This is a genomic window from Micromonospora psammae (genome assembly GCF_036902725.1).
Taxonomy (GTDB): domain Bacteria; phylum Actinomycetota; class Actinomycetes; order Mycobacteriales; family Micromonosporaceae; genus Micromonospora.
The window spans coordinates 626,272-683,942 of the sequence record NZ_JBAKHM010000001.1 but is presented as its reverse complement, the minus strand read 5'-3'; the positions used below and the strand labels follow the sequence as shown (position 1 = coordinate 683,942).

Annotated in this window: 48 protein-coding genes and 2 pseudogenes (1 of these 50 running past the window's edge); 18 read left to right on the top strand and 32 right to left on the bottom strand. The window is 73.7% G+C overall.

All coding sequences use genetic code 11. The annotated features are described in order from the left end of the window. The first annotated feature begins 458 nt into the window (after positions 1-458). Positions 459-776: a TraR/DksA family transcriptional regulator gene (locus V6U79_RS03155; protein ID WP_334527578.1), complete on the top strand. Its 318-nt coding sequence runs from the start codon at positions 459-461 to the stop codon at positions 774-776. Between the two features lie 85 nt (positions 777-861). Here the strand turns inward: V6U79_RS03155 and V6U79_RS03150 are convergent, their stop codons facing one another. The 3 genes from V6U79_RS03150 to nrdR form a co-directional block, all read right to left on the bottom strand. Continuing rightward, a complete protein-coding gene (locus V6U79_RS03150) occupies positions 862-1,797 on the bottom strand; it encodes a DUF2332 domain-containing protein (RefSeq protein ID WP_334527581.1) in 936 nt (311 codons plus the stop codon). A 116-nt stretch (positions 1,798-1,913) separates the two neighbouring features. Then, positions 1,914-4,802 carry a vitamin B12-dependent ribonucleotide reductase gene (locus V6U79_RS03145; protein ID WP_334527584.1) on the bottom strand — a complete coding sequence of 963 codons (2,889 nt, stop codon included), beginning with the start codon at positions 4,800-4,802 and terminating at the stop codon, positions 1,914-1,916. A 65-nt stretch (positions 4,803-4,867) separates the two neighbouring features. After that, complete coding sequence (gene nrdR / locus V6U79_RS03140; RefSeq protein WP_334527587.1) at positions 4,868-5,353, bottom strand: transcriptional regulator NrdR; 486 nt, start codon at positions 5,351-5,353, stop codon at positions 4,868-4,870. Positions 5,354-5,928: 575 nt separating this feature from the next. On the opposite strand from nrdR, the gene lexA reads away from it, so the two are divergent. After that, positions 5,929-6,714 carry a transcriptional repressor LexA gene (lexA, locus tag V6U79_RS03135; protein WP_334527590.1) on the top strand — a complete coding sequence of 262 codons (786 nt, stop codon included), beginning with the start codon at positions 5,929-5,931 and terminating at the stop codon, positions 6,712-6,714. A gap of 70 nt (positions 6,715-6,784) precedes the next feature. On the opposite strand, the gene V6U79_RS03130 is transcribed toward lexA, so the two are convergent. Together V6U79_RS03130 and hflX are read right to left on the bottom strand one after the other, a co-directional pair. Beyond that, positions 6,785-8,557, bottom strand: a complete 1,773-nt coding sequence (locus V6U79_RS03130; RefSeq protein WP_334527592.1) for a hypothetical protein — start codon at positions 8,555-8,557, stop codon at positions 6,785-6,787. A 49-nt stretch (positions 8,558-8,606) separates the two neighbouring features. Continuing rightward, entirely contained in the window at positions 8,607-10,058 is a 1,452-nt protein-coding gene (hflX, locus tag V6U79_RS03125; RefSeq protein ID WP_334527594.1) for a GTPase HflX, read from the bottom strand. Positions 10,059-10,237: 179 nt separating this feature from the next. On the opposite strand from hflX, the gene V6U79_RS03120 reads away from it, so the two are divergent. Then, on the top strand, positions 10,238-11,710 hold the full coding sequence (locus tag V6U79_RS03120; protein WP_334527596.1) for an NAD-dependent malic enzyme: 1,473 nt from the start codon (positions 10,238-10,240) through the stop codon (positions 11,708-11,710). A gap of 192 nt (positions 11,711-11,902) precedes the next feature. Here the strand turns inward: V6U79_RS03120 and dapF are convergent, their stop codons facing one another. Genes dapF through V6U79_RS03105 form a run of 3 tightly spaced genes read right to left on the bottom strand, consistent with a single transcriptional unit; the run spans position 11,903 to position 14,404 of the window. Beyond that, positions 11,903-12,751, bottom strand: coding sequence for a diaminopimelate epimerase (dapF, locus tag V6U79_RS03115; RefSeq protein WP_334527598.1), 849 nt, complete (start codon positions 12,749-12,751; stop codon positions 11,903-11,905). A gap of 7 nt (positions 12,752-12,758) precedes the next feature. Next, a complete protein-coding gene (gene miaA, locus V6U79_RS03110) occupies positions 12,759-13,670 on the bottom strand; it encodes a tRNA (adenosine(37)-N6)-dimethylallyltransferase MiaA (RefSeq protein WP_334527601.1) in 912 nt (303 codons plus the stop codon). Then, entirely contained in the window at positions 13,667-14,404 is a 738-nt protein-coding gene (locus V6U79_RS03105; RefSeq protein WP_334527604.1) for a class III extradiol dioxygenase subunit B-like domain-containing protein, read from the bottom strand. The genes miaA and V6U79_RS03105 overlap by 4 nt, the downstream gene beginning before the upstream one ends. 193 nt (positions 14,405-14,597) lie before the next feature. Between V6U79_RS03105 and V6U79_RS03100 the strand changes: the two genes are divergently transcribed. After that, entirely contained in the window at positions 14,598-15,806 is a 1,209-nt protein-coding gene (locus V6U79_RS03100) for a DUF349 domain-containing protein (RefSeq protein ID WP_334527607.1), read from the top strand. A 445-nt stretch (positions 15,807-16,251) separates the two neighbouring features. Next, on the top strand, positions 16,252-17,841 hold the full coding sequence (locus V6U79_RS03095; RefSeq protein WP_334527610.1) for a cellulase family glycosylhydrolase: 1,590 nt from the start codon (positions 16,252-16,254) through the stop codon (positions 17,839-17,841). Positions 17,842-17,899: 58 nt separating this feature from the next. On the opposite strand, the gene miaB is transcribed toward V6U79_RS03095, so the two are convergent. Beyond that, positions 17,900-19,399, bottom strand: coding sequence for a tRNA (N6-isopentenyl adenosine(37)-C2)-methylthiotransferase MiaB (miaB, locus tag V6U79_RS03090; RefSeq protein ID WP_334527613.1), 1,500 nt, complete (start codon positions 19,397-19,399; stop codon positions 17,900-17,902). Positions 19,400-19,451: 52 nt separating this feature from the next. Between miaB and V6U79_RS03085 the strand changes: the two genes are divergently transcribed. Further along, complete coding sequence (locus V6U79_RS03085) at positions 19,452-19,679, top strand: DUF2277 family protein (RefSeq protein ID WP_334527616.1); 228 nt, start codon at positions 19,452-19,454, stop codon at positions 19,677-19,679. A 60-nt stretch (positions 19,680-19,739) separates the two neighbouring features. Here V6U79_RS03085 and V6U79_RS03080 read toward each other — a convergent pair whose 3' ends face one another. Next, positions 19,740-20,219, bottom strand: a complete 480-nt coding sequence (locus V6U79_RS03080) for a hypothetical protein (protein WP_334527619.1) — start codon at positions 20,217-20,219, stop codon at positions 19,740-19,742. Positions 20,220-20,432: 213 nt separating this feature from the next. Next, positions 20,433-21,422 carry a selenide, water dikinase SelD gene (gene selD, locus V6U79_RS03075; protein ID WP_334527622.1) on the bottom strand — a complete coding sequence of 330 codons (990 nt, stop codon included), beginning with the start codon at positions 21,420-21,422 and terminating at the stop codon, positions 20,433-20,435. A gap of 194 nt (positions 21,423-21,616) precedes the next feature. On the opposite strand from selD, the gene V6U79_RS03070 reads away from it, so the two are divergent. From V6U79_RS03070 to V6U79_RS03055, 4 genes are read left to right on the top strand one after another with little or no spacing between them, the layout of a single operon-like run. Beyond that, the gene (locus V6U79_RS03070) at positions 21,617-22,372 is read left to right on the top strand and encodes an amino acid ABC transporter ATP-binding protein (protein ID WP_334527625.1); all 756 of its coding nucleotides are present in this window, start codon (positions 21,617-21,619) and stop codon (positions 22,370-22,372) included. A gap of 60 nt (positions 22,373-22,432) precedes the next feature. After that, the gene (locus V6U79_RS03065) at positions 22,433-23,308 is read left to right on the top strand and encodes a glutamate ABC transporter substrate-binding protein (RefSeq protein ID WP_334527628.1); all 876 of its coding nucleotides are present in this window, start codon (positions 22,433-22,435) and stop codon (positions 23,306-23,308) included. A gap of 41 nt (positions 23,309-23,349) precedes the next feature. Further along, positions 23,350-24,057, top strand: coding sequence for an amino acid ABC transporter permease (locus V6U79_RS03060; RefSeq protein WP_334454055.1), 708 nt, complete (start codon positions 23,350-23,352; stop codon positions 24,055-24,057). After that, complete coding sequence (locus tag V6U79_RS03055; RefSeq protein ID WP_334527631.1) at positions 24,054-25,028, top strand: amino acid ABC transporter permease; 975 nt, start codon at positions 24,054-24,056, stop codon at positions 25,026-25,028. The genes V6U79_RS03060 and V6U79_RS03055 overlap by 4 nt, the downstream gene beginning before the upstream one ends. Positions 25,029-25,126: 98 nt before the next feature. On the opposite strand, the gene rny is transcribed toward V6U79_RS03055, so the two are convergent. From rny to V6U79_RS03010, 9 genes are all read right to left on the bottom strand, one after another. Next, a complete protein-coding gene (gene rny, locus V6U79_RS03050) occupies positions 25,127-26,893 on the bottom strand; it encodes a ribonuclease Y (RefSeq protein WP_334527633.1) in 1,767 nt (588 codons plus the stop codon). Between the two features lie 721 nt (positions 26,894-27,614). Then, positions 27,615-28,319 carry a 3-keto-5-aminohexanoate cleavage protein gene (locus tag V6U79_RS03045; RefSeq protein WP_334527635.1) on the bottom strand — a complete coding sequence of 235 codons (705 nt, stop codon included), beginning with the start codon at positions 28,317-28,319 and terminating at the stop codon, positions 27,615-27,617. Between the two features lie 21 nt (positions 28,320-28,340). Then, positions 28,341-29,039: a regulatory protein RecX gene (locus V6U79_RS03040; protein ID WP_334527638.1), complete on the bottom strand. Its 699-nt coding sequence runs from the start codon at positions 29,037-29,039 to the stop codon at positions 28,341-28,343. A gap of 15 nt (positions 29,040-29,054) precedes the next feature. Then, positions 29,055-30,101, bottom strand: coding sequence for a recombinase RecA (gene recA, locus V6U79_RS03035; protein ID WP_088978017.1), 1,047 nt, complete (start codon positions 30,099-30,101; stop codon positions 29,055-29,057). A 186-nt stretch (positions 30,102-30,287) separates the two neighbouring features. Next, positions 30,288-30,488: a DUF3046 domain-containing protein gene (locus V6U79_RS03030; RefSeq protein ID WP_088970405.1), complete on the bottom strand. Its 201-nt coding sequence runs from the start codon at positions 30,486-30,488 to the stop codon at positions 30,288-30,290. A 4-nt stretch (positions 30,489-30,492) separates the two neighbouring features. Then, positions 30,493-31,839: an MFS transporter gene (locus V6U79_RS03025; protein ID WP_334527644.1), complete on the bottom strand. Its 1,347-nt coding sequence runs from the start codon at positions 31,837-31,839 to the stop codon at positions 30,493-30,495. A gap of 65 nt (positions 31,840-31,904) precedes the next feature. After that, complete coding sequence (locus V6U79_RS03020; protein WP_334527646.1) at positions 31,905-33,047, bottom strand: acyl-CoA dehydrogenase family protein; 1,143 nt, start codon at positions 33,045-33,047, stop codon at positions 31,905-31,907. 187 nt (positions 33,048-33,234) lie between these two features. Next, the gene (locus V6U79_RS03015; RefSeq protein WP_334613364.1) at positions 33,235-33,936 is read right to left on the bottom strand and encodes a UdgX family uracil-DNA binding protein; all 702 of its coding nucleotides are present in this window, start codon (positions 33,934-33,936) and stop codon (positions 33,235-33,237) included. A 151-nt stretch (positions 33,937-34,087) separates the two neighbouring features. Beyond that, positions 34,088-35,428: an aminotransferase class I/II-fold pyridoxal phosphate-dependent enzyme gene (locus V6U79_RS03010; RefSeq protein ID WP_334527701.1), complete on the bottom strand. Its 1,341-nt coding sequence runs from the start codon at positions 35,426-35,428 to the stop codon at positions 34,088-34,090. Positions 35,429-35,466: 38 nt separating this feature from the next. Here V6U79_RS03010 and V6U79_RS03005 point away from each other — a divergent pair, with 38 nt between their 5' ends. Together V6U79_RS03005 and leuE are read left to right on the top strand one after the other, a co-directional pair. Continuing rightward, positions 35,467-36,711, top strand: a complete 1,245-nt coding sequence (locus V6U79_RS03005; RefSeq protein WP_334527704.1) for a bifunctional pyridoxamine 5'-phosphate oxidase family protein/GNAT family N-acetyltransferase — start codon at positions 35,467-35,469, stop codon at positions 36,709-36,711. Positions 36,712-36,713: 2 nt separating this feature from the next. After that, positions 36,714-37,379: a leucine efflux protein LeuE gene (leuE, locus tag V6U79_RS03000; RefSeq protein ID WP_334527707.1), complete on the top strand. Its 666-nt coding sequence runs from the start codon at positions 36,714-36,716 to the stop codon at positions 37,377-37,379. 5 nt (positions 37,380-37,384) lie between these two features. On the opposite strand, the gene V6U79_RS02995 is transcribed toward leuE, so the two are convergent. The 10 genes from V6U79_RS02995 to V6U79_RS02950 all read right to left on the bottom strand — a co-directional run bounded on the left by V6U79_RS02995 (position 37,385) and on the right by V6U79_RS02950 (position 47,843). Continuing rightward, complete coding sequence (locus V6U79_RS02995; RefSeq protein WP_334527710.1) at positions 37,385-38,308, bottom strand: sporulation protein; 924 nt, start codon at positions 38,306-38,308, stop codon at positions 37,385-37,387. A gap of 188 nt (positions 38,309-38,496) precedes the next feature. Beyond that, positions 38,497-39,561: a hemolysin family protein gene (locus tag V6U79_RS02990; RefSeq protein ID WP_334527713.1), complete on the bottom strand. Its 1,065-nt coding sequence runs from the start codon at positions 39,559-39,561 to the stop codon at positions 38,497-38,499. Next, complete coding sequence (locus tag V6U79_RS02985; RefSeq protein WP_334527715.1) at positions 39,558-40,916, bottom strand: hemolysin family protein; 1,359 nt, start codon at positions 40,914-40,916, stop codon at positions 39,558-39,560. Before V6U79_RS02985 ends, V6U79_RS02990 begins: the two co-directional genes overlap by 4 nt. 153 nt (positions 40,917-41,069) lie before the next feature. After that, on the bottom strand, positions 41,070-41,405 hold the full coding sequence (mnhG, locus tag V6U79_RS02980) for a monovalent cation/H(+) antiporter subunit G (RefSeq protein WP_334613362.1): 336 nt from the start codon (positions 41,403-41,405) through the stop codon (positions 41,070-41,072). Next, a complete protein-coding gene (locus V6U79_RS02975; RefSeq protein WP_334527720.1) occupies positions 41,402-41,665 on the bottom strand; it encodes an MrpF/PhaF family protein in 264 nt (87 codons plus the stop codon). The genes mnhG and V6U79_RS02975 overlap by 4 nt, the downstream gene beginning before the upstream one ends. Beyond that, positions 41,662-42,255 carry a Na+/H+ antiporter subunit E gene (locus V6U79_RS02970; protein WP_334613361.1) on the bottom strand — a complete coding sequence of 198 codons (594 nt, stop codon included), beginning with the start codon at positions 42,253-42,255 and terminating at the stop codon, positions 41,662-41,664. Before V6U79_RS02970 ends, V6U79_RS02975 begins: the two co-directional genes overlap by 4 nt. Then, a complete protein-coding gene (locus V6U79_RS02965) occupies positions 42,252-43,757 on the bottom strand; it encodes a Na+/H+ antiporter subunit D (RefSeq protein WP_334527726.1) in 1,506 nt (501 codons plus the stop codon). Before V6U79_RS02965 ends, V6U79_RS02970 begins: the two co-directional genes overlap by 4 nt. Next, entirely contained in the window at positions 43,754-44,236 is a 483-nt protein-coding gene (locus V6U79_RS02960) for a Na(+)/H(+) antiporter subunit C (protein ID WP_334527729.1), read from the bottom strand. The genes V6U79_RS02965 and V6U79_RS02960 overlap by 4 nt, the downstream gene beginning before the upstream one ends. Beyond that, positions 44,233-47,067: a Na+/H+ antiporter subunit A gene (locus tag V6U79_RS02955; RefSeq protein WP_334613360.1), complete on the bottom strand. Its 2,835-nt coding sequence runs from the start codon at positions 47,065-47,067 to the stop codon at positions 44,233-44,235. The genes V6U79_RS02960 and V6U79_RS02955 overlap by 4 nt, the downstream gene beginning before the upstream one ends. A 389-nt stretch (positions 47,068-47,456) precedes the next feature. Then, positions 47,457-47,843 carry a hypothetical protein gene (locus V6U79_RS02950; RefSeq protein ID WP_334527734.1) on the bottom strand — a complete coding sequence of 129 codons (387 nt, stop codon included), beginning with the start codon at positions 47,841-47,843 and terminating at the stop codon, positions 47,457-47,459. Positions 47,844-48,013: 170 nt separating this feature from the next. Here V6U79_RS02950 and V6U79_RS02945 point away from each other — a divergent pair. Further along, positions 48,014-49,024: pseudogene (locus tag V6U79_RS02945) on the top strand (DEAD/DEAH box helicase); the annotation flags it as partial. Between the two features lie 213 nt (positions 49,025-49,237). After that, positions 49,238-52,861 (top strand): annotated as a pseudogene (locus V6U79_RS02940) (Lhr family helicase); the annotation flags it as partial. 359 nt (positions 52,862-53,220) lie between these two features. Here the strand turns inward: V6U79_RS02940 and V6U79_RS02935 are convergent. Continuing rightward, positions 53,221-53,772: a hypothetical protein gene (locus V6U79_RS02935; protein WP_334523242.1), complete on the bottom strand. Its 552-nt coding sequence runs from the start codon at positions 53,770-53,772 to the stop codon at positions 53,221-53,223. Between the two features lie 100 nt (positions 53,773-53,872). Here V6U79_RS02935 and V6U79_RS02930 point away from each other — a divergent pair, with 100 nt between their 5' ends. Further along, complete coding sequence (locus tag V6U79_RS02930) at positions 53,873-54,667, top strand: SAM hydrolase/SAM-dependent halogenase family protein (protein ID WP_334523239.1); 795 nt, start codon at positions 53,873-53,875, stop codon at positions 54,665-54,667. A gap of 35 nt (positions 54,668-54,702) precedes the next feature. Further along, positions 54,703-54,945 (top strand): CPCC family cysteine-rich protein, encoded by a 243-nt coding sequence (locus tag V6U79_RS02925; RefSeq protein WP_334523237.1) that lies wholly within the window; start codon positions 54,703-54,705, stop codon positions 54,943-54,945. Positions 54,946-55,004: 59 nt separating this feature from the next. On the opposite strand, the gene V6U79_RS02920 is transcribed toward V6U79_RS02925, so the two are convergent. Continuing rightward, a complete protein-coding gene (locus V6U79_RS02920; RefSeq protein ID WP_334613358.1) occupies positions 55,005-56,294 on the bottom strand; it encodes a DUF8814 domain-containing protein in 1,290 nt (429 codons plus the stop codon). A gap of 108 nt (positions 56,295-56,402) precedes the next feature. Here V6U79_RS02920 and V6U79_RS02915 point away from each other — a divergent pair, with 108 nt between their 5' ends. Both V6U79_RS02915 and V6U79_RS02910 read left to right on the top strand, forming a co-directional pair. After that, entirely contained in the window at positions 56,403-57,206 is an 804-nt protein-coding gene (locus V6U79_RS02915) for a DNA-formamidopyrimidine glycosylase family protein (protein WP_334523231.1), read from the top strand. A 183-nt stretch (positions 57,207-57,389) separates the two neighbouring features. Further along, positions 57,390-57,671, top strand: the start of a protein-coding gene (locus V6U79_RS02910; RefSeq protein ID WP_442933740.1) for a hypothetical protein. It continues 3,294 nt past the right edge of the window; the window shows 282 of its 3,576 coding nt (coding positions 1-282); its start codon is at positions 57,390-57,392; its stop codon lies off the right edge, out of view.

Below are 57,671 nucleotides of genomic sequence, written 5' to 3'. Positions count from 1 at the left end.
GGCACGACCGCGACCGGGGCGACGCCGACCGGCAAGGCCGGCGCGCCCGGGCCCACCAGCACCGCATCCTCCATCTTCACGCGCGCCGATCGGCAACGCCGGCGGACCAGGGCCCCGGCGGACCTACCGCGCATCGGCGCGAGACGGCGCAGTTAGGGCGTTGGCTTTCCGGTCGGCCCGGCCTATGGTGGCCGGATGCGTCCGTCCGGCCAGCAGCAGAGCACCGCCGTCAGCACGACGGCGGCGCTCGCTGCTGCCCGCCGGCCCGCCCTTCGGGTCACCGTGGCCACCCGCGTCGTGCGAGTCGCGGTCGCGCCGTCGCGCGCCGGCTCGGTCGCCCCCGGACTGCCGATCCCCGCCGGACGTAGCCCTCCTGGCCCGGTTGCACACCATGTGAACGGCCACCAGGGCGAAGCTTCCACAGCTTCGGCCCTTTTCTTTTTCCGAGGAGCTACGCCATGACCACGCACACCCAGCCGGGCCGCCAGGAATGGATCGACGAACTGCGGTCGACCCTGACGTCCGACTTCGAGATGCACACCGCCCGGCTGACCGAACTCACCGCCGACACCGGGGATCCGACCGAGGCGCACACCCGGGACGCGCTGCTCGCCGCCACCCGGCAGAGCCTGGAGCAGATCACCGGGGCGCTGCGGCGCATCGCCGAGGGCCGGTACGGGATCTGCGAGCGGTGCGCCGCGCCGATCCCCCAGGAACGCCTGGAGGTGCTGCCGCACGCCCGGTTCTGCGTGCCCTGCCAGCAGAAGCAGCGCTGACGTACGGGGCCGGGGGCTGGCCGACGCGGCAGCCCCCCGCCCCTACGGATCCGGCCGACCGCTGCGGCGCCCGGGAGTGCCCGGGTCAGCCGAACCAGGTCATCGCCTGCCCGTGCGAGCGGGTCCAGGCCAGCGGCCGCCCGTCGAGCGCCAGCACGTTGTACAGCGCCTCGCCCGGCGACTCCGGCAGCCCGTCGTGGGTCAGCACCTCCGGGGCCTCGTTCGAGATCCAGTGGCCGCGCAGCCCGCGTACCACCTCGACGAACGCGGCCCGGCGCGGCGACGGCACCTGGTAGAGCACGGAGGTGTGGAACACCACCAGCGTCGCCCCGGCCGGCGCCCGTGCGGCCAGCGCCGGCAGGTCGTCCACCAGGTCGCCACGGACCAGCAGCGGCGGTTCGGCCGCGGCGACGGCCGCCGCCGCCCGGAGGCGGGCACGGCGCCGCTCGTGCTCCGGCCAGATGAGAGCGTCGAGCCAGTCGACGTCGGCGGGATCGGTCACGTCGAGCGGGTTCAGGTCCAGGCCGGCCCGCCACACCACCTCGGGTAGGCGGCTCGCCGGCGCCAGCCCGGTGGCCGCGCACTCGCAGACCGGTCCGCCCGCGCCGAGCACGTGCTCGCCGTAGCGGTAGGCGTACCGGTCGGGGTAGAGGCAGAGCCCGGCGGAGGCACCCACCTCCAGCAACGCGAGCGGCTGCGGCAACGCGGCGAGCACCGGCAGGAGTACGGCGCACCGCCCCGGCTCGTTCGTCTGGGTGGCCCGGGTACGCAGCTCCGCCGCGACCGCCGCCCAGTTCGCCACCGTGAACTCACGGAACGCGGCCGGGTCGGCGACCGGCCCGCCGAGCAGCCGGACGACGCCGAAGAGCAGGTTCGGCTGCCGTTTGCCGGGCGGGAGCGTGCCGACCAAGGCGAGCAGTTCGTCGTCCCGCGAGACGGCGAGGGACAGCCGCTCGTACGTGGGCGAGACCCCGCGCGCCTCCCGGGCGGCGAACTCGGCGTAGCTCGCGGCGATGGTCATGTGTCGATGATCGCAGTGATCCCCACGCGAAAAGTCCCCCGGACCGTGGCGGTCCGGGGGACTTTCCGGTGATCAGGCCGGCAGGTCGGGCACGACCTGCCGTCGGACCGTGCGGGTCAGCTGCAGCCGCTGGTGGAGCCGCAGCCCTCGCAGACGTAGCAGCTGCCGGCGGGCCGCATCTTGGTGCCGCAGGTGAAGCAGAGCGGCGCGTCGGCGGCCTTGCCGATCACGGCCTCCAGCAGCTCCGTGGAGGAACCCACCGACGGGGCCGGCTTGGCGGCGGCGACCTCTGCCATCTCCTGGGCCGGCTGCGCCACCGGGCCGGTCTTCGGCTCCGGCGCCTCGACGGGAGCCGAGGACGCCATCGCGGTGAGGTCGGCGGCGGCACTCTCCGCCTCGGCCTCGGCCCGCAGCTGGGCGGACCGCTCCGCAGCGGTGAAGATGCCCAGCTCGGCGCGGCGCTCGTACGGCAGGAAGTCCAGCGCCAGGCGACGGAAGATGTAGTCCATCACCGAGGCGGCCATCCGCACGTCCGGGTCGTCGGTCATGCCGGCCGGCTCGAAGCGCATGTTGGTGAACTTGCTGACGAACGTCTCCAGCGGCACGCCGTACTGGAGACCGATGGAGATGGCCACCGAGAAGGCGTCCATCACCCCCGCGAGCGTCGAACCCTGCTTCGACATCTTGAGGAAGACCTCGCCGAGGCCGTCGTCGGGGTAGGACGACGCGGTGAGGTAGCCCTCGGCGCCGCCGACGGAGAAGCTGACCGTCTCCGACGGGCGCTTCTTCGGCAGCCGCTTGCGCACCGGGCGGTACTCGACGACCTTCTCGACCACCTTCTCGACGGCGGCGGCCTCGACCGCGGCCGGCTCGGTGGCCTTGTTGGACTTGGCCACCGAGAGCGGCTGGCCGACCTTGCAGTTGTCCCGGTAGATCGCCAGCGCCTTGAGGCCGAGCTTCCAGCCCTCGAAGTAGATCTTCTCGACGTCCTCGACGGTGGCCGCCTCCGGCATGTTGACCGTCTTGGAGATGGCGCCGGAGACGAACGGCTGGATCGCCGCCATCATCCGCACGTGACCCATCGGGGCGATCGTCCGCTCGCCCATCGCGCAGTCGAAGACCGGGTAGTGCTCCGGCTTGAGCCCGGGGGCGTCCACCACGTGGCCGTGGTCGGCGATGTGCTCGACGATCGCCTCGACCTGCTCCTCGGGGTAGCCGAGGCTGCGCAGGGCGCGCGGCACGGTCTGGTTGACGATCTGCATCGAGCCGCCGCCGACCAGCTTCTTGAACTTGACCAGCGCCAGGTCCGGCTCCACGCCGGTGGTGTCGCAGTCCATCATGAAGCCGATGGTGCCGGTCGGCGCGAGGACGCTGGCCTGCGAGTTGCGCCAGCCGAACTTGTCACCGACCTTGTTGCCCTCGGTCCACTGCTTGGTCGCCTCCCGCTGGATGGCGGTGGCGACCGTGCCGGCCGGCTTGATCGCGTCGTTGGCCGCGGCGTGCTTGCGCATGACCCGCTTGTGCGGCTCGGCGTTGCGGGCGTAGCCGTCGTACGGGCCGACGACGCCGGCCAGCTCGGCCGAGCGGCGGTAGGCGGTGCCGGTCATCAGCGAGGTGATCGCCGCGGCGACCGAGCGACCCTGCTCCGAGTCGTACGGCAGGCCCGAGGCCATCAGCAGCGCGCCCAGGTTGGCGTAGCCGATGCCGAGCTGCCGGTAGGCGCGGGAGGTCTCACCGATCTTCTCGGTCGGGAAGTCGGCGAAGCAGATCGAGATGTCCATCGCGGTGATGACCAGCTCGACCGACTTGACGAACTTCTCCACCTCGAAGCCACCGTCGGCGCGGAGGAACTTCATCAGGTTGAGCGAGGCCAGGTTGCACGAGGAGTTGTCCAGGTGCAGGTACTCCGAGCACGGGTTCGACGCGGTGATCCGCCCGGTCTCCGGGCAGGTGTGCCAGTCGTTGATGGTGTCGTCGTACTGCAGGCCGGGGTCGGCGCACTCCCAGGCGGCCTGGGAGATGTCACGGAACAGCTTCTTCGCGTCGATCGTCTCGATGGTCGCCCCGTCGAGCCGGCCGCGCAGGTCGAAGCCGCCGCCGTTCTCCACCGCCGTCATGAACTCGTCGGAGACCCGGACCGAGTTGTTGGCGTTCTGGTACTGCACGCTGACGATGTCGGCGCCGCCCAGGTCCATGTCGAAACCGGCGTCGCGCAGCGCGCGGATCTTGTCCTCCTCGCGCGCCTTGGTGACCACGAACTCCTGGATGTCCGGGTGGTCCACGTCGAGGATGACCATCTTCGCCGCGCGCCGGGTGGCGCCGCCGGACTTGATGGTGCCGGCGGAGGCGTCCGCGCCGCGCATGAAGCTGACCGGGCCGGAGGCGTTGCCGCCGGAGGAGAGCAGCTCGCGGGAGGAGCGGATCCGGGAGAGGTTGACGCCGGAGCCGGAGCCGCCCTTGAAGATCAGCCCCTCCTCCTTGTACCAGTCCAGGATGGAGTCCATCGAGTCGTCGACGCTGAGGATGAAGCAGGCGCTGACCTGCTGCGGCGACGGCGTGCCGACGTTGAACCAGACCGGCGAGTTGAAGCTGAACACCTGGTGCAGCAGCATCCAGGTCAGCTCGTGCGCGAAGATCTCCGCGTCCGCCGGGGTGGCGAAGTAGTTGTGCTCCTCACCGGCCTTGCGGTAGGTGGTGACCACCCGGTCGATCAGCTGCCTAAGCGACCACTCGCGCTCCGGGGTGCCCACCGCGCCCCGGAAGTACTTGGTGGTCACGATGTTGGCCGCGTTGACGCTCCAGGACTCGGGGAACTCCACCCCGCGCTGCTCGAAGTTGATCGAGCCGTCCCGCCAGTTCGTCATCACGACGTCGCGACGCTCCCACGTCACCTCGTCGTAGGGGTGCACGCCCTCGGTCGTCCAGACCCGCTGCACCTTGAGCCCCGTCACCGCGCCGTTCTTCGCTGCCCGCGACCGGCTGGCTGTCACGCCGTCCCCCGCCATCTCATCCGCCCCCTCGTCTGCGCGGTCACCCGCCGCGCGTCGTCACTGTCAGGAATTCGCAAAAATCAACTGGTACGGCCGGCGGCGCCGGCCTCTTCGCGGGCGCGCGCGGCCTCCCGCAACGTCTCGATCTCCCGCTCGAAGTCGGCGAGCGAGTCGAAGGACCGGTAGACGCTGGCGAAGCGGAGGTAGGCCACCTCGTCCAGGTCCCGCAGCGGGCCCAGGATCGCCAGCCCCACGTCGTGGCTCGGGATCTCGGCGGCCCCCTTGGCCCGGACGGTCTCCTCGACCTTCTGCGCGAGCAGCGCGATCGAGTCCTCGTCGACCGGCCGGCCCTGGCACGCCTTGCGCACCCCGCCGATGATCTTCGTACGGCTGAACGGCTCGGTCACCCCGCTGCGCTTGACCACCGCGAGGACGGCCTCCTCCACCGTGGTGAACCGCTTGCCGCACTCCGGGCAGGAGCGACGGCGACGGATCAACTGCCCGTCGTCGGCCTCCCGAGAGTCGACCACCCGGGAGTCGGCATGCCGGCAGTACGGACACCGCATCGCTGACCTCCTCGATCGACCGTGGGCGCGCCGACCGGCTCCGGGCACGCGGCGACCCGGCGGGGCCACCATCGGTGGCCGTCGCCGTCGTCGACGGTACGGGAGTGCGGTCGGTAGTCGAACCCAACCTGTAGGCGACTTACGCCCGTGTGACTACTACATCTAGGGGTCGACCGTAGGCCGCCGGCCGGACGTGGTCAAGTTGGCGGCGTGTCCGGCGCGTCACGCCGCAAACCTCCCGAACTCCCGGCGCCGACAACCCCAACCGGCGGGGCCCGCGGGAGGTTACCGCCCGTCCGGCCGGCAGGCGGGAAACGGACGGCCATCGCGAAACGACGTACCGGTCGAACAGGAGTTCGACGACGACGTACCATTTATCAGAACGCGCGTTCGAGTTTCCAGGATTTTCGCCCGACACGCCGACAGCAGGTCGTACAGATGTTTGAAAATGACCGATCTCACCTATACGGTCATGAACGACCGGGCGCGTCGCACGACGTCGGACCCGGGCCAGCGACACCCCCGCACGCACCACGAGCCGCCGAGGCACCCAGCGCCGACCAGGGAGGACGGACGTGACCGAGGACCGGGCCAGCCGGCCGAAGAACCCGCAGCAGATCGCCGAGGCGGGTCCGCCGGCCACACGGCGCCCCCGCGCCGCCCGCAGCCGCACCGGGCAACCGGCCGTGCGCGCGGTCACCCCGGTGGTCAGCAGCTTCCCCGACCCGGCCACGGTCGACCTCACCGCCCGGCAGCGCCGGATCCTGGAGTTCATCCGCACCTGGGTCGAGCGGCACGGCTACCCGCCGAGCGTCCGTGAGATCGGCGAGGCGGTCGGCCTGGTCTCCCCGTCCAGCGTCGCCTACCAGCTCAAGGAGCTGGAGAAGAAGGGCTTCCTGCGGCGCGACCCCAACCGGCCGCGCGCGGTGGACGTGCGGGCGCCGAGCGACGCCGTCGACGACGAGCTGAGCCGCTCGCAGCGCCCCACCCCGGCGTACGTGCCGATGCTGGGCCGGATCGCCGCCGGTGGGCCGATCCTGGCCGAGCAGGCGGTGGAGGACATCTTCCCGCTCCCCCGCGAGCTGGTGGGTGAGGGCGAGGTCTTCATGCTCCAGGTCAAGGGCGACTCGATGCTCGACGCGGCGATCTGCGACGGCGACTGGGTGGTGGTCCGGCAGCAGCCCACCGCCGACTCCGGGGAGATCGTCGCGGCCATGCTCGACGGCGAGGCGACCGTCAAGACCTACCGGCGGCGCGACGGGCACGTCTGGCTGATGCCGCAGAACCCCGCCTTCGACCCGATTCCCGGCGACGACGCGACCATCATGGGCCGGGTCGTGGCGGTGCTGCGCCGCATCTGACCCACCGCCGCACTAGACGACCGACGGGTGGCCACCCCTGGGATGGCCACCCGTCGCGTCATGTCAGGTCTCAGTAACGGTCGCCCCGGGCCGGCGGCTGCCCGTAGCCGTACCGGCCGCCGCGGCGGTCGTCGGGATCGCCGTCCCGCCGGGGGCCGGGGCGGGGATGCGGCTCGCGGCGCGGTGGCTCGGCCTGCCCCCCGCCGCCGTAGACGCCGGTGCCGCGGGGGCCGCCACGACGGGGGCCACCGCCGTCAGGACCACCCTCGCCACGCGGGCCGGCGCCGCGGGGGGCGCCACCACCGGCCGGACCGCCTCCGTAGACGCCACCGCCCGCCGGACGGCCGCTGCCGCCGCCACCCGCCGGACGGCCGCTGCCACCGCCACCCGCCGGGCGGCCGCCACCGCCGTAGACGCCGCCGCCGGCCGGGCGGCCGGAACCCCGCCCGCCCTCCGGACGGCCACCGCCCGCGGGCGGTGGTCCCGCCGGACGCCCGCCGCCGTAGACCGCCCCGCCCGCCGGGCGGGCCGGCGCGCCACCGGCCGGAGCCGGACCGCCGTAGACGCCACTTCCGGCGGGCGCGCCGCCGTAGACCCCGCCCCGCGACCGGTCGCCGCCGGGCGGGCCGTCGCCGGCCGGCCCGAAGCCGTCCCCGGGCAGGGCACCCGAGGTGAACGGAGCGTCGCGGTCCGGCCCGTCGGGCCGGTCCCGGCCGTCGTCCTCGCCGACCGTCGGCGGCCTGCGACGGGACCGCACGATCCCGAAGATGCCGGCACCGACCAGCAGCGCGCCGACCACGCCGACCGCGCCGATCAGGTAGGTGATCTGATCCAGGCTCATGCCGTCCAGCCAGGACCCCTCGGCCGCCGGCTTCTTGGCTTCGGGGTCGGTGGCGAGCGCCTCCGTGCCGGTCTTCGAGGGGGTGTACGCCAGGATCTCGACCGGGTCGTCGGGGGCGAAGTCCGCGCCGTCGGAGACCGTGAGGTAGGTCTTCCCGTCCGGGCTGTAGGAGATCCCCTCACCGAACGGGTCGGCCAGCGCGGTGACCCGGGGCTTGCCGGTGGTGAGCGCCCCGACGACGTCGTCGCCGGTCACGGTGTACTCGAAGGCGTCGGCGTAGGTGCGCAGCACCACCTTCGAGCCGTCCGGCGACCGGGCCGCGCCGGTGATCGCCACCCGACCGAAGATGTTCAGCGGGTTGTCGGTCGTCGTCTCGGGCAGCTTGATCTCGCCGACCTTCTTCATCGGCACCGCCTCGGGGTCGCCGCTGCTCTTGAGCTTCCGCTCCGGCGTGTAGATCTCCGCCTTGCCGCTGGGCACCTTGGTGATCACCAGCGGCAGCCCGTCGGCGCCGACCAGCAACGCCTCGGCGTCGTGCGGCTTCTGCTCCGGGTACGACAGCCGGTGCAGCACCGGTCGCTTGCCGCCACCGATCGGCATCGTCCACACCGCGACCCGGGGGCGTCGCTCCTTGCCCGGGTTGTCGCCGATGTCACCGATCCACAGCGTTTCGCCGTCCGGCGAGACCGCCAGATCCTCGGTGTCCAACGGGCCGGAGCCGGAGTAGGCCACCGGCTCCCGGGCGATGGCGCACTTGCTGTCGAGGAAGAAGACCCGCTTACGGCTCTCGTCCAACGAGCCGTCGTTGATCACGATGTAGCCGGTCCTGGTGGCGACGATGCCGGAGAGCTCCCGCAGTCGCTTGTCCTCGATCGTGCACTTCTTCTTGCCCGGCGTCACCGGTGCGGCGGGCGCCGGCGCCGCCAGTGCGGCACCGGCGGAGGCCACGGTCGCCCCGAGCAGGCCGAGGGCAACCGTGACCGAGGAAACAGCGCGACGCATTGCGCCAGTGTCGCATGCCACGCTGAACCGTTGGACGCTCCGGGAGCGCTCAGCGGGTGCCGGCGGCCGCGGGCTCCTCCGTCGTGACGAAGGGCGCCAGCTCGGCGGCGATCTCCTCCCCGACGCGGACGTGCACCAGGGTCCCCTCCGGCAGATGGGAGGTGCTCAGCACCTCGCCCTGCCGGTGCAGCCGGGCGACCAGGTCACCCCGGTCGTACGGCAGCACGGCACGGACCTCCACCGCCGGACGGGGCAGCCGATCCTCGACGGCCTCGCGCAGCCCGTCGATGCCGAGGCCGGTGCGTGCGGAGACGAAGACCGCCTCCGGCCAGAGCCGCTTGAGCCGCAACAGCGTCTCCTCGTCGGCGGCGTCGGCCTTGTTGACCACCAGCAGTTCGGGCAGCCGGTCGGCGCCGACCTCGGAGAGCACCTCGCGGACCGCGCGGACCTGCTCCTCCGGATCCGGGTGGGCGCCGTCGACGACGTGCACCACCAGGTCGGACTCGGCGACCTCCTCCAGCGTCGAGCGGAACGCCTCGACGATCTGGTGCGGCAGGTGCCGGACGAAGCCGACCGTGTCGGAGAGGGTGTAGAGCCGACCGTCGGAGGTGGTCGCCTTGCGCGTGGTCGGGTCGAGGGTGGCGAAGAGCGCGTTCTCGACCAGCACTCCCGCGCCGGTCAGCCGGTTGAGCAGGCTGGACTTGCCGGCGTTGGTGTAGCCGGCGATGGCGACCGCGGGCACCGCGTTGCGGGAGCGTCGGGCGCGCTTGGTCTGGCGTACCGTCTTCATGCCCTTGATCTCGCGGCGCAGCCGGGAGATCCGGGTGCGGATCCGGCGCCGGTCGGTCTCCAGCTTGGTCTCACCGGGACCACGCAGACCCACGCCACCGCCGGCGCCGCCACCGCGGCCGGAACCACCGGTCTGCCGGGACAACGTCTCACCCCAACCGCGCAGGCGCGGCAGCAGGTATTCGAGCTGGGCCAGCTCGACCTGCGCCTTACCTTCCTTGCTCTTGGCGTGCTGGGCGAAGATGTCGAGGATCAGGGCGGTCCGGTCGACCACCTTGACCTTGGTGCGCTGCTCCAGGTTGCGCAGCTGCGACGGGGAGAGTTCACCGTCGCAGATCACCGTGTCGGCGCCGGTGGCGAGCACCATCGCGCCGAGGTCGTCGACCTTGCCCCGGCCGATGTACGTCGCCGGGTCCGGGCGGTTGCGCCGCTGGATCAGCCCCTCGAGCACCTGCGAGCCGGCCGTCTCGGCCAGCGCCGCCAGCTCGGTGAGGGAGTTGTCCGCGTCGCTCTGCGTGCCCTCGGTCCAGACACCGACCAGAACCACCCGCTCCAGGCGCAGCTGCCGGTACTCGACCTCGGTGATGTCGGTGAGTTCGGTGCTGAGGCCGGGGACGCGCCGCAGCGACTGCCGCTCCGACAGCTCCATCTCGCCGGTGGTCACGTCGAGCTCCTCGTCCTCGAAGGGAACGAAGCTCTCCTGGTCTCGCAAACTGGTCTCCTGTCCGTTTTGCCACTGAGAAAGCAATCCTGACATGTACCAACGCCCGACGCACCCGCAATATGCCCGCGCGGGAAAGGCGCACAAAAATCGGGGCCGGATGCCGGCCGACCCCGGTGGGCGAGTAGAAATGCGGGGCGAGCCGATCAGCGTTGACGGAGGAACTTCCCGTGGCCAACACCCGACTGCCCAGCGCAGGATTCTCGATCACGATCCGAATCGCGGTGACCGCGGACGCCTCCTCCATCGGTCGACTCACCACCGCCGTCGGCGAGGCCGGGGCGATCGTCACCGCACTGGACGTGGTCGACTCCGACCCGACCAGCGTCATCGTCGACCTGACCTGTGACACCGCCGACACCAACCACGCCGACCAGGTGGTCGACGCGCTGACCGCGCTCGACGGGGTGGACGTCCGCAAGGTCTCCGACCGGACGTTCCTGCTGCACCTGGGCGGCAAGATCGAGGTCACCTCCAAGGTCGGGCTCCGCACCCGCGACGAGCTGTCCCGCGCGTACACCCCGGGGGTGGCCCGGGTCTGCATGGCGATCGCGGAGAACCCGGCGGACGCCCGGCGGCTGACCATCAAGCGCAACACGGTCGCGGTGGTCAGCGACGGCTCCGCCGTACTGGGCCTGGGCAACCTCGGCCCGGCGGCGTCGCTGCCGGTGATGGAGGGCAAGGCGGCGCTGTTCAAGCGCTTCGGCGGGGTGGACGCCTGGCCGGTGGTGCTGGACACCCAGGACACCGACGAGATCGTCGCGATCGTCAAGGCGATCGCGCCCGCGTACGGCGGGATCAACCTGGAGGACATCGCCGCGCCGCGCTGCTTCGAGATCGAGGCCCGGCTGCGGGAGGCACTGGACATCCCGGTCTTCCACGACGACCAGCACGGCACCGCGATCTGCGTGCTGGCCGCGCTGACCAACGCGCTGCGCGTCGTCGGCAAGCAGCTCGCGGACGTCCGGGTCGTGGTCTCCGGCGCCGGCGCGGCCGGCACCGCGATCATGAAGCTGCTGCTGCGCCAGGGCGTGGGCGACATCATCGCGTGCGACCGGCAGGGCGCCCTGCACCGCGGGCAGACCGACCTCAACTCGGCCTGGCAGTGGCTGGCGGAGAACACCAACAAGGAGAACTACGCGGGCGACCTGCGCGGGGCGATCCGGGGCGCGGACGTCTTCATCGGCGTGAGCGCGCCGAACCTGCTCACCGGCGACGACATCGCCACGATGGCCAAGGACTCCATCGTTTTCGCGCTGGCCAACCCGGACCCGGAGGTCGACCCGCGGGAGGCGCGCAAGCACGCCGCCGTGGTCGCCACCGGCCGGTCGGACCAGCCGAACCAGATCAACAACGTGCTCGCCTTCCCGGGCGTGTTCCGCGGCATGCTGGACGCGCACGCCGAGGAGTTCACCGAGGAGATGGCGATCGCCGCCGCCCGGGCCATCGCCGACGTGGTCGGCGAGGAGAAGATCAACCCGACGGTGATCGTGCCCAGCGTCTTCGACTCCCGGGTGGCGCCCGCGGTCGCCGCCGCAGTCCGCGCCGCCGCCCAGAACCCGGCCACCGCGCCGCGGCCGGCCGCCGACTCGGGCCCGTCCGACCTCCCCGAGATCGCCGCCAACGCCTCCGCGACCCCCTGACGCCCGTCTGCGGGCGCTCCCGCTGACCCGGGGCGGACGCGGCAGCGGAGCAAAGGTGCCGGACGGGCGGTCGGCTCCCGGCCGCTCCAGCCCGGGGACCGGTCACCTCTCCCGGCGACAGGCCACGCCGTCGGCCCATTGGCGGGGCCAGCGGGGACTGGCGGGGCCGACGAGGCCAGCGGGGCCGACGGCTCAGGAAGAAAGCAGGGTGCCGGGGGTGACGGTGCCGGTGGCCACCAGGACGGCCGGGCCGGCCAGCCAGCAGGAGTCGTCGGTGACGGTGACCGTCAGCCGGCCGCCGGGGACGTCCACCGCCACCGTTCCGGTGTCCCGGGCGGCGTCCCGCAGGGCCACCGCGGCGACCGCGCAGGCGCCGGTGCCGCAGGAGAGCGTCTCCGCCGAGCCGCGCTCGTACACCCGCATCAGGACGTGCCCGTCGGTGCCCGGCACCGGCTCCCCCGGCGCGGTGAACTCGACGTTCACCCCGGCGGGAAAGAGCTCGCCGTCGAAGTCCGGCGCCCGGGTCAGGTCCAGGGCGGCCAACTCCAGCCCGGCCGGCAGCGCGCACACCAGATGCGGGTTGCCGACGTCCACCGCCGCGCCGGGCAGGGTCAGCGCGCCGAGAGTGGTCGTCGACGCGTCGTACACCCGGGGGCGGCGCATCTCGACGGCGATGGCGTCCCCCTCGACCCGGGCGCGCACCACCCCGGCCCGGGTCGCCACCGGCAACGCCGCGCCGGCCGGCGTGGCCAGCCCGGTCTCCAGCAGGTAGCGGACGAAGACCCGGGCGCCGTTGCCGCACATCTCGGCGAAGGAACCGTCGGAGTTCCAGTAGTCCATGAACCACTCGGCCTCGCCGGCCAGGGCGACGCCCTCGGGATGCTTCGCCGCCCGCACCACCCGCAGCACGCCGTCGCCGCCGACCCCGCGGCGGCGGTCGCAGATCGCGGCGACCAGCCCCGGGGTGAGGTCGAGCGTGCCGTCCGGATCGGGCAGGATCACGAAGTCGTTGCCGGTGCCGTGGCCCTTGGTGAACTCCACGCCCCCATCATTCCCGATGGTCGGCGACCACCCGCAGGGCAGTGTCGACAAACTCCGGCGACGCCGAGTCCAGCCAGTGGATCCGCGGGTCACGGCGGAACCAGGAGCGCTGCCGCCGCACGAAGCGCCGGGTGGCCCGGATCGTCTCGTCGTGCGCCTCGGTCTCGCTCAGCTCCCCGGCGAGGAAGCGCAGCACCTGCTGGTAGCCGAGCGCCCGGCTGGCCGTACGCCCCCCGGCGAGGCCGTGGCCGACCAGCTCGCGGACCTCGGCGACCAGCCCGTCGGCCCACATCCGGTCCACCCGCAGCGCGATCCGCTCGTCCAGCAGCGCGGTGTCCAGGTCGACGCCGAGCTGCACCGACGGGTAGTACGGCGTCGGCTCCGGCAACGCCGCGGTGAACGGCGCCCCGGTCAGCTCGATCACCTCGAGGGCCCGGACGATCCGCCGGCCGTTGCCGGGCAGGATGCCGGCCGCCGCCGCCGGGTCGGCCTCGGCCAGCCGGGCGTGCAGCGGGGCCGGGCCGACCGCGGCCAGCTCGCGCTCCAGTCGCTCCCGCACCGCCGGGTCGGTGCCGGGGAACTCGAACTGCTCCAGCACGGCCCGCACGTAGAGCCCCGAACCGCCCACCAGCAGCGGCACCCTCCCCCGGGCCAGGATGTCGTCGACCGCCGCGCGGGCCAGCCGCTGGTACTCCGCGACGCTGGCCGGCTCGGTCACCGCCCAGATGTCCAGCAGGTGGTGCGGCACCCCCTCCCGCTCGGCGGGGGTGAGCTTGGCGGTGCCGACGTCCATGCCCCGGTAGAGCTGCATCGAGTCGGCGTTGACCACCTCACCGTCGAGGGCGTGTGCCAGGGCGATGCTCAGCGCCGACTTGCCCGCCGCGGTCGGCCCGACCACGGCCACCACGACGCCGCTCATGACCGCTCCCAGGACGCCACGAAGTAGGCGACGCCGTACGGCGCCGAGTAGTGGCGCAGCTCGCCGCGCCAGTCACCGCCCGCGGCTCGGGCCGCGCCGGCCAGCACCTGCCAGGGGGCCCGGCCGGCGACCTTCAGCTCCGCCGACAACCCCGGGTCCAGGCCGAGCAGGGCGTCGCCGTCCGCGCCGGCCAGGGCCCGGGCCACCCCGTCGTCGTACGCCTCGGCGCGCGGGTCGTGGTAGCCGGGCGACTTCGGTCCCCGGCAGGCCGACCCGTCCCCCATCACCAGCAACGCCACCCGGGGCCGGTACTCGTGCACCTGGTCGGCGAGTCGGGCCAGCTCCGCCCGGGTCGCCTCCGCCCGCGCCTGGAGGCCGACGATCCGCACGCCCGCTCGCGCGGCGCCCGGCTGACGACCCAGCAGCCACGCCCCGACGGTGACGGCCGGCGGCAGCCGCTCCTTCTCGCCGGCCATCCCCGGCACCAGCGGCACGGTCAGGTCCAGTCCCCAGGGGCGGAACGAACCGGTGGCCGGCGGGATGAGCCAGCTCGTCGCCGCGCCGCCGCCCAGCACGACCAGGCAGTCCGGTCGGGTGTCCAGCAGCCGGGTGACCGCTGCGTCGGCGGCGGTACGGAGGTCGTCCAGCTCCGGCGCGGCGGCGCCGGCCAGCTCAGGCACGATCATCGGCGGGTGGGGACAGACGGCGGCGGCGACCAGAGGCACGGGGTTCACGGTAGCCGGACTCGCCGGTGCGTCCCCGGGCCGATCCGGCCATTCGGGCCCTAGGACACCGTATGGTCACGGTCGGCGACAGGCGCTCGACGCGGACGGGGGCGGACCTGTGACAATGCCGGGAGTAACTTTGCTGCGCCGTGGCGGCGTCGCGGGGGTGTCCCGTCGACGCCGGGAGAACGAGGATGGGCACATGAGCGACTGGACTGCCTTCGGACGGGTTGACGCGGACGGCACCGTGTACGTCAAGACCGCCGAGGGCGAGCGGGTGGTCGGATCCTGGCAGGCGGGTGCCCCGGAGGAGGGCTTGGCCCACTTCGCCCGGCGCTTCGCCGACCTGGTGACCGAGGTGGACCTGACCGAGGCCCGGCTCAACTCGGGCGCGGCCGACGCCGGCCACTCCCTGACCACGATCCGCCGGATCCGCGCCTCGCTGGCTGAGGCGCACGTCGTCGGCGACATCGACGCGCTGGCCGCGCGGCTGGACAAGCTCGCCGTGGTCGCCGAGGAGAAGGCCGGCGAGGCCAAGGCCGCCAGGGACGCCGCCCGGGGGGAGGCCCTCGCCCGCAAGACCGCCCTGGTCGAGGAGGCCGAGAAGCTGGCCGCCGAGTCGACCGGCTGGAAGACCGCCGGGGACCGGCTCAAGGAGATCCTCGACGAGTGGAAGACCATCCGCGGCGTCGACAAGAAGACCGACGGTGAGCTGTGGAAGCGGTTCGCCGCGGCGCGCGACGGCTTCACCCGCCGCCGGGGCGCCCACTTCGCCTCCCTGGACCAGCAGCGCAAGCAGGCGCAGACGGTCAAGGAGGAGCTGGTCGCCGAGGCCGAGAAGCTGCGCGAGTCCACCGACTGGGCGGCCACCGCCAACCAGCTCAAGGAACTCATGAACCAGTGGAAGGCCGCGCCGCGCGCCTCCAAGGAGGCCGAGCAGAAGCTCTGGGAGAAGTTCCGGGCCGCGCAGGACGCCTTCTTCAGCCGGCGCAGCGAGGTCTTCTCCGCCCGGGACAACGAGCAGCGGGGCAACCTGGAGCGCAAGCAGGCGCTGCTCGCCGAGGCCGAGGCGCTGGACGTCGACGGCGACCCGAAGGGCGCCCAGGCCAAGCTGCGGGAGATCCAGGCGCAGTGGCACGAGGCGGGTCGGGTGCCGCGGGAGGCCGCCGCCGGGCTGGAGCGCCGGCTGCGGGCGGTGGACGACAAGGTCCGCGAGGTCATGGACTCCGCGTGGCGGCGTACCACCAAGGAGGACAACCCGCTGCTCGCGCAGATGCGCACGCAGGTGGCCGAGGCCGAGGAGCGGCTGGCCCGGGCCCAGGCCGCCGGGGACGCCCGGCGGATCAAGGAGGCCGAGCAGGCCCTCGCCTCCAAGCGGCAGTTCCTCCAGCTCGCCGAGCAGGCCGGCTGACCTGAGACACGCTCCGGGAGCCCCCGGTCCCTGCGGGACCGGGGGCTCCCGCACGTTCGGACCGTCCGCGCCGCGCGCCGCGCGCCGCGCGCCGCGCGCCCCGCGCCAAGATCACGCTGCATCCTGGATGTAGTGGCCTCGCGGTGAACCGAACACCACTACTTCCAGGATGTAGCGTGATCTTGCGGGTGGCTGGTTGACGCATCGAGGTCAGCTGATCAGAATGGGCGGCAGAGCCAGGTCGGACACCGGTGCGAGGGCGCTGACGGCGGGACACCGCCGTCGGGAGTCGCCGGTGCACAACCCGCGAGTGACCCACGTGACGTCGGCCGCGACGTCCTGTCCGCGTACTCGAAGAGGAGCGTGACGGGCGGACGGCGGCCCTGTCCCTGGTCTTTCGCTCCGCGCCGCCGTGCGGCGCCGGGGCATCCGAAGTGGAGCTCGCATGCACCGACCCACCGCCCTCGGCGGCGCGTTCACCGCGCTCGCCACCGCCGCGGCCGGCGTCCTCGTCGCCGCCGCCGTCGGTACCACCCCGGCCGTCGCCGCCCCCGGCGGCACCGGCACCGGCTACCTGCACACCAGCGGCAACCGGATCGTCGACAGCACCGGCGCCACCGTGCGGCTGACCGGCATCAACTGGTTCGGCATGGAGACCGACAACAGGACCTTCCACGGTCTGTGGTCGGGCAACCCGTGGCGTGGTCAGCTCGACAAGATGGCCAGCCTCGGCTACAACACGCTGCGCGTCCCCTACTCCAACGACGCGCTGAAGCCGGGCGCGACGGCCAGCGGCATCAACGACCACGTCAACCCGGACCTGGTCGGCCTCTCCCCCCTGCAGATCCTCGACAAGGTCATCGACTACGCCGGCGGCAAGGGGATGCGGGTCATCCTGGACCGGCACCGGCCGACCGCCGCCGGGCAGTCGGCGCTCTGGTACACCGCCGGCGTCTCCGAGGCGACCTGGATCAACGACTGGAAGATGCTCGCCCAGCGGTACGCGGGCAACCCGACGGTGATCGGCGCGGACCTGCACAACGAGCCGCACGCCGAGGGCACCAACCCGGCCGCCACCGGGGCCTGCTGGGGCTGCGGGGACCCCGCCCGGGACTGGCGGCTCGCCGCCGAGCGGGCCGGCAACGCCATCCTGGGGGTCCAGCCGAACTGGCTGATCTTCGTCGAGGGGGTGAGCTGCCCCAGCGGGGGACTGTCGAACGTCTGGGACGGCGACACCAGCAACGACGAGGACTGCGGCTGGTGGGGCGGCAACCTGTCGAAGGCCGGCCAGTTCCCGGTCCGGCTGAACGTGGCGGACCGGCTGGTCTACTCCCCGCACGAGTACGCCACGTCGGTCTACCGCCAGGCCTGGTTCGACGCCCCCGACTACCCGGCGAACATGCCGGCGATCTGGGACAGGTACTGGGGTTACCTGCACAAGCAGAACATCGCGCCGATCATGATGGGCGAGTTCGGCAGCACCCTCGCCGACCCGAAGGACAAGGTCTGGCTGGAGAGGCTGATGGCCTACACCGGCACCGGGGTCACCGGGATGTCCTTCACCTACTGGTCGTGGAACCCGAACTCCGGTGACACCGGCGGCATCGCGCTGGACGACTGGACCAGCATCAACACCACCAAGCAGGCCATCCTCCAGCCGTACCTGATCCCGCCGGTGGGCGGCGGTGGCGGCGGCCCGTCGCCGACACCGACCACCCCGGCCCCGACCGGCGGGTGCACCGCCGGCTACCGACAGGTCAACGCCTGGCAGGGCGGCTTCCAGGGCGAACTGACGGTGAAGAACACCGGCACGGCCGCCGTGAACCCGTGGTCGGTGACCTGGACCTGGCCCTCGGGGGTGAGCCTGGCCAGCGGCTGGAACGCCACGGTCACCCAGTCCGGGACGACCGTCACCGCCGCCGCGCCTGACTGGGCCCGGTCTCTGGCGGCGGGGGCGTCGGTGACGATCGGCTTCACCGCCAACGGCGCGGCGTCCACGCCGGGCTCGGTGAAGCTGGGCGGCACCGCCTGCTGAGGCCGACACGGCGACGGCCGGGGCCTCCGCGTGGAGGTCCCGGCCATCGGCGGTGGCGTCAGTGGGCGGCGCAGCCGGTCGCCGGCGCGGGCGCCGCGGCCGGCGCACCGATCGTGGGCAGCCCGAGCAGCACCCCGGGGGTACGCGGGGAGCGCCCCGCCTCGGCGGCGTCACCGGCCCGGGTACGCCGGTGCGACAGCGGCTCGCCGTCGGCGTTGAGGTGGTGCGGCGCGGCGTACGTGACGGTGGTGTGCACGATGTCGCCCGGTCGGATCGAGCCGGCGTACGAGCCGGCGTCGAAGTGGACCAGCCGGCCGTCGCGGGCCCGGCCCGACATCCGGCCGGTGCGCTCGTCCTTGCGCCCCTCGCCGACGGCGACCAGCACCTCGACGGTCTCCCCGACGAGCCGCTTGTTCTCCGCCCAGGTGATCTCCTCGACGCAGGCGATCAGACGCTCGTAGCGCTCCTGCACGACCTGCTTGGGCAGCTGGCCGTCCATGGTGGCGGCCGGCGTGCCGGGGCGCTTCGAGTACTGGAAGGTGAACGCCGAGGAGAACCGCGCCTCCCGCACCACGTCCAGGGTGCGCTGGAAGTCCGCCTCGGTCTCGCCGGGGAAGCCGACGATGATGTCGGTGGTGATCGCCGCGTCCGGCATCGCCGCCCGGACCTTCTCGATGATTCCCAGGTACTTCTCCGACCGGTACGACCGGCGCATCGCGCGCAGCACGTCGTCGGAGCCGGACTGCAACGGCATGTGCAGGGAGTGGCAGACGTTCGGTGTCTCGGCCATCGCCGCGATCACGTCGTCGGTGAAGTCCTTCGGGTGCGGGCTGGTGAACCGGACCCGCTCCAGCCCGTCGATGTCGCCGCAGGCGCGCAGCAGCTTGCCGAACGCGTACCGGTCGCCGAACTCGACGCCGTAGGAGTTGACGTTCTGCCCGAGCAGGGTCACCTCCAGCACGCCCTCGTCGACCAGGGCGCGCACCTCGGAGAGGATGTCGCCGGGGCGGCGGTCCTTCTCCTTGCCGCGCAGGGAGGGCACGATGCAGAACGTGCAGGTGTTGTTGCAGCCCACCGAGATCGACACCCAGCCGGCGTACGTCGACTCGCGCCGGGTCGGCAGCGTGGACGGGAAGACGTCGAGGGATTCGAGGATCTCCACCTCGGCGGCGGCGTTGTGCCGGGCCCGCTCCAGCAGCACCGGCAGCGAGCCGATGTTGTGCGTGCCGAAGACCACGTCGACCCAGGGGGCCTTGCGGACGATGTCGCCGCGGTCCTTCTGGGCGAGGCAGCCACCGACGGCGATCTGCATGCCGGGGTGCTTGTCCTTCACGGGGCGCAGATGACCCAGGTTGCCGTAGAGCCGGTTGTCGGCGTTCTCCCGGACGGCGCAGGTGTTGAAGACCACCACGTCCGGGTTGCCGTCGGCTTCGGGCGCGCGCACGTAGCCGGCCTGCTCCAGCAGGCCGGAGATGCGCTCGGAGTCGTGCACGTTCATCTGGCAGCCGTACGTGCGCACCTGGTAGGTGCGCGGGCTGCTCGCGGCTGCGGTAGTCATGACGTGCACAGCGTATCCGGGACCACCGGAGCGACGGAGACGAGGAGGAGCCGTGTGCCGCAGCATCAAGACCCTGCGTGAGCCGTACGTGCCGGAGGTGACCCCGGCGGACGTCGAGGCGGCCGCGTTGCAGTACGTCCGGAAGATCTCCGGGTTCCGGGCGCCCGCCGCGCACAACGCCGCCGCCTTCGACGAGGCCGTCCGGGCGGTCGCCGCCGCCACCGCCACCCTGCTGGACCGGTTGGAGGTCCGGGGCGGCCGCTCGGCCCCGCAGCGCTGACCGGGGCGGGTGCGCCGGCCCGCCCTCGCGGCGGGTCGGGCCGGCCGGCGGCGGCGCCGCTCAGGCGGCCGCGAGCGCCGGGACCACCGAGTCGGGGGCCCAGCGCGAGCGGTGGCACCGGGACCAGCCCCGGCAGCCGGGGTGGGCCTGGGTGCAGAGCCGCTGGTTGCTGAGCACCTCGCCGTCGTCGGTCTCGACGACGTCGAAGTGCACCGGCCGGATCGTGCCGTCCGGCGCGACCAGCAGGTGCCGGCCGGCGTCGAGGGTGTCGTCGGCCATCAGGCAGTTGCGGTCGAGCAGCCGGGCCAGCGCGGCGATGCCGCGCTGCTCGTTCAGCGATTCGGGTACGCCGTAGCAGTCCACGACGGTGCCGAACTCCCCCGGCGCCTCCCACACGTCGCAGATCACCGCGTGTCTGGGCAGCCGCGCCGGGTCGGCCACGGCGAGGGGCATCACCACCCGGCCGAGCGCCTCGGCCAGCGCCGGGTACACCTCCACGGGTGCCGCCCGGTCGATTCTCCAGTTCCACAGCTCGGTCATGCCGCCTCCTCGCTGCGTTCGTCCCACCGGCCTCCGGATCGGGCCTTACTGACGATGGTGGGGGGCATTTGACCTCAGCCGGGGGCAAGTTACCGGTCTGTGACCATTCCGGGCAAAATTTCCTCGAGCGCCGTTGCTGCGAGTAGCGGGAAGATGACAGTTTATCGGGTACGGTGCCCGTTCGGCGGGTACCCACGCCGGCCGGTCGTCCGATCAGCGGACCCGCACCAGCTCCTCGCCGCGCGGCAACAGCTCGCCGATCACGGTGCCGCCGGGCACCTCACCGGCGACCAGCAACCCGCCGGAGGTCTGCGCGTCGGCCAGCAGCAGCCGGTCCGCCTCGCCGGTCGCCCCGAAGTCGGTCCACGGGGTCACCCAGTCCAGGTTGCGCCGGGTGCCGCCGCTGACGTACCCGTCCCGCACGGCCTCCCGCGCGCCCGGCAGGTACGGCACCCGGGCCGCGTCGATCGCCACCGTGAGCCGGCTCGCCCGGGCGAGCTTGCTGGCGTGCCCGAGCAACCCGAACCCGGTCACGTCGGTGCCGCACCGGACGCCGGCGGAGACCGCCGCGCGGGCGGCGTCCCGGTTGAGGGTGGTCATCGCGGCGACCGCCTCGGGGAAGCTCTCCCCCGTGTTCTTGTGCCGGGTGTTGAGCACGCCGACGCCCAGCGGCTTGGTCAGCGACAGTGGCAGCCCGGCGCGGCCGGCGTCCAGCGTGATCAGCTCCTCGGGGCGGACCACCCCGGTCACGGCGAGCCCGTACTTCGGGCCGTCGTCGTCGACGCTGTGCCCACCGGCGAGGTGGCAGCCGGCCTCCCGGGCGACGTCCTGGCCGCCGCGCAGCACCTCGCGGGCCAGCTCCAGCGGCAGCACGTCGCGCGGCCAGCAGAGCAGGTTGAGCGCCACCAACGGGGTGCCGCCCATGGCGTACACGTCCGAGAGGGCGTTGGCGGCGGCGATCCGGCCCCAGTCGTACGGGTCGTCGACCACCGGGGTGAAGAAGTCGGCGGTGCTGACCAGCCCCGTCCGCTCGTCCAGTCGGACCACGGCGGCGTCGTCGCCGTGCTCCAGGCCGACCAGCAGGTCGGCGGTGCCGGTGGCGGGGCCGAGCCCGGCCACCATCGCCTCCAGCTCGCCCGGCGGGATCTTGCAGGCGCAGCCGCCGCCGCGGGCGTAATCGGTCAGCCGGAGCCGAGGGGTCATCCCCACATGATCTCCACCAGGTGGCGGTTCCGCCACTCGTGGGCCCGATGGATGGCGTAATCCGGACTCCGGGCCACGATCCGAACCGGTGTTACCGCTCCGTGACCATCTGAGTTGCATTCCGCCATGTCACCCCGCCTACAGTGGCCCAACCGGGGGTCGACCGACCCCGCTTCCGGGAGACGACAGGGACGGTGGACGACGTGACGACGGGCGAACCGCTCATCGTGCTGGACGGGGTCAACAAGTGGTTCGGCCCCCTGCACGTGCTGGACGACGTGTCGCTCTCCGTCGGCCGGGGTGAAGTGGTCGTGGTGATCGGCCCCTCCGGCTCCGGCAAGTCGACGCTGTGCCGGACGATCAACCGGCTGGAGCCGATCAACTCCGGCACCATCACCTTCGACGGGCAGCCGCTGCCCGCCGAGGGGAAGGCCCTGGCCAAGCTGCGCAGCGAGGTCGGCATGGTCTTCCAGTCGTTCAACCTCTTCGCGCACAAGACGATCCTCGAGAACGTCACGCTCGGGCCGGTGAAGGTCCGCAAGGAGAAGCCGGCGGCGGCACGCGAGCGCGGCCTGGCCCTGCTCGACCGGGTGGGCATCGCCAACCAGGCCGACAAGTACCCGGCCCAGCTCTCCGGCGGCCAGCAGCAGCGGGCGGCGATCGCCCGGGCGCTGGCCATGCAGCCCAAGGCGATGCTCTTCGACGAGCCGACCAGCGCGCTGGACCCGGAGATGGTCGGCGAGGTGCTGGACGTGATGACGTCGCTGGCCCGCGAGGGCATGACCATGGTCGTGGTCACCCACGAGATGGGCTTCGCCCGGCACGCGGCCAACCGGGTCATCTTCATGGCGGACGGGCAGCTCGTCGAGGACGCGCCCCCGACCGAGTTCTTCGCCAACCCGCGCAGCGAGCGGGCCAAGGACTTCCTCTCCAAGATCCTCACGCACTAGGCGTCCGTACGTGGAGCGCGCCGTCCCCCGGCGGGCTCAACCCCCAAGAAGGAGATGAGTATGCGTATCAAGCGCGTAGCGGCGCTCGCGGCGGCCGCCACCCTGGCGTTCGGCCTGGCCGCCTGCGGCGGCGACGCCGACGAGGGCACCGGCGCCGGCAGCAAGTCCTTCGCCGCCGGCACCACCATGGAGAAGCTCAACAAGGCCCAGAAGATCAAGATCGGCACCAAGTTCGACCAGCCGGGCTTCGGTCAGAAGGGCCTGTCGGGCAAGCCGGAGGGCTTCGACGTCGAGGTCGCGAAGATCCTCGCCAAGGAGCTCGGCATCTCCGAGGACAAGATCGAGTGGGTCGAGACCCCCTCGAAGGTCCGTGAGGACAAGATCGTCGATGGCAGCGTCGACCTGGTCGCCGCGACGTACACGATCAACGACAAGCGCAAGGAGCGGATCGCCTTCGCCGGGCCGTACTACGAGGCCGGCCAGAACATCCTGGTCAAGAAGAGCGAGACCGCCATCACCGGGCCGGACTCCTTCAAGGACGGCACCAAGAAGGTCTGCTCGGTGACCGGCTCCACCCCGGCCGAGACCATCAAGCAGTACGTCAAGGACGTCGCCACCCAGCTGGTGCTCTTCGACACCTACGACAAGTGCCGCGACGCCCTCAAGGGCGGTCAGGTCGACGCCGTCACCACGGACAACGTGATCCTGCTCGGCTACATCGCCAAGGACGAGGCGTCGTTCAAGCTGGCCGGCGACAACTTCACCAAGGAGCCGTACGGCATCGGGGTGAAGAAGGAGGACACCGCGTTCCGCACCTTCATCAACGACACGCTGGAGAAGGCGATCGCCGACGGCCGCTGGAAGAAGGCCTGGGACGACACCGCCGGCAAGTTCGGCGCGGAGCTGGGCACCCCGCCGACCATCAACCGCTACTGATCTGATCCTTCGATCTGGAGGGTGGGGAGGAACACCGACCCGTGAACGTGCTCATCGACAAGTTCGACGTCTTTGCGGGTGGTTTCTGGCTCACCCTCCAGATCTGCGTGCTCGCCGCGATCGGCGCCCTGCTCCTGGGCGCCGTCGTGGCGGTGCTCCGGATCTCGCCGGTGCCGCCGCTGCGCGCCGTCGGCACCGGCTACGTGAACGTCTTCCGGAACATGCCGTTGACCGTGGTAATGTTCTTCGCCGCGTTCGGCCTGCCGGCGCTCGGCTCCAACGCCGACTTCCTGCGCATCCCCGGTCTCGACGCGGTCTTCAGCCGGCTCGACACCGACCTGCCGTACTTCCGCTTCGCGCTGATCGCCCTGGTGCTCTACACCGCGGCGTTCGTCTGTGAGGCGCTGCGCTCCGGGGTGAACGCCGTGCCCGCCGGCCAGGCCGAGGCCGCCCGCTCGCTGGGCCTCACCTTCGGCCAGAACCTGCGGTACGTGGTGCTGCCGCAGTCCTGGAAGGCCTCGATCGTTCCGCTCGGTTCGGTGATCATCGCGATGATCAAGAACTCGGCGCTGGCCGGCTTCTTCGGGGTCGTCGGCGACCTGTCGGCCACGGCCGACCAGCTCACCGGAGCCGAGGGCTACGCCTTCATCCCGGTCGCCATCGGCATCTCGATCGGCTACCTGATCATGACCGTGCCGCTCGGTGCCCTGCTGGACCGGATCGAGAAGCGACAGGCGGTGGCCCGATGAGTCAGCAGACCAGCGTCCTCTACGACGTCCCCGGTCCCCGCCAGCGGCGGATCACCCTGATCAGCAGCCTGGTCGCCGCGGTGGTCCTGCTCGTCGGGGCGTACTTCCTGATCTACCGGCCGCTGGCCGACAAGGGCCAGTTCTCGATGGAGCTGTGGGGGCCGCTGGTCGACCCCGCCAACGAGAACTTCGCCCTGGTCTGGGAGCGGATCGGGATCGGCTTCAAGAACACCCTGACCGCTGCGGCGCTGGCCATCGTCGCCTCGCTGGTCGTCGGCACCCTGCTCGCCGTGCTGCGCATCCAGCTCAAGAGCCTCACCCAGCGACGCTTCACCGGGCTGGCCACGCCGCTGGCGTACCTGCTGCGCGGGGTGAGCCTGCTGCTCTCGGCGGTCACCCGGGTCTGCGTCGAGGTGTTCCGCGGCCTGCCGGTCGTCATCACCATCTTCTTCGTGGCCCGCGGCTTCCCCGAGTTCGGCATCTCCATGGACACCCTCTGGTACCTGGTGATCGGCCTGACCATCTACAACTCCGTGGTCATCGCCGAGATCCTGCGCTCCGGCATGGAGGGGCTGCCGGGCGGCCAGCGGGAGGCCGCCGCCGCGATCGGGCTCTCCCCGCTCCAGACCACCCGGATGATCCTGCTGCCGCAGTCCTTCCGGATCATGCTGCCGGCGCTGATCAGCCAGCTCGTGGTGGTCCTCAAGGACACCTCGCTGGGCTTCATCATCAGCTACGAGGAGACCCTCAACATCGGCAAGCAGATCATCGGCGTGCTGGGCAACCCGATCCAGGTGTACGTCGTGATCGCGGTGCTCTTCATCGTGGTGAACTACTCGCTGTCGAAGCTGGCCCAGTACCTCCAGCGCCGGCTCTCCCAGGGTCGCAAGACCGCCAACACCCCGGCCCAGAACCCACCGCCCGCGGCGCTCATGTCGCAGACCGAGGGCGGCGGCGGGGGCGGCGCCTGATCCGCACCTGACACGACACGAGGGCCGGCCCGGGATTCCGGGCCGGCCCTCGTCGTGTGTCCGGTGGTCCGCCACCACCGCGCCCCGACGTCGGGGACTCAGCGGGCGATCTCGGTGACCCGGGACTCGCGGACCACGGTCACCCGGATCTGACCCGGGTAGGTCAGCTCCTCCTCGATCTGCTTGGCCACGTCCCGGGCCAGGACCGCCGCGCCGATGTCGTCGACGTCGTCGGGCTTGACCATCACCCGGACCTCCCGGCCCGCCTGCATGGCGAAGACCTTCTCCACGCCGAGCTTGCCGGCCGCGATCTCCTCGATCCGCTCCAGCCGCTTGACGTACGCCTCCAGGCTCTCCCGACGGGCGCCCGGCCGGCCGCCGGAGCAGGCGTCGGACGCCTGGGTGAGCACGGCCTCGATGGTCTGCGGCGGCACCTCGTTGTGGTGCGCCTCGATGGCGTGGACGACGTCCTCGCTCTCGCCGTACTTGCGGGCCAGGTCGGCGCCGATGATGGCGTGGCTGCCCTCCACCTCGTGGGTGAGCGCCTTGCCGATGTCGTGCAGGAACGCCGAACGCTTGATGGTCGGCACGTCCAGCCGCAGCTCGGCGGCCATGATCCCGGCGATGTGCGCGGTCTCCACCAGGTGCTTGAGCACGTTCTGCCCGTACGACGTCCGGTAGCGCAGCCGGCCGAGCAGGGTGACCAGTTCCGGGTGGATCTCGGTGATGCCGACCTCGACCAGGGCGTCCTCGGCGGCCCGGTGGCAGAGCTCCGCCACCTCCTCGCGGGCCACCTCGTAGACCTCCTCGATCCGGTGCGGGTGGATGCGGCCGTCGAGGACCAGCTTCTCCAGGGTGAGCCGGCCGACCTCGCGGCGTACCGGGTCGAAGCAGGAGAGCAGCACCGCCTCGGGGGTGTCGTCGATGATCAGGTTGACCCCGGTGACGGACTCGAAGGCGCGGATGTTGCGGCCCTCGCGACCGATGATCCGCCCCTTCATCTCGTCGCCGGGCAGGTGCAGGACGCTCACCACGCTCTCCGCGGTCTGCTCGCTGGCGACCCGCTGGATGGCGTCCACCACGATGTGCCGGGCCCGCTGCTCGGCGGTGTTGCGGGCGTCGGACTCGATCTCCCGGACCAGCAGCGCCGCCTCCCGCTTGGCCTGGGTCTCGATCGCCTCGACCAGCTCGTTGCGGGCGGCCTCGGCGGTGAGCCCGGCGACCCGTTCCAGCTCGCGCCGACGCTGCTCCTCTGCGGCCGTCAGCGCGGTCTCCCGCGCGCTGATCGCCGCCTCCCGCTCGGCGAGCGCGGCGCTGGCCGCCGTGAGCTGCCGTTCCCGCTCGGCGAGCCGCTCGACCTCCTCGGTGTGCAGCCGTTCCCGCTCGTCCATCCGGGCGGCCCGGCGCTCCACCTCGGCGGCCTGCTCCCGGGTGGTGGCGGCGAGCACCGCCACCTCCCGCTCGCCGCTGCGCCGGGCGGTACTCCGCAGCTGCTCGGCATCGATCTCGGCCTGCTTGTGGGCACGCTCCAGGATGGTGTCCGCCTCGGCGCGGGCGTCGTCCAGCACCCGGCGGGCCTCCGCCCGGGCCGACTTCGCCTCGGCCTTGGCGGCGGCGGCCTCGGTACGCGCCGCGGCGGCGGCGGACTTCGCCACGTCGATGGTGCTGTTGGCCTCGTCGGCGGCGGTGCGCAGCGCCGCCAGGGACTGCTCCTGGCGGTCCTTCTCGGCGATGTAGGCGGGGTCCTCCGGCGCGGGCGCCGCGCTGAAGCGGCGCAGCGCGCGGACGCCGAACAGCACGGCCCCGACCACCACCACGGCCAGGACGAGCACCGCGACGAGCAGGACCACGTCGAACGCGGTCATGCCGGTACCCCGGCCCGGCCCGCGACGGCAGCGGCCGCCGCACCATCGACCGTCCCGGGCTGCCGCGCGCCGACGGCGGGCGTCCGCCGGCCGTCACCTCCTGGGGACCATCGGTCCCTGTGCCGCGCCGTCATGGCCGCCTCCCCTGAACGTCGACGCCGCGACGGACCGTGCCGGGCACGGGCCACCGCGGCTCTGGACGCCCGACCGAGCGGCTGGCCGTGGGTACAGCTCTCCGTCGGCGCAGCCACGAGGGCGTCGCCGACAGCCGGGTGCAGTTGTCGGGTCGGCTCCGGACCGGCTGTCCGGAGCTGCCGTCAAAGGCCGGTGGAGCTGGCCAAAGTGATGCTGTTCCGTTACGAGATCTATGTTGTGCGCTTAGCCTGCGCTGGTCGGGCAATGTGAGCCTGTAGGGCGAGGCTAGGTCGCCGGGGGGCCTCCGGTCAAGGAGTCATGATCAAACCCCCCGAACGGAGAGAAGTTGTCCCGTCACCCGGCGGTGATCGCATGGCGGACAGCCAGGGACAAAGAAGGACAGCCGGCCGACGCTCCGGGTGGCCGGCCGGCGGCTGGCAACGGTGCGTACGGCCGATTGTCGACAGCGTGCCCAAGTCTCGGCGTCCTGATCCCTCGGGCCCCGGTGCCGCGGTGGGCGTGGGTGTCGCCGCCAGGCTGTGCCACCGCACGGGCCCCGGAAGGCCGGGGCGGTGACCTTGCCGGCTCAGCCGGCGCCGAGGGCGACGGCCGCGGCCACCAGCGCGGCGTTGTCGGTCGCGAGGCCGCCGTCGGGGAGGTGCAGGGTGTCCTCCAGGCCGATCCGGGTGTCCAGGCCCCGGCGGACCGCCTCGCTGAGCACCGGCCAGGCTCCGGCGCCCTCGCCGTGCAGCAGCACGGGCGGGTCTTCGGGAGCGAGGGCGGCGAGCATCGCCGCGGCGTCGGCCAGCGCCGCCGCCGGGTCGTCCGGGGTGCACTCGACCAGCAGCCGTCCGGCCGGCGTCCGCCACCGCCGCCAGGACCGGACCGCCTCCACGGTCCAGAGCCCCGCCTCGACCAGCACCCCCCGCTCGTGCAGGGCCGCCGCGACCGCCTCCGCACCCTCCTCGTGGGCGTTGACCGAGGCGAAGTCGGGCAGGACCGGCCAGGCGCGTACGGCGGCCACCCGGGCGGCCGGGTCGGGCTCGATCCAGGCGCCGGTGGTCAGGCCGAGCGCCAGGCCGGGTCGGGCGGCGCGGAGAGCGGTGACCGTGTCGGCGATCACCGCGGGGGCCAGCGACTCGGCGCCGGAGGCGTCGCGGGGGTGGACGTGCACGGCCGGCACGCCGAGCTCGGCGCAGCGGACCGCGTCCGCGGCCAGCTCGGCGATGGTGACCGGCACGGCGTCGTGCTCGTCGCGTCGACGGCCACCGTTGAGACACGCCTTCAGCACCGGATCATCCTGCCCGTCGGCTCACTCCACCACCCGGCTGTCCCGGTCGAGCTCCCCCTCGGCCTCGGCGAGGGCGTCGGCGTCGATCTGCTCGGCGAACTCCGCCGCCTCGGCGCTCTGCGCGGCGAGCGCGTCCTTCACCGCGCGGATCGCCACGCCGGGCGGGTAACCCTTGCGGGCCAGCATCCCGACCAGCCGCCGGAACACCGCGTCGGGCTCACCCCGGGCCGTGCGGAGCTTCCGCTCCACCAGGGCACGGGCGGTCTCCGCCTCGGTCTCCTCGTCCAGCTCACCGAGCGCCTCGCTGGCCACTTCGCCGTCCACGCCGCGCTGGCGCAGCTCGTTGGCGAGCGCCCGGCGGGCCAGGCCCCGGCCGGTGTGCCGGCTGGAGACCCAGGCGCGGGCGAAGGCGGCGTCGTCGATGATGCCGACCTCGTCGTAGCGGTCGAGCACCTCGGCCGACACCTCGTCGGAGATGCCCCGCTTGGCCAGCGCCCCGGCCAGCTCGGCCCGGGTGCGGGGGCGCACGGCGAGCTGCCGCAGGCAGATCTCCCGGGCCAGCTCCGCCTCGTCCCGCGGCGGGCCGGTCGGCGGCTCCGGGTCGGTCCCGTCGGACCCGCCGCGACGACCCCGGCGCGGCCGGGGGGTGCTGTTGGCGTCACCCGCGCGGGGCGGACTGGCATCCCAGCCCCGCCCCGTGCGGGCGCGTCGTCCTGCCACTTAACCGCTGACCGGTCAGAAGTCCACCGGCGGCAGCTCCGGGCCGCCGGCGGCGTCGCCCGCGCCGACCCCGACGCCGAGCTTCTCCAGGATCTTCTTCTCGATCTCGGCGGCCACGTCCGGGTTCTCCTTGAGGAACTCCCGCGCCTTCTCCTTGCCCTGGCCGAGCTGGTCACCGTCGTAGGTGTACCAGGCGCCGGACTTGCGGATGATCGCCTGCTCCACGCCGACGTCGATCAGCGAGCCCTCGCGGGAGATGCCCTTGCCGTACATGATGTCGAACTCGGCCTGCTTGAACGGCGCGGCGACCTTGTTCTTGACGACCTTGACCCGGGTGCGGTTACCGACCACGTCGGTGCCGTCCTTGAGGCTCTCGATGCGGCGCACGTCGAGTCGGACCGAGGCGTAGAACTTCAGCGCCCGACCACCGGTGGTGGTCTCCGGGCTGCCGAACATCACGCCGATCTTCTCGCGGAGCTGGTTGATGAAGATCGCGGTGGTGCCGGTGTTGTTGAGCACACCGGTGATCTTCCGCAGCGCCTGGCTCATCAACCGGGCCTGGAGACCCACGTGGCTGTCGCCCATCTCGCCCTCGATCTCGGCGCGCGGCACCAGGGCCGCCACCGAGTCGATCACGATGATGTCGATCGCGCCGGAGCGGACCAGCATGTCCGCGATCTCCAGCGCCTGCTCGCCGGTGTCCGGCTGGGAGACCAGCAGGGCGTCGGTGTCGACGCCGAGGGCCTTCGCGTACTCCGGGTCGAGGGCGTGCTCGGCATCGACGAAGGCGGCGATGCCGCCGGCCCGCTGGGCGTTGGCCACCGCGTGCAGGGCGACCGTGGTCTTACCGCTGGACTCCGGACCGTAGATCTCGACGACCCGGCCGCGGGGCAGACCGCCCACCCCGAGCGCCACGTCGAGCGCGATCGAGCCGGTGGGGATCACCGAGGTCTGGATGACCGGCCGCTCCCCCAGCCGCATCACCGAACCCTTGCCGAACTGCTTGTCGATCTGAGCGAGAGCAAGGTCGAGTGCCTTCTCCCGGTCGGGCCCTGCGGCCATGTTTGCCACCCCTGCCTTCGCCGGCGTCTTTCCTGAGCTTCGCGTCACGCGGGACACGCTAGGCGCTGGGTCCGACAGAAAACCAGCCGACCGGCCGTGAGCTGTGGACGAGCACCCCCGCTGTGGACAATAGCCGAACAGGTGTACGAGTCGGCAAGCGACACGCGGAAGCGGGCAACGGGCTGCTCAGCGCAGCCGTGCGGGCACCCGGTCGGGATAGGCGGCCACGACCGCCCGCCACACCACGTGGGTCTGCTCACCCGAGCTCAGCGCCTGCTCGATGGTCCGCCCACCGAGCTGGGAGAGCACCTGGTCGCGGGCGATGCTGGCCGCGTAACCCGGCCCGAAGGCCTCCTCCAACCGGGCCCAGAAGTCGGTCAGCCGCACGTGATCATTCCTCCTCGTCGGGTGCTCCCACCGGCACCGGACGCAACGCTAGCGCCACCAGGGGCACGACCGCGATCGCCGCCAGCAGGGTGAGCACCGGATAACCGGCCGCCCGCATGACAAACCCGCTGGCCGCGGCGGCCCCCGCGCCGGCCAGCCCCATCGTCAGGTCGGAGAAGCCCTGCACGCTCGGCCGGACCGCCGCCGGCACCGACTCCGACAGCAGGGTCGAGCCGGCCACCATGGTGCCGGACCACCCCAGCCCGAGCAGGACCAGGCCGATCGAGAGCCGGGGCGTGTGGTGCCCGGCGGTGCCGGCGACCGCGCAGGCGGCCAGCAGCGTGCCGACGCCGCCGAGCACGACCGCCCGTCGACCGAGCCGGTCGGTGAGCCAGCCCACCACCGGGCTGAGGGCGTACATGCCGGCGATGTGCAGACTCAGCACGATGCCGACCACCCGCAGCACGTCCGCGTCGCCGTGCGACTCGCCGAGGCGTACCGGGGTCATCGACATCACCGCCACCATCACCACGTGGCCCACCGCCACCGCCGCGATGCCGAGCCGGGCGGCCGGGCGCCCGCGTACCACCTGCCAGGCCACCCGCATCCCCGCGCCGCGCCGGGCGGTCGGCGCCGGCGGGGCGACGGCGCCGGCCGGTGGGGTGAACTCCGGCGGCGGGCCGGCCGCCACCGGGGCCTCGGCCGCCGCCAGCCGGCGCGCGGTCAGCAACGGGTCGGGCCGCAGCAGGCCCAGGAGTACGACGGCGGCGAGCACGAAGGCGGCGGCACTGAACGCGAACGGGCCGGCCAGCGCCGGCAACCCCCAACCGCTGGTGGTGCGGTCGGCGAGCGCGGCGAAGTTCGGCGCCGACACCGCGCCGATGGTGGTCGCCCAGACGATCAGGGAGAGCTGGCGGCCCCGCCGGGCCGGCTCGGCGAGGTCCACCGCGGCGTAGCGGGCCTGGAGGTTCGCCGCGGTGCCCCCGCCGAAGAGCAGCATGCCGAGGAAGAGCAGCGGCACGGAGCGGGTGACGGTGGCGAGCACCACCAGCACCGCCCCGACCGCGCCGGCCAGGTAGGCGAAGGCCAGCCCCGGCCGGCGTCCGTACCCGTTCATGATCCGGGTGACCGGTACGGCGAGCAGGGCCCCGCCCACCACGGCGGCGCTCTGCGCCAGGCCGGCGACCGCGGTGCCGGCGACCCGGGCGGCGAGCAGCGCCCCCACCGCGATGCCGATGGTGACGCCGATCCCGCCGATGATCTGGGTGGTGAAGAGCAGCCCCAGGGTCCGCCGCTGGATCGGCGCGACGTCCGGCCGGGTACGGGCCGGCGCGGTCAGGTCGGTGGCCATCGGACCTCCTCGGTAAGGGTCTCCCATCCTCGCGCACCTGACCGGGCCGGCCGCACCGGGTTTCGCTACAGGCCGAGGCCCCGCCCGATGATCTCCTTCATGATCTCGGTGGTGCCGCCGTAGATGGTCTGCACCCGCCCGTCCAGCCAGGCCTTCGCGACCGGGTACTCCAGCATGAAGCCGTAGCCACCGTGCAGCTGCACGCACCGGTCGGCGACCCGGTTCTGCAGCTCGGTGGTCCACCACTTCGCCTTCGCCGCGTCGGTCACCGAGAGCCGGCCGGCGTTGAACTCGGCGACGCAGTGGTTGACGAAGGTGCGCGCGATGGTGACCTCGGTGTCCAGCTCGGCTAGGAGGAACCGGTTGTGCTGGAACTTCCCGATCGGCCGGCCGAACGCCTCCCGCGAGCGGGCGTAGTCGAGGGTGACCGCCAGCAGCTTCTCCGCCGCCGCCACCGCGGCCACGGCGATGCTCAGCCGCTCCCGGGGCAGGTTGCCCATCAGGTGGTAGAAGCCGTGGTTCTCGGTGCCGATCAGGTTCTCCGCCGGCACCCGGCAGTCGTCGAAGAAGAGCTCGGCGGTGTCGTTGGCCTTCAGGCCGACCTTGGCCAGCCGCCGGCCCCGGCTGAAGCCGGGCGTGCCGGTCTCCACCGCGACCAGACTCACCCCGTGCGCGCCCTGGTCCGGCGCGGTCCGCGCCACCACGACCACGAGGTCGGCCATCTCGCCGTTGGTGATGAAGGTCTTCTGGCCGTTGAGCACGAGCGCGTCGCCGTCGCGGACCGCGCTGGTGCGGACCCCGGCCAGGTCCGAGCCCGCGCCCGGCTCGCTCATCGCGATCGCGGTCACCAGGTCGCCGGAGCAGAAGCCGGGCAGCCAGCGCTTGCGCTGGTCGTCGGTGGTCAGCTCGGTGAGGTACGGCGCCACCACGTCGTTGTGCAGGCCGAAGCCGAGCCCCGAGCAGCCGGCGGCGACGACCTCCTCGACCAGCACCGCGTTGAACCGGAAGTCCTGCTGCCCACCACCGCCGTACTCCGGGTCGACGTCCATACCGAGCAGCCCGGCCGCCCCGGCCTTGCGCCACACCTCCCGGTCGACGATGCCGTCGGCCTCCCAGCGCTCGTGGTGCGGCACCGCCTCGCGGGCCAGGAACTCCCGGCACAGGTCGCGGAACTCCTCGTGGACGGCTTCGTAGAGATGCTGCTCCATGCCGGCCAGTGTGGCACCGCTCACCCGCGCTGCCCAGGGGGTCGCCCGACGCCCCCGCCGGCGGTCCCCATGATCGCGCTCGAACGTGGATGTAGTGGCCACGACGGCGTCACGAGGCCACTACTTCCCGGTTAGAGCGCGATCATGGAGATAGACGGGTACCACGGGCGGCGCCGGTCGACCGCCGTCAGGCGGCCAGGGCGCGCGCGCCGACGGTCAGGTCGGCCACCAGCCCCGCGTACGCGGCGTCCTGGTCGTCGGCCCGCAGGACCGCGGACGGGTGGATGGTGGCCAGCATCCGGGCGGCGGGCGCGTCGGCGACCCGGCCCGCGCTGTCCACCGGCACCCGGGTGAAATCCTGCGGATTCTGGGCGGACGCCGGCCACGGCAGCAGCTCGCCGCGCTGCCGGGTGACCCGGAACGACGGCCCGAGCAGCGCCTTGGCGGCGGTCGCGCCGAGCACCACCACCAGGTCCGGGCGCAGCCGGGCGAACTCGGCGACCAGCCACGGGCGGCAGGCGGTGATGTGCACCCGGTCCGGGGTCTGGTGGATGCGTCGCCGGCCCCGCACCTCGTGCCGGAAGTGCTTGACGGCGTTCGTGATGTAGAGCTGCCCCGGGTCGAGTCCGGCGTCGTCGACCGCCTTGCGCAGCAGCCGCCCGGCCGGGCCGACGAACGGCAGTCCCTTCTGGTCCTCCAGGTCGCCGGGCTGCTCACCGACGAAGACCACCCGGGCGCTCTCGTCGCCCCGGCCGAAGACCGTCTGGGTGGCGTCCCGGTAGAGCTCGCAGCCCTGGCAGCCGGCGGATGCGGCGCGCAGCTCGTCCAGGGTGTCGGCCTGCGGGGGGATGAACTGCTGGGCACCGGGTGCGTCGGTCTGCTCGGCCATGGCGACTGTTCTACCCCGCGCGGTGCCGGTGACGCGACGGGACCCGCCCGGCGCACCGGGCCGGATCGCCGGCGGGCCCGCGCGACCCGCAGAGCTGGTGGCCCTCGACCTGGCCACCCGGAAGACCCGGGCCGGCGACCACAGTGGGCGGTCAGGCGGTGAAGCCGCGCGGGCCCGCCGGGCGTACCGCCCGCGCCACCGCGTCGGCGAGAGGTGCGACGTCGGCGTCGTCGAGCGGGCTCACCGTGATCCGGATGCCCGGGTCGGCGGCGATCCGGTAGAGCGCGCCCGGGGCGACCGACCAGCCGGCGTCCCGCAGGGCGGTGACCGCGGCCGTCTCGTCCGGCACCGGCAGCCACACGTTGATGCCGGTGCGTCCGCACCCGGTCAGGCCCCGGGCGGCGAGCCCGGCCAGCAGGCCGGCACGGCGGCGTTCGTACTCGGCGCCGGCCCGTCGGACCAGCGCGGCGGTGGCCGGGTCGTCCCACATCGCCAGCACCAGGCGTTGCAGCACTGTGGAGACCCAGCCGGCGCCGACCCGGGCCCGCCCGGCGACCCGGGCCACGGTGGCCTCGTCGCCGGCCAGCACCGCCAGCCGCAGGTCGGGGCCGAACGGCTTGCTCACCGAGCGGACGAAGGCCCACGACGGGGTCGCCCCGGCGAGCGGGTGCAGCGGCACCCGGGCCAGCTCGGCGGCGTGGTCGTCCTCGATCAGCAGCAGGTCGGGCCGGCCGGCGAGCAGCTCACGCAGCGCGCCGGCGCGGTCGGTGGAGACGGCGGCGCCGGTGGGGTTCTGGGCGCGGCTGGTGACCACCAGGGCCCGGGCCCCCAGGGTCAGCGCGTCGCGCACCCCGGCCTCGGTGGGCCCCTCCGCGTCCACCGGCACGGCGATCGGACGCAGCCCCAGCGCGGCGACCAGGTCGAGCAGGTTGGCCCAGCCCGGATCTTCCACCGCGACCGCGTCTCCGGGGCGCAGGTGGGCGGCGAGCAGCCGCTCGATGCCGTCCAGCGCGCCCCCGGTGACGGTGAGGTCGTCGGCCGGCACGCCGTCGGCGGTGAGTCGCTCCCGGGCGGCGGCGGCCAGGCCGGGGACCACGGCGTCGGCCGCGTACCCGGTGGGCGGGCCGATCTCGGCGGCCAGCGCGGCCAGGTGCGGGCCGAGCGGGGGCAGCAGCCGGGGGTCGGGCCGGCCCAGGGACAGGTCCCGGGTGCCGGGGGCGGGCGGCGGGTGCAGCACGGCGCGGCGGCCCGCGACCGGCGGCCGGGGACGCACCCGGGTGCCGTGCCGGCCGGCGGTGACGATCAGGCCCCGCCGGCGCAGCTCCTGGTAGGCCCGGGCGACGGTGGCCGGGCTGACCGCCAGCTCGACGGCGAGGGCGCGGACCGCGGGCAGGGCGGCGCCGGCGTCGAGCGCGCCGGTGCGGATGCCGGTTTCCACACTGGCCGAAATGGCGGCCGACGTCGCCCCGCTGATCTGATAACGTACTGCCACAACTCCGGCATTGTACTAGAACAAAGGTGGGATGTCGCATGTACCCCCCGACCGCGCGGACCACCGCCAGCCGCTCCCGCGACCGGATGAGCTACGACCGGGCCGCCGCCCACGCGGTGCTCGACGAGGCCCACCACTGCGTGCTCGGCTTCGTCTCCGACGGCGAGCCGCGGCTGCTGCCCACCCTGCACGTGCGCGTCGGCGACACCCTCTACCTGCACGGCTCCACCGGCAGCGGGCCGCTGCTCGCCGCCCGGGGCGCCGCCGGGCTGCCGGTCTGCGTCACCGTCACCCTGCTCGACGGGTTGGTCTACGGGCGCTCCCAGTTCCACCACAGCGCCAACTACCGGTCGGTGGTGGCGCACGGCACCGCCCACCTGGTCACCGACGACGGCGAGAAGCGCGAGATGCTCACCGCGCTGGTGGAGAAGGTCGGCGCCGGCCGCAGCACCGACAGCCGCCCGCCGAGCCGCCGCGAGCTGGCCGAGACCGCCGTGCTGGCGCTGCCGCTGCGCGAGGTGTCGGTGCGGTCCCGCACCGGCGGGGCGAGCGACGAGCCGGCCGATCTGGACCTGCCGTACTGGGCCGGGGTGGTGCCGCTGCGGCTGACCGCCGGGGCGCCCGAACCGGACGCCGGGGTGACCGCGCCGGTGCCGGCGTACCTGCGGCCGGCCGGCTCGCCGTGGCACGAGGCGGCGACCCTGCGGGGCGAGCACGTGCGGCTGGAGCCGCTGGACCTGGCCCACGCCGACGAGCTCTTCACCGCCACCGCCGAGCCCGAGGTCTGGGCCCACCTGGCCCAGCCGCTGCCCACCGACCCGGCCACCATGAGGGAGATCGTCGCCGGCGCGCTGGCCGCCGGGTACCGGGGTGAGCGGGTGGCCTGGGTACAGCGCTGCGCGCGCACGGGCGCGGTGGTCGGCAGCACCTCGTACTACGACATCGACCCCGAGCGCCGGGCGGTCGCCATCGGCCACACCTGGCTGGGCCGGCCCTGGTGGCGCAGCGGGATCAACACCGAGGCCAAGCTGCTGCTGCTCGCCCGCGCGTTCGACCAGCTCGGCGCGGTCCGGGTGGCCTGGCACACCGACATCCGCAACACCCGCTCGCAGGCGGCGATCGAGCGCCTGGGCGCCACCCGCGAGGGCGTGCTGCGGATGCACCGGCAGCGCCCGGACGGCTCCTGGCGGGACACCGTGCAGTACGCGATGACCGTCGACGAGTGGCCGAACGCACAGGTCAGCCTCCGGAAAAGGCTTCGCGCGGCCGCACCGGTGGGGTGAGGATGGCGGGCGTGCTGGGCATCACCGACATCTGGACGTACCTGCTGGGGACCGTGGCGATCATCCTGCTGCCCGGGCCCAACTCGCTCTTCGTGCTCTCCACCGCGGCGAAGCGGGGGGTGGGGGCCGGTTACCGGGCCGCCGGCGGGGTGTTCGTCGGCGACTCGGTGCTGATGATCCTCTCCGCCGCCGGGGTGGCGTCGCTGCTCCAGGCGTACCCGCCGCTCTTCCTGGTGATCAAGTACGCCGGCGCGGCGTACCTCGGATATGTCGGGCTGACGATGCTGCGCGGCGCCGGGCGGCGCTGGCGCGACCGCAACGACCCGGCGGCCCCGCGCCTGATCGACGCCGCGGAGCCGGCGGCGATGCGCAGCCCGTTCCGCAAGGCGCTGGTGATCAGCCTGCTCAACCCCAAGGCGATCCTCTTCTTCATCTCGTTCTTCATCCAGTTCGTCGACCCCGGCTACGCCTGGCCGGCGCTGTCGTTCCTGCTGCTCGGGGTGATCGCCCAGGTGACCAGCGCGCTCTACCTCACCGCGCTGATCTTCGCCGGCACGTTCCTCGCGGCGCAGTTCCGGCGCCGGCGGCGGCTCGCCGCGGGCGCCACCACCGGCATCGGGGTGCTCTTCCTCGGCTTCGGCCTGAAGCTCGCCACCGCCTCGGTGTAGCCGGCTCAGGTGCCGTCGCCGCCGCCCCCGCCGATGCCGCCGCCACCCGCGGTGCCGCCCAGGCCGTAACCGGGCGCGACCGGGTGGTCGGGCCGGCGGCTGACATGGGCCGACTCGGTGATGTTGGCCGACCAGTGGGCGTGGGCGGCGGCCGCCGCGTGCCGGTTGATCGCCTCCCGCAGCCAGCCGTCCACGATGGCGACCCAGTCCCGCTGGTCGTCACCGAGGTGCCAGATCCGGAACCGGCTGATGCTCTGGTGGGTGATGCCCGCCAGGGAGAGCCGCCGGTCCATCCAGAGGAGCACCTCCAGGCCCGCGGAGTTCGCCACGAAGATCAGCTCCAGCTCGGTGATCGGGCCGGCGTAGAGCGGCCCCACCCAGAAACCGAGCCGCTGGTGCAGCGGCAACACCTGCTCCACCCCGGGCAGCCGCCCGTGCACCAGGCCCGCCTGGCGCATCGTGAAACCGAGCGTGTCCAGCGCGGCGAGGATGTGCAGCTGGGTGGGGAGCGGGTGGACGAAGACCGGCACCATCGCGCCCTGGTCCAGATCCGGGTCGACGGAGACCTCGGTGCGCAGCCCGGTACGCAGGCTCAGCAGCGGCACCCCGCCGAAGATGGTCACCGGGGTCTCCCAGGGCAGCGGCACGGCGAAGTCGATTGCCCGCCGCCGTCCCGCCGGCACCACGAAACGGCCCGCCACCGGCACCTGGTGGTACTGCACCAGGCGGCGGGGCGCACCGGGATCCTCCGGTTCGGCCTGGGCGACCAGTCCGAGCCGGACGTGCCGCACCGGGACGTCCTCCGGCCCGGCGGTGAGCATCACCCGCCCCGGCAGGCGCAGCCCGGGACGGGTGCCCGCGTTGGTCAGGGTGGTGCTCACCGACAGCCCGGTCCACCCGGACTCCCGCGACACCCCGGTCAGCCGCACGCCCGCTCCCCCGTCTCCGGCCGGCACCGACCCGCGAGCTTTCCCGGTCCCCGGCCGGCCACGCCTCGCCCGGCCGTGCCGGTCTGATGCCACACGGTTCGCGGCGCGTCGCGCCTTCCGGACAGACGGAGGGCACGACACGCCGCAAACGGGGACGGGACTCGGCGGGGACCGGGCGGGACGGGACGTCAGCGCATGCGGCGGCCGCGCGGGACGGGGTCGGTCTCGTCGTCGAACTCGCCGATGACCTCCTCGAGCAGGTCCTCCAGCGCCACGAAACCGATCGGCCGGGTCGGGCCGCCACCGTTGCGGACCAGCGCCAGCTGGGCCTGGTCGGCGCGCATCGCGGCCACCGCCTCGGTGACCGAGGCGGTGGCCGGCAGCGTGAACGAGCGGGTCATCAGCTCACCGGCGGTCGCCGGGCGGCCAGTGGTGACGGCCCGGACCGCCTCCCGGACGTGCACCAGGCCGCACACCTCGCCGTTGCCGTCCACCACGGCCAGCCGGGACCGGCCGCTGTCCCGGCTGACCTGCTCGATCCGCTCGGCGGAATCGTCCCGGCGCACCGTGACGATGCGCTCGAACGGCTCCATCACGTCGGCGACCGTGGTGCCCTGCAACTCCAGCATGCTGGTCAGCAGCAGGTGCTGCTCCGCGCCGAGCAGGCCGTGCTCGCGGGACTGCTCCAGCAGGATGCGCAGCTCGTCCGGGCCGTGCACCTGGGCGAGCTGGTCCTGCTGCTGCACGCCGACCAGCCGCAGGACCGCGTTGGCCAGCGCGTTGAGCACCGAGAGCACCGGCCGGGAGACCCGGGCGAAGGCCCGGAACGGCAGGGCCAGCAGCGTCGCCGAGCGCTCCGCGTCGGTGATCGCCCACGACTTCGGAGCCATCTCGCCGACCACCAGGTGCAGGAAGGTCACCAGCCCCAGGGCGAAGACCAGCGCGATCGCGTGGCTGGCCGCGTCCGGCAGGCCCACCGCGTGCAGCAGCGGGCTGAGCAGGTGCTCGATCGCCGGCTCGGCCAGCGCGCCGAGCCCCAGCGTGCAGAGCGTGATGCCGAGCTGGGCGCCGGCCAGCATCAGCGACAGCTCCCGTACGCCGTCCAGCGCGGCCCGGGCAGCCCGGCTGCCACCGGCCGCCGCCTGCTCCAGGCGGTAGCGCTTGCTCGCCAGCAGGGCGAACTCGGCGGCGACGAAGAAGCCGTTCAGCACGAGGAGCAGCCCCGAGATCAGCAGCGCGACGGTCGGGCTCATGCCGCCCCCTCCCCGTCCCGCACCGCGCCGGCCATCCGCAGCCGCACCGAGTCGGCCACGTGCCGGTCCACCACCAGCACCTCGACCAGGGCCCTCGACTGCTCGTCCGATTCCTCACCGTCGACGGCGAGCCGGATCTCCAGCCGGTCACCGACCTCGGGCACCCGACCCAGCTCCCGCATGACCAGCCCGGAGAGCGTGTCGTACTCGGGGGCCTCGGGCAGGGCGATGCCGGTGCTGTCGGCGACCTCGTCGATCCGCCACCGGGCCGGCACCACCCAGGAGCCGTCCGCCTGGCGGGCCGGGGCGCGATCCGGCGGGTCGTCCTCGTCCCGGATCGGGCCGACCAGCTCCTCGGCGATGTCCTCCAGGGTGATCACCCCGGCGAACCCGCCGTACTCGTCGACCACGCAGGCCAGCTGCCGGTGCCCGGAGCGCAGCCGGTCCAGCACCGTAGGCAGCGGCAGCGTCTCCGGCACCAGCAACGGGGGTACGGCCACCGCGCTGACCGGGGTGCTGCGGCGCCGCTCCGGCGGCACGCCGAGCACGTCGGCGATGCCGACCACGCCGACCAGGTCGTCGACGCCCTCGGACCCGCGGACCGGGAACCGGGAGTGACCCGTGTCGAGCAGCTCGACGATCCGGCTGACCGGCTCGTGCGCCCGTACGGTGTGCACGTCGACCCGGGGGACCATGGCCTCCCCGGCGGTCAGCTCCCGGAAGTCGAGCCCCCGGTCCAGCAGGTCGGACATCTCGGCGTCGAGGCGCCCCTCCTCGCGGGACTCGGCGATGATCTGCTCCAGGTCCTCGGGGGTGGCGCCACTGGGGAGCTCCTCGATCGGCTCGATGCCGATCCGGCGCAGCAGCCGGACGGCGGCCCGGTCGAAGAGCGTGATCAGCGGTCCGGCGACCTTCAGGTAGATCAGGGTGGAGCGGCTCAGCGCCCGGGCGAGCGGCTCGGCGCGGGCGATGGCCAGGTTCTTCGGGGCCAGCTCGCCGAGGACCATCTGCACCACGGTGGCGATGACCAGGGCGAGCGCCACCGACAGTGGCAGGCTGACCGCGCTGGAGACGCCCGCGCCGCCGAGCAGCTCGGCCAGCCCGGCGCCGAGGTACGGCTCGGCGACGTAACCGACCAGCAGGGCGGTCACGGTGATGCCGAGCTGGGCGCCGGAGAGCATGAAGGAGAGCCGCCCGGTGACCTCCAGGGCCCGGGCGGCCTTCTGGTCGCCCGCGTCGGCCTGTTGCTTGAGCTTGCCGCGGTCCACGGCGACGTAACCGAACTCCTGGGCCACGAAGTACCCGGTGGCGGCGGTGAGAACGATGATGAGAAGAAGGCCGACAACGATCAACACGGGTCGCTCAGGGCTCCCGGGGACGTCGGGCCGAGGGGATGCCGGGCACGACCCGGCTGGCTACTGCTGCCCTCCTGGGCAGAGGAGTCGATCATGCGGCAATTCTATCCGCGGCGGCTGTACGTCCGCTGGAGGTGTGCGGAAGGACGCTGCTCACCGGTCGGCCAGTTCGTCGGTGTCGAGCAGGCTGCGGTCGACCCGGCCGGAGCGGTACGCGGCCCGGCCGATCATCTGCGCGGCCACCGGGGCGGTGACGAGTTGGAAGATGCCCACCAGCGCGATCATCCCGAGGTCGGCCGGGGTACGCAGCCGCAGCGCCAGCCCCAGCAGCAGGAGCAGCACCCCGAGCACCTGCGGTTTGGTCGCCGCGTGCATCCGGTCCAGCACGTCCGGGAAGCGCAGCACCCCGATCCCGGCGGCGAGGCTGAGCAGCGCGCCCCCGACCAGCGCGAAGCCGCCCAGCCAGTCGGCGACCGTGCCCGCGTTCACGACTCCGCCCGGGCGGCGAACCGGACCAGGGCGACGGAACCGACGAAACCGAGCAGGGATAGGACCACCAGCACCGGCAGGGTGGTGGCGTGCCGGGTCACCGCGGCCTCCGCCCCCACCGCGCCGAGCATGGTGGCGAGCAGCAGGTCGGCGGCGATCACCCGGTCCAGCAGCGAGGGGCCGCGGTAGATCCGGGCCAGGGCGAGCAGTGCGGTGGTCGAGAGCAGCACGGTCAGCACGACGGCGAGGACGGTGGTCACGGTGCCTCCTGGTTACGGGGGTCGGTGGTGAGCAGGCGCAGTTCGTCGGCGCTGCCGATGGTCCGGACGACCCGCTCCTCGACGGCGAGGACCCGGTCCCGGCCGACGGTCAGGTCCGCCGGCCCGCGCACGTCCAGCACGTGCACGTACAGGACGCCGGCGTCCCGGTCGGTCTCCAGGATCAGGGTGCCCGGGACCAGCGAGAGCAGTTCGGCGGTGAGCGCCAGGTTGAGGTCGGTGCGGACCCGCAGCCGCACCGCGACGATCGCGCTGCGGGGGCGGTAGCCGGGGCGTACCGCGATGGCGGCGACGCGCACGCTGGCGCTGACCAGTTCGGCGACGAAGGTCACCGCGAGCACCAGCAGGGCTCGGGGGCGGACCCGCCCGCCGAAGGAGATCGGCGGCAGCGGGAAGAACAGCAGCACCGCCACGCCGATCAGCACCCCGCCGAGCAGGTTGCCCCAGGAGAAGTCGCCCCAGAGCAGGTTCCAGACTCCGACCAGCCAGCCCAGCGCGATCAACTGGTCCCGTCGTCGCCCGGCCCGCCGCAGCCCGGAAGCACCGCCCGCGGCCGGATCGGGGGCGGTCACGGCGTACCGCCGGGGAGGACGGCCCGGACGTACGGGGTGCGCTGGCGCAGGTCGGCGGCGGCGTCGGCGGTGACCTCGAAGAGCGGGCCGGCGGCGGCGGTGAGCAGCAGTCCCAGCACGACCAGGGCGGTGGTGGCGCCGACCATCAGGGTGGGCAGCCGCACCGGCGGTTCGGCGGTGGCCAGTTGCGGCGCCCGCCAGAAGGCGATGTTCCACACCCGGGACGCGGCGTAGAGGGTGAGCAGGCTGGTCACGGTCCCGGCGACGACGAGCACCCAGGGCAGCGGACCGCCGGTCGCCACGCCGGCCTGGAGGAGGCCGAGCTTGCCCAGGAAACCGGAGAAGGGCGGAATGCCGGCGAGGTTCATCGCCGGGACGAAGAAGAGCACGGCCAGCAGCGGGGCGACCCGGGCCAGGCCGCCGATCCGGCGCAGGTCGGTGCTGCCGGCCCGCTCCTCCACCAGCCCGGCCACCAGGAAGAGGGTGGTCTGGATGGTGATGTGGTGAACCACGTAGAAGATCGCGCCGGAGAGCGCGGCGGCGGTGCTCAGCGCCACCCCGAAGATCATGTAGCCGATGTGGCTGACCAGGGTGAAGGAGAAGAGCCGCTTCATGTCCGACTGCGCCACCGCGCCCAGCACGCCGATCACCATGGTCAGTCCGGCCACCACCATCAGCAGGTGGGCGACCCGCCCGCCGGGGAAGAGCAGCGTCTCGGTCCGGATGATCGCGTACACGCCGACCTTGGTCAGCAGCCCGGCGAAGACCGCGGTCACCGGGGCCGGCGCCGTGGGGTAGCTGTCCGGCAGCCAGGCGGAGAGCGGGAAGACCGCCGCCTTGATGCCGAAGGCGAGCAGCAGCATGAGCTGCAACCCGAGGCGTACGCCGGCCGGCAGGGCGTCGAGCCGCGCGGCGAGCTGGGCCAGGTTGAGGGTGCCGGTGGCCGCGTACACCAGCCCCACCGCGGCCAGGAAGATCATCGAGGAGAGGAGGCTGACCACCACGTACGTGGACCCGGTGCGGATCCGGCCCTCGGAGCCGCCGAGGGTGATCAGCACGAAGCTCGCCGCCAGCAGGATCTCGAAGCCGACGAAGAGGTTGAACAGGTCACCGGCGAGGAAGGCGTTGGTGATGCCGGCGGTCAGCACCAGGTAGGTGGGGTGGTAGATGCTCACCGGGGCCGACTCGGTGGTCTCCCCGCGGCCCTGCCCGATCGAGTAGAACAGCACGCAGAGCGTCACCGCCGAGGAGACCACCAGCATCAGCGCCGCCAACTGGTCGGCGACCAGCACGATCCCCACCGGCGCGGGCCACCCGCCCACCTGCACCACCACCGGCCCGTGCCGGTACGCCTCGACCAGCAGCAGCACCGCGACGACCAGGTTGGTGGCGAGCCCGACCACGCTGATCGTCCGCTGCACCCGGGGCGAGCGGGCCAGGATCAGCGTCAACGCGGCGCCGAGCAGCGGCACCACCACGGGCAGCGCGAGGAGCTGGGTCACTGCCCGCCGCCCGACCGCCGCAACCGGCGGCGCGCCGGCCCCGGGTCCACCTGCTCCGGGTCGTCGCCCGGCCCCTCGCCACCGAGGTCCGCGGTGGGCACCTCGTTCTCCTCGGCGAGCTGCACGATCTTCCGGTCCTCCAGGTCGTCCTGCACCTCGTCGTCGCCGGTGAGGTACCAGCTGCGGTACGCCACGGCGGCGACGAAGGCGGTGAACCCGAAGGTGATCACGATGGCGGTGAGCACCATCGCCTGCGGCAGAGGATCGCTGAACTCCCCGGCCGGTCCGGTGCCCACCACCGGCGCGCCGCCGGACCGGCCGGCGAGCAGGATGAGCAGGTTCACCCCGTTGCCGAGCAGGATGACGCCGAGCAGGATCCGGGTGAGGCTGCGCTCCAGCAGCAGCGTCGCCCCGGTCGCGGCGAGCACCCCGACGCCGATCACCAGCACCAGGGTGAGGCCGGCCCCGCTCTCCCTCACGGCCGATCCCCCTCCAGGTCGACGACGAGTCCCCGCTCGGACTTCCCGGACGCCTCGATGTGCCGGTCCACCTGGGCGCCGAGGCTGCGCAGGATGTCCAGCACCAGCCCGACCACGACCAGGTAGACGCCGAGGTCGAAGAAGAGCGAGGTCACCAGGTACGGCCCGCCGAGCCCGGGCAGCGGCAGGTCGACCTTCGCGCTCTCCAGCACCGTCTCGCCGGCCAGCAGGGCCACCACTCCGGTGCCGACGGAGATGGCCAGCCCGGCGCCGAGGATGGTGCCGGCGCCGACCGGGGCGGCCTCGGCCAGCTCGTACCGGCCGCCGGCGAGGTAGCGCACGGCCAGCGCGAGGCTCGCGACCAGGCCGCCGGCGAAGCCCCCACCGGGGGCGTTGTGGCCGGAGAAGAGCAGGAAGAGCGAGAAGACCACGACGGTGTGGAAGATCAGCCGGGTGACCACCTCGAAGACGATCGACCGGCGCCGCTCGTTCAGGGTCGGCCCGCCACGCAGCCAGACCGACCGGGTGTCGCGCCGCGGCGCGGCCGGCTCCGCCCGGCGCGGGCGGGGACCGGTCCGCGATCGTTCGAAGATCAGACTGGCCACGCCGGTGGCGGCCACGACCAGCACGGCGATCTCGCCCATCGTGTCCCAGGCCCGGATGTCCACCAGGATCACGTTGACCACGTTGCGGCCGTACCCCTCGACGACCGCGAGCTCCGGGAGGGTCGCGGAGATCGGCGTGGCGGTGCGGGACGCCGCGGCGACCAGGGCGAAGCCGGCCAGGACCACCCCCACGCCGAGGCCGATCGCCCGGCGCAGCCACCGGCTGCGCCGCAGCGGCCGGGCGGAGAAGCGCTCCGGCAGCCGGCGCAGCACCAGCACGAACACCACGATGGTCGCGGTCTCCACCAGGAACTGGGTCAGCGCCAGGTCGGGCGCGCCGTGCAGCACGAAGAGCATCGCGGTGCCGTAGCCGGTCACCCCGACCAGCAGCATCGCGGTCAGCCGTCGGCGGGCGCGGACGGCGAGCAGCGCCGCGACGGCGATGACCACCCCGACCACCAGTTGCAGCGGGGAGTCCCAGAGGGCGATCCGGTGCTGCCAGGGACGGGTGGTCAGCAGCGCGAACCCGGGCACCAGCACCAGCGCGACCAGCACCGTGCCCAGGTACTGCGGCAGGGAACCGCGCTGGGTCGCACCGGTGACCTCGATCGCCAGCCGGTCGAAGTGTCGGGTCACCCACTCGTACCCCTGGTTGCCGCCGACCGGGGAGCGCAGCCGCAGCAGCGCCGGGGTGAGCGGACCGCGTACCGCGTGCAGCCCCACGCCGCCGGCCACCGCCAGGGCCGACAACCCGAGGGCGGGGGTGAGGCCGTGCCAGAGCGCGAGGTGTTCGTGCGGCGCCCCGAAGAGCTCCGCGTACGGGCGCAGCAGGCCGTCCAGCGCGCCAGCGGCGGGGCCGGCGATCAGGCCGGCCACGGCGAGCAGGGCCGGCGGCGCCAGCATCGCCGCCGGGGCCGGCGCGATCTCGGTCGGCGCCACGTCCGGCCGGCTGGCGAAGGCTCCCCAGAGGAACCGGATGCTGTACGCGACGGTGAGCGCCGTGCCGGCGAGCACCCCGGTCAGCACCACCGGCTGCTCGGCCAGCGCGGCGAAGACCGCCTCCTTGGCGACGAAGCCGAGCAGCGGCGGCACGCCGGCCATGGAGAGCGCGGCGAGCGTGGCGATCCCCGCCAGCACCGGCGCCCGTCGGCCGAGGCGGCACAGCTCGCGCAGGTCGCGGGTGCCGACCTCGTGGTCGATGATCCCGACGACGAGGAAGAGCGCCGCCTTGAACAGGGCGTGGGCGAGCAGCATCGCCACCCCGGCGAGCGCGGCGTCGGCGGTGCCCGCGCCGACCACCACCGCGAGCAGGCCGAGCTGGCTGACCGTCCCGTACGCCAGCAGCAGCTTCAGGTCGCACTGCCGCAGCGCCGCCCAGCCGCCGGCGATCATCGTGACCAGGCCGAGGGTGAGCACCACCGGGCGCCACGGGCCGACGTCGGCGAGCGCCGGCCCGAGCAGCCCGAGGAGGTAGATCCCCGCCTTCACCATCGCCGCGGCGTGCAGGTAGGCGCTGACCGGGGTGGGCGCGGCCATCGCCACCGGCAGCCAGGCGTTGAACGGGACGATCGCCGACTTGGCCAGCGCGCCGGCCAGGATCAGCAGTACGGCGACGACCAGGGCGCCCCCGCCGGGCAGCGGCCCGGCGGCGATCTCCGACCAGCGGTAGGTGCCGGCGTGCTCGCCGAGGATGAGGAAGCCCAGCAGCATGCACAGGCCGCCCAGCGTGGTGACGGTCAGCGCCTGCGCGGCGGCCCACCGGCTGGACCGGCGTTCCGTGCTGTGCCCGATCAGCAGGTAGGAGCAGACCGTGGTCAGTTCCCAGAAGACGTAGAGCAGCAGCAGGTCGTCGGCGAGGACGAGACCGAGCATGGCCCCGGCGAAGGCGACCAGCACCGCCACGAACCGGGGCAGGCCGGCGAAGTCGCGGGAGAAGTACCGGCCGCAGTAGACCAGCACCAGCGCGCCGACGCCGCCGACCAGCAGGGTCATCAGCCAGGACAGCGTCGTCATCCGCAGCGCCACGTCGAGGTCCAGCTGGCCGATCCAGGAGTACGTCTCGACGACCGCGCCGCCGTCGCGGACGCTCGGGGTACGGACCAGCGCCCAGCCGCACCCGGCGGCCGGGACCAGCGCGAGCGGGTAGCAGGCGCGCGGACCCCACCGCCGGACCAGCAGCGGCGCGACGAGCGCCGCCACCAGGTGGAGGAGCAGCAGTACGAGCACGCGTCCTCTCCCGGTCGAGCTGGCGGCGTGCACCGGGGGAATTTGTCCCGGTCAGCACCGATCAGACGTCAGATCACCCGCCGACGGGCGGTTTTGCGGAAATCGCCGTCGGCCGGACCCGCGGTGCCGTCGTTGGACGCTCAAGACCTGATGTCGCGGACGGCTCAGCCCGTCGGGTCGGCCCCACCCGCGGTGCCGTGCTGACGCTTTAGAGCTGATGTCGTGAACGACTCAGCCCGTCCACCGGACCCCCGATGCCCGTGTTCACGCTTTCGAGCTGATGTCGTAGACGAATCAGGGTCCCGGGAGAGGCTCAGGATCCCGGGGCCGGCAGCCGTCGTCGAACAGCAGCCTCAGCCTCCGACAGTGGCTGGCGAGAGCGAGCGGCGTCAGCGCAGCGCGGCGTCGCCGGCGGAGACCGCGGTCTCGCGGGCCGGACGGTCCCGCCGGGTCTCGACCAGCAGCTCCGGGCGACCGAGCTGGCGGACGACCTTGTTGACCACGCGCTGGGCGGCGGCCAGGGACCGCACGGAGAGCAGGTTGCCCCGGCTCTCCCGGCGCAGCACGAAGTAGTGCACCGCCGCGCGCACCTGACCCCGGTCGGCGGCGCTGGCCTGGGCGGTGGAGATGACCAGCTCACGCAGGGAGCGGGCAAGCCCCTCGGCGAGCTCCAGCTCGGGGCCGCGCAGACTGCCCCGCAGCGCGGTGAGATGACTGTCGACCTTACGGATGAGCACGTCGGTGCCGGGCGCGAAGCCATGCTCCTCGACGGTCATCCGATCCCCCCACCCGACGTTGCGTTGCGGGTGAAGTTACTTTATGTTGCAGGGCACAAGCAAGCAGTTAAGTAAGACTTAACACGTCAAGTGCCTCTTACGCCACGTAAGGCTCGCAGCCGGACAGACCAGGCCACGGCCGCGACCGGATGTCGTACCGGCGAGGCAGGATGGGAGGCGTGGCGAGACACCAGGACGGGGCGGACGCGGCGCCGGTGATGGCCGGCTTCGGCGTGGCGACCCGGGAGTGGTTCACCGCCGCCTTCGAGGCGCCCACCGCGGCCCAGACCGGCGCGTGGCGGTCCGTGGCCGCCGGGCGCAACGCCCTCGTCGTGGCGCCGACCGGCTCGGGCAAGACGCTCGCCGCGTTCCTCTGGTCGCTCGACCGGCTGGCCAAGGAGCCGCCGCCCGCCGAGGCCCGGCGACGCTGCCGGGTGCTCTACGTCAGCCCGCTCAAGGCCCTGGCGGTGGACGTGGAGCGCAACCTGCGCACTCCCCTCACCGGCATCCGGCAGGCCGCCACCCGGCTCGGCGTCACCCCGCCGGAGATCACCGTGGGGATGCGCACCGGCGACACCCCCGCCGACGAGCGACGCGCCTTCGCCCGCACCCCGCCGGACATCCTCATCACCACCCCGGAGTCGCTGTTCCTGCTGCTCACCTCGGCCGCGCGGGACTCGCTGCGGGGCGTCGAGACGGTAATCGTCGACGAGGTGCACGCGGTCGCCGGGACGAAGCGCGGCGCCCACCTGGCGCTCTCCCTGGAGCGCCTCGACGAGCTGCTGGAACGGCCCGCCCAGCGGATCGGGCTCTCCGCGACGGTGCGACCGATCGACGCCTGCGCGCGGTTCCTGGGCGGCGCCCGCCCGGTCGACGTGGTGCAGCCGGCGACCCCCAAGACCATCGAGGTGACCGTCCAGGTCCCGGTGGAGGACATGACCCGCCTGGACGAGCAGGAGCAGCCGGAGGACGACCTCGGCGGCCCCGGTCCGCGCCGGGCGTCGATCTGGCCGGCGGTGGAGGAGCGGGTCCTCTCGCTGATCCGGTCGCACCGCTCGACCATCGTCTTCACCAACTCCCGGCGCAGCGCCGAACGGCTCTGCGCCCGCCTCAACGAGCTGGCCGCCGAGGAGCTGGCGGGCGCCGGCGGCCCGGGCGGTGGACGCCCGGCAATCGGCGGGGACCGCCACGGCGTACCCGGCGGTTCGCCCTGGGACGACGGCCCGCCGCCCGGCGACGCGGCGGACGGCGACGGTCCCACGGCCGGTGACGGCGTGGCGACCGGCGGCGCGTCAGACGGCGGCGGCGCGGCGGACGGCCGCCCGGCGGGCGGTGGCGCGGCGGACGGCGGCGGAACCGCGGCCGGGGACGGCGGGGCGACGCGGCGAGCGCAGGGATGGGGTGGTCCGGTCGGTCCGGTGCGGGCGGGACGGCCGCCCGCCGAGGTGATGGCGCAGTCCGGGGCGGCGACCGGGGCGCCGACGGTGATCGCCCGCGCCCACCACGGCAGCGTGTCCCGGGAGGAGCGCAAGCACATCGAGGAGGCGCTCAAGTCCGGGCAGCTCCCCGCCGTGGTGGCCACCTCCAGCCTGGAACTGGGCATCGACATGGGCGCGGTCGACCTGGTCGTGCAGATCGAGGCCCCGCCCAGCGTCGCCGCCGGCCTGCAACGGGTCGGCCGGGCCGGGCACCAGGTCGGCGCGGTCTCCCGGGGCGTGGTCTTCCCCAAGCACCGGGGCGACCTGCTCTCCTGCACGGTGGTGGCCGAGCGGATGGCCGAGGGCGCCATCGAGGAGCTGCACTACCCGCGCAACCCCCTCGACGTGCTGGCCCAACAGGTCGTCGCCATGGTCGCCCTGGAGCCGTGGCGGGTCGGCGACCTCGCCGTGCTGGTCCGCCGGGCCGCGCCCTTCGCCGAGCTGCCCGACTCCGCGCTGCACGCGGTGCTCGACATGCTCTCCGGCCGCTACCCGTCCACCGCCTTCGCCGAGCTGCGCCCCCGGCTGGTGTGGGACCGCGCCGCCGACGTGCTCACCGGTCGCCCCGGCACCCAGCGGCTCGCGGTGACCAGCGGCGGCACCATCCCCGACCGGGGGCTCTTCGGGGTCTTCCTGGCCGGGGCGGAACGCGCCGCCCGGGTCGGCGAGCTCGACGAGGAGATGGTCTACGAGTCCCGGGTGGGGGACGTCTTCCTGCTCGGCTCCTCCTCCTGGCGGATCGAGGAGATCACCCCGGACCGCGTGCTGGTCTCCCCCGCTCCCGGTCAGGCCGCCCGGATGCCGTTCTGGAAGGGCGACCAGCTGGGCCGCCCGGTCGAGCTGGGTCGGGCCATCGGCGCCCGGGTCCGCGCCCTGCTCCGGCAGGACGACGAGGCGGCGGTCGCCGCGCTGCGCGCTGGCGGGCTGGACGACTGGGCCGCCGGCAACCTGCTGGCCTACCTGCGCGAGCAGAAGGCCGCGACCCGCTCCCTGCCCGACGACCGGACGGTGGTGGTCGAGCGGTTCCGCGACGAGCTGGGCGACTGGCGGCTCGCCGTGCACAGCGTCCTCGGCGCCCGGGTCAACGGGCCGTGGGCGCTCGCCATCGGGCGGCGGCTGGCCGAACGGTACGGGGTGGACGCCCAGGTGATGCCCGCGGACGACGGGATCGTGGTGCGCCTGCCGGACACCGCCGAGGAGCCGCCCGGCGCCGACGTGGTGGTCTTCGAACCCGACGAGATCGCCCAGCTCGTCGAGGAGTCCGTCGGCACCTCCGCGCTCTTCGCCTCCCGGTTCCGGGAATGCGCCGCCCGGTCGTTGCTGCTGCCCCGCCGGGACCCGCGCCGCCGGCAGCCGCTCTGGCAGCAGCGCCAGCGGGCCGCCCAGCTGCTCGACGTCGCCCGCGAGTACGCCGACTTCCCGGTCACCCTGGAGGCCGCCCGGGAATGCCTTCAGGACGTCTTCGACCAGCCGGCCCTCGCCGAGCTGATGCGCGACCTGGGCAGCCGGAAGGTGCGCCTGGTCGAGGTGGAGACCGAACGCCCGTCGCCGTTCGCCCGCTCACTGCTCTTCGGGTACGTCGGCGCCTTCCTCTACGAGGGCGACGCGCCGCTGGCCGAACGCCGGGCCGCCGCCCTCGCCCTCGACTCGGCCCTCCTCGGCGAGCTGCTCGGCCGGGTCGACCTGCGGGAGCTGCTCGACCCGGCGGTGCTCGTCGAGACCGAGCGGCAGCTGCGCTGGCGCACCGAGCAGCGTCGTCCCCGCGACGCGGAGGACGTGGTCGAGCTGCTCCGGGTGGTGGGCGACCTCTCCGAGGCGGAGCTGGCCGAACGCGGCGCGCCGGTGGCCTGGCTGGCCGAGCTGGAGGCGGCCCGCCGGGTGCTGCGGGTCCGCATCGCCGGGCAGGAACGCTGGATCGGCGTGGAGGACGCCGCCCGGCTGCGGGACGCCCTCGGCGTGGCGCTGCCCGTCGGGGTCGCCGAGGCGTACCTGGCGCCGGTGGCCGACCCGCTCGGCGACCTGGTGGCCCGGTACGCCCGCACCCACGGCCCGTTCGCGGCGGCGACCTGCGCCGCCCGGTTCGGGCTCGGGGTGTTCGTGGTGGAGCAGGCGCTACGGCGGCTCGCCGCCACCGGGCGGGTGGTCTCCGGCGAGTTCGCCCCGGACACCGTCGGCACCCAGTGGTGCGACGCGGAGGTGCTGCGGCTGCTGCGCCGGCGCAGCCTGGCCGCGTTGCGCCGGGAGATCGAGCCGGTTCCGCCGAAGGCGCTCGCCGCGTTCCTGCCGCGCTGGCAGCAGGTCGGGTCGTCGGCGCGGGGCGTGGAGGCGCTCGCCGCCACGCTCGAACAGCTGCAGGGGGCGGCGGTCCCGGCCTCCGCGCTGGAGCGGCTGGTGCTGCCCGCCCGGGTCGCCGACTACTCCCCCGCCCAGCTCGACGAGCTCTGCGCCAGCGGCGAGGTGCTCTGGGCGGGTTCCGGCGCGATCTCCGGCGGCGACGGCTGGGTGACGCTCGCGTACGCGGACGTCGCGCCGCTGCTGCTGCCCCCGCCGGACGAGGCACTCACCCTCACCCCGCTGCACTCCTCGGTGCTCGACGCGCTCGCCGAGGGGCAGGCGCTCTTCTTCCGCTCGCTCTCCGACCGGATCGGCTCGACCGACGACACGGCGCTGACCGCGGCCCTGTGGGACCTGGTCTGGGCCGGCCACCTCACCAACGACACGCTCGCCCCACTGCGGGCGGTGCTCGGCGGAGGTGGGGCGCACCGGTCCCGGCCGACCGCGCCGCGCACCCGCTACCGCCGACCGGGCCGGGTGGCGCTGCCCACCCGGGGTGGCCCGCCCACCGTCGCCGGCCGCTGGTCCCGGCTGCCGGAACGCGACATGGACCCGACCCGGCGGGCCGCCGCCCTGGCCGACCTGCTGCTGGAACGGCACGGGGTGGTCACCCGGGGCGCGGTGATGGCCGAGCAGGTGGTCGGCGGCTTCGCCGCGGTCTACCCGGTGCTCTCCGCGCTGGAGGAGCGCGGCGCGGCCCGGCGCGGCTACTTCGTCGAGGGGCTGGGGGCGGCCCAGTTCGCGGTGCCCGGCGCGGTCGACCGGATCCGGGCGCTGGCCGACCCGGCCGACGGGGCGCGGGGCCGGGCGGCCGGGCCGACGCTGGTGCTCGCCGCCACCGACCCGGCCAACCCGTACGGCGCGGCGCTGCCCTGGCCCGAGCGGTTCGTCGACTCCGGGGACGGCGCCGCCCCGGCGACCGGGCACCGGGCCGGACGCAAGGCCGGGGCGCTGGTCGTGCTGGTCGGCGGGGACCTGGTGCTCTACGTCGAGCGGGGCGGACGGACCATCCTCTCCTTCACCGACGACGCCGAGGCGCTCGCCGGGGCCGGCAAGGCGCTGGCCGACGCGGTCCACTCCGGCGCACTGGGGGCGATATCGGTGGAGCGGGCCGACGGTGAGGCGGTGCACTCCTCGCCGCTGCGCGACGCGCTGACCGCCGCCGGTTTCCGGGCCACCCCGCGCGGCCTGCGGCTACGCGGCTGACCCCGCCCCGCCGCCGACCCCCGACCCCCGACCCCGCCACCGTCGGAGCTGCCGGCGTCGCGGCGCCGTGTTCATCGGCGCGGGCATGGGGGCGTAGGTGCGCCCTTGCGCTCCTCGTCGATGGCCCGCACGTCCCGCCGACCGTCGCCGTCAGCGCCGCCCGGTCCGCTGGCCGTTGTCGGCAGCAGGGCGAAGGCGAGTTGGGCGTGATACCTCACAGTCATCAAAATGCCTCTGCGGTATCACGCCCAAAAAGAAATCTCGCTGGCCGCCGGCATGCCGGCCCCCGGGTCGCCGGTCGATGGCGGCCAGGCCCTGCGCGGGTGAGGCGGCGTGAGGCGGGACCGCCGGCCGCCGGTTCAGCCCAGCTTGGCGAGTACGTCGTTGTAGCGCTTCCGCTCGGCCGCCGCGGTCCGGGTGCCGAGGTAGTTCAGCACCACCGCCCCCTGCCGGTACGCGTCCGCGCCCCAGACGTCGCTCTGGTTGGTGGCGGTCGCCTCGTCCGGGAAGACGTACACCGAGACGGCGTCGCTGACGAGCAGTTGGGCGCAGCCGATGCCGCCCCCGTTCGGGCCGCAGTCCTTCGACCGGTCGCGGACGTCCGGCGCCTTCAGCCCGGCGGCCTTGAAGGCGTCGACCACCTTTCGGGCGGTGGGTGCGCCGGCGGCCTTCTTCGGCATGGTGAAGGGCGGGGTGGACGGACTCTCCGACGGCTTGCCGGCGGGCCTGCCCTGGGCGGCCTCGTTGGGCGCGTCGGCGGGGGCGGCGGCGCTGGTCGCGGGGGCCTTGGACCGGCCGTCGGCCCACGCCCCGCCGTCGGAGTCGTCTCCGGGGTCGCTGCCGCAGGCGGAGAGCCCGAGAGCGACCAGGACCGACAGGGCGACCGGCAGGGCACGGAGGCGTTTCGTCACTCCGGCAGTCTGCCTGACCGCCTCGACGCGGCGGCACCCGCCGGTCGGCCAGGCTGCGTTCGCCGGTCAGCCCGGCCGGTACGCCGGCTAGCCTTCCGGCATGAACCCGACCGCGTGGATCTCGCTGACCACCGACTACGGCCTCGGCGACGGGTTCGTGGCCGCCTGCCACGGGGTGATCGCCCGGATCGCGCCGGCGGCGCGGGTGATCGACGTGACCCACCTGGTGCCCGCCGCCGACGTCCGGCGGGGCGCGGCGGTGCTCGCCCAGACCGTGCCGCACCTGCCGTACGGGGTGCACGTGGCCGTGGTCGACCCGGGTGTGGGCACCCCACGGCGCGGGATCGCGCTGGTCACCCCGGGCGGTCTGCTGGTGGGGCCGGACAACGGCCTGCTGCCACCGGCCGCGGCGGCGCTGGGCGGCGTCACCGCGGCGGTGGAGCTGACCAATCCGGAGTGGCTGGCGCCCGAGGTCTCCCGCACCTTCCACGGGCGGGACGTCTTCGCCCCGGTCGCGGCCCGGCTCGCTCTCGGCGCGCCGCCGTCCGACGCGGGGCCGCCGGTCGACCCGTCCACTCTGGTCACGCTGCCCGCGCCGGTGGCGCGTCGGGACGGCGACGGGTGGACCGTGGAGGTGCTCACCGTGGACCACTTCGGCAACGTGCAGCTCGCGGCCGGCCCTGACCTGCTGGACGCGCTGGGTGACGCGCCCCGGGTCGCCGGTCATCCGGCGGTGCGGGGCCGGACGTTCGGTGACGCCCCGGCCGGGGCGCTGGTGTTCTTCGTGGACTCCGCCGGTCGGCCGGCGGTCGCGGTCAACGGTGGTCGGGCGGCGGACCTGCTCGGCGTCGCTCCCGGTGACCTCGTGCGGCTTCGGCCGGAGCAGGACGGGTGAGTGCCGGTTCCGCTCGGGTGTGGAATGCTGCTCCGGTGGGTGAAGTGTGGGTTCCCGTCGCCTGTCCCTGCTGCGCGTCCCGGACCGGTGGGGGCACCTGCCCGGTCTGCTTCTGGACCGACGACGGGCAGGGTGACGCCGACGCGGAGGTGGTGCGCGGCGGCCCGAACGGCGAGCTGAGCCTGACCGACGCGCGGCTGAACTACGCGGTGTACGGCGCCAGCCACCCGCGTTACCAGGAGATGGTCCGCGCGCCCCACCCCGACGAGCGCCCCTGACCGGAGCCGCCCCGTCGGGCGCGTGACGGCGCCCGCCGGGACGGCGGTCGGACGGTGGATCAGCAGGGCGGGGCGGTGCCGCCGTAGACGGCGGAGATGTACGCGTGGCTGACGTACTGCCCGCTGGCCAGCCGGTTCCATCGGGTGGTGGTGCGGTACGGCCCGGTGATCCGCTGCCCGGTGACGTAGCACTGGATCGGCACGTTGGCCCGTTCGGCGGCGAGGCCCCGCACGCCGTACCCGGTGCCGGGGCCGGTGCGGATGTTGAGCGGGCCGTCGCCGACCACGCCGCGCGGCCCACCGCCGGTCCACAGGTACGCCACGTCGACCCAGGCGTTGTCGGTCAGCAGCAGCCCGTCCCAGAACGTGCCGTCGGCCAGGTCGATGCCGCCCGGGTTGAGCACCCTACGCCCGAACTGGTCGCGTCCGCCGTTGTAGCCGTACTGGTAGGCGGCCTGCGCCTCGGGGCGGCCCTGCGGCAGGTTCTTCCAGTTCTCCCGCACGGCGCTGGGGTTCCAGTAGTCGTCGCGGGTGTTCCACGGGCCGACGTCCCAGACCGGGGCGTACTCGCAGCGGCTGCCGCTGGTGGTGCAGACCCGCACGGTGTAGTCGCCGGTGTTGATCGGGGAGAGGGACCGCCTGCTGGGCAGCGCCGCGAAGTGGTCGCGGGGCTGGACGGTGCGGCCGTTGGCGGTCACCCCGCCGACCAGGCCGATGCGGGTGGCGTAGACCCGGTAGACCCGGCCGGGGGTGGCGGCCGCGGCGACGGCGGCGGTGTCGGCGGTGAGCGCGACGGCGCGTACCGCCGCAGTGGCCCGCGGGTTGCGGGCGGTGAGCAGCACCCGGGCCTGGACCCGGGTCACCGGCCGGTCGAAGACCGCCGCCGTGGCGGCCTCGCGCCACTCGGTCCAGCCGGCTGTCCGCCAGCTGCGGACCTGGACCTGCGCCGCGCCGCCCCCGGCCAGGTCGGCGGTGACCGCGGCGCTGACCCGGGTGGCCGGGCGGGCGAGGACGCGCGGCGTGCCGAGCAGGGTGCCCTCGGCGACCGGTCCCCCGGCGGCGGCCGGGCGGGTGCGGGCGCCCGGGCGGGAGTCGGCGAGCCGGAGCCGGCCGGCGGTGACCCGGACGTTGACGTCGTCGCCGCCGGCGACGGCGAGGTCGACGGACCAGCGTTCGGCGCCGGCGGCGGGGGCGCCGGACCACGCGTCGGCGGGGGCGGCGGTCGCGGGCCGGGCGGTGGGGGCGGTCCGCGGCGCGGCGGGCGCGGCGGCGGGGGTGAGGGTCGCGGCGAGGGTGACGGTGAGCGCGCCGACGAAGACGGATGATCGGGTACGACGGGGACAGGGCATGGCATTCTCCTCAGAACCCCCTGATAGTGCGTTGTCAGGAGATCCAGAGGAAGCGCCATACATATAGCGACACATGCGAATTTCGCTCGGGCGAGAGAGGATGGTGGGGTGCCCGAAGGCGACACCGTCTGGAACACCGCCCGCGTGCTGCACCGTGCGCTGGCCGGGGCACGGCTCACCGGCAGCGACTTCCGGGTGCCGCAGCTGGCCACCACCGACCTGACCGGCTGGACGGTGCGCGAGTCGGCCAGCCGCGGCAAGCATCTGCTGCTGCGCCTGGCCGACCCCGGGGAGCGGTCCGGCCCGGAACACTGGACGCTGCACTCGCACCTGCGGATGGACGGCGCCTGGCGGGCGTACGCGCCGGAGGAACGCTGGACGGCCCGGCCGGCGCACCTGATCCGGGTGGTGCTGCGCAGCGCGGGCGCCGTCGCCGTCGGCTACCACCTGCACGAGCTGACCCTGGTGCCGACCGCCGAGGAGGAGTCCCTGGTCGGCCACCTCGGCCCGGACCTGCTCGGCCCGGACTGGGATCCCGCCGAGGCGGTCCGCCGGCTCGCCGCCCACCCGGACGTCACGATCGGTGAGGCCCTGCTGGACCAGCGCAACCTGGCCGGGGTGGGCAACCTCTACAAGTGCGAGCTGCTCTTCCTGCGCGGCATCTCGCCGTGGACGCCGGTCGGCGCGGTGCGGGACCTGGCCGGCACGGTCGCCCTGGCCCAGCGGCTGCTCGCCGCCAACCGGGGCCGCTGGACGCAGAGCACCACCGGTTCGCTGCTGCGCGGGCGAACCAGCTACGTCTATGGCCGGCGGGCGCAGCCGTGCCGGCGCTGCGGCACCGCCATCCGCAAGGAGGAGCTGGGCGAGCGGGTCACCTACTGGTGCCCGCGCTGCCAGCCGGAGCGCTCCTGAGCGCCGTCCCGCCGTGGAACTTCCACGAAACGGCAAGTTACCCCCGAGATACGGACGAACAGGTAATTCCCTCCCGGACCCCCGGCGTCGCATGCTGCGGTGAACCGCTCACCGATCGTCAGCAGCGGGTACGCCCACCACGCCGGGGTGGCGGACGTACCGGCCCCGACCCCGGGGAGAGCCATGGCCCTGTTCCGCATGTTCCGGCCCGGCTGGGCGGGCCGTGCCGTCCGGACCGCCGCGCGCCCACCGTCCGCGCCCACCGCGCGCTCCTCCGAGGAGAACGGTCCCGCCCCGGCCAGCCTCGACCCGGCCGCCGTGCCGCGCTGCTTCGGCCCGGTGCCGAATTTCGCGTCCAGTCCCCTGCCGGCGCTCGACGCGCGCGGCCGGGTGGCCACCGGCACCGGCGTGCGCAAGTTCGTCGACGCGCTGCCGCTGCCCGGCCCGCTCGGCCGCAACGAGCTG

Excerpts from the sequence above, each read along its gene's own strand:
- V6U79_RS03155 (WP_334527578.1), top strand. The coding sequence starts at position 459 with ATGACCACGCACACCCAGCCGGGCCGCCAGGAATGGATCGACGAACTG.
- V6U79_RS03150 (WP_334527581.1), bottom strand. The coding sequence starts at position 1,797 with ATGACCATCGCCGCGAGCTACGCCGAGTTCGCCGCCCGGGAGGCGCGC.
- V6U79_RS03145 (WP_334527584.1), bottom strand. The coding sequence starts at position 4,802 with ATGGCGGGGGACGGCGTGACAGCCAGCCGGTCGCGGGCAGCGAAGAAC.
- nrdR (WP_334527587.1), bottom strand. The coding sequence starts at position 5,353 with ATGCGGTGTCCGTACTGCCGGCATGCCGACTCCCGGGTGGTCGACTCT.
- V6U79_RS03130 (WP_334527592.1), bottom strand. The coding sequence starts at position 8,557 with ATGCGTCGCGCTGTTTCCTCGGTCACGGTTGCCCTCGGCCTGCTCGGG.
- miaA (WP_334527601.1), bottom strand. The coding sequence starts at position 13,670 with ATGAGCGGCGTCGTGGTGGCCGTGGTCGGGCCGACCGCGGCGGGCAAG.
- V6U79_RS03100 (WP_334527607.1), top strand. The coding sequence starts at position 14,598 with ATGAGCGACTGGACTGCCTTCGGACGGGTTGACGCGGACGGCACCGTG.
- V6U79_RS03095 (WP_334527610.1), top strand. The coding sequence starts at position 16,252 with ATGCACCGACCCACCGCCCTCGGCGGCGCGTTCACCGCGCTCGCCACC.
- miaB (WP_334527613.1), bottom strand. The coding sequence starts at position 19,399 with ATGACTACCGCAGCCGCGAGCAGCCCGCGCACCTACCAGGTGCGCACG.
- V6U79_RS03080 (WP_334527619.1), bottom strand. The coding sequence starts at position 20,219 with ATGACCGAGCTGTGGAACTGGAGAATCGACCGGGCGGCACCCGTGGAG.
- selD (WP_334527622.1), bottom strand. The coding sequence starts at position 21,422 with ATGACCCCTCGGCTCCGGCTGACCGATTACGCCCGCGGCGGCGGCTGC.
- V6U79_RS03065 (WP_334527628.1), top strand. The coding sequence starts at position 22,433 with ATGCGTATCAAGCGCGTAGCGGCGCTCGCGGCGGCCGCCACCCTGGCG.
- V6U79_RS03055 (WP_334527631.1), top strand. The coding sequence starts at position 24,054 with ATGAGTCAGCAGACCAGCGTCCTCTACGACGTCCCCGGTCCCCGCCAG.
- rny (WP_334527633.1), bottom strand. The coding sequence starts at position 26,893 with ATGACCGCGTTCGACGTGGTCCTGCTCGTCGCGGTGCTCGTCCTGGCC.
- recA (WP_088978017.1), bottom strand. The coding sequence starts at position 30,101 with ATGGCCGCAGGGCCCGACCGGGAGAAGGCACTCGACCTTGCTCTCGCT.
- V6U79_RS03025 (WP_334527644.1), bottom strand. The coding sequence starts at position 31,839 with ATGGCCACCGACCTGACCGCGCCGGCCCGTACCCGGCCGGACGTCGCG.
- V6U79_RS03020 (WP_334527646.1), bottom strand. The coding sequence starts at position 33,047 with ATGGAGCAGCATCTCTACGAAGCCGTCCACGAGGAGTTCCGCGACCTG.
- V6U79_RS03015 (WP_334613364.1), bottom strand. The coding sequence starts at position 33,936 with ATGGCCGAGCAGACCGACGCACCCGGTGCCCAGCAGTTCATCCCCCCG.
- V6U79_RS03005 (WP_334527704.1), top strand. The coding sequence starts at position 35,467 with ATGTACCCCCCGACCGCGCGGACCACCGCCAGCCGCTCCCGCGACCGG.
- leuE (WP_334527707.1), top strand. The coding sequence starts at position 36,714 with ATGGCGGGCGTGCTGGGCATCACCGACATCTGGACGTACCTGCTGGGG.
- V6U79_RS02990 (WP_334527713.1), bottom strand. The coding sequence starts at position 39,561 with ATGAGCCCGACCGTCGCGCTGCTGATCTCGGGGCTGCTCCTCGTGCTG.
- V6U79_RS02950 (WP_334527734.1), bottom strand. The coding sequence starts at position 47,843 with ATGACCGTCGAGGAGCATGGCTTCGCGCCCGGCACCGACGTGCTCATC.
- V6U79_RS02930 (WP_334523239.1), top strand. The coding sequence starts at position 53,873 with ATGAACCCGACCGCGTGGATCTCGCTGACCACCGACTACGGCCTCGGC.
- V6U79_RS02920 (WP_334613358.1), bottom strand. The coding sequence starts at position 56,294 with ATGCCCTGTCCCCGTCGTACCCGATCATCCGTCTTCGTCGGCGCGCTC.